Origin of the sequence: Okeania sp. SIO2F5 (assembly GCF_010692685.1) — a bacterium.
Taxonomy (GTDB): domain Bacteria; phylum Cyanobacteriota; class Cyanobacteriia; order Cyanobacteriales; family Microcoleaceae; genus Okeania; species Okeania hirsuta.
Genome location: NZ_JAAHGU010000033.1, coordinates 1 through 57,671, shown reverse-complemented (window position 1 = coordinate 57,671; position 57,671 = coordinate 1). Strand labels below are relative to the sequence as shown.

The following is a 57,671-nucleotide window of genomic DNA, read 5'->3' as shown; positions in this document are numbered from 1 at the left end:
GCAATTACAGAAAAAGAAAAGGAGCTTGTGAGATTACCCGATTTTTCTCAACTTCCTGTACCTATAAAAGAAGAAGTGAAGGAGAAATCATAGACCTTAGTAGGGTGTGTTAGGCGCTTTTCCTTCAAGGAGTTTGCTCCTCAAATATACAATAGCGCCGTAACGCACCATTTTTTTTTTGTAATATCAAGTCTATATTATAGCTATCTAATATCATGTTCGGTTGAATACTTACACTTTGGAGGAAGGAAGGCAGAAGGCAACCCACCCCTAACCCCTCCCAGGAGGGGAAGGCAGAAGGGAAAAAAAGGTTGAAAGGGATAAATTTTTTTTATAACTGATTATCCGAACATGATATAACACATCCTACTGGACTGAAAAATCTAATTTTGTGCATTAGGGCAGGTTTATTTAATCTTAGGGTAAGCATGAAAATTTCTACTAAAACCCACCCCTACTATTGCACCATTTAAGCTATAAGTCCAAAGTCAAAAGAAAAAAATATACCTTTTGCGATGCGTTACGCTTCGCTAACACACCCTACTACTAACACACCCTACTGGACTTTACTACTAGAATACCTCTGCCCCTTTGGTCTTCCCCCCTTTCAAAGGGGGGTTAGGGGGGATAAATTTTTTACCACATTTTCAAGCTTGACGCGCCACTACTGGACTTAAATTTTAAACAAAAGCGCCACCATCTCTACGAGTAACACCAATCACAGAAGGTCTTGGTGGTAGCAAACCATTAAAACTACCTCCAGGATTACCTACATAACCTGTATTACTAGGCCAGTTACTACCACGAGGTACACTTCGCTGCTGAGTGAAGAGAGTGCCATCCAAATTTAGCATCTCAATATCACGACCTAGTTGAACTCCATCTCCAATAGGTGAGCTTTCCCCAGGATGCTGTACAGCTAATAGTAGAGTTTCATCTACACCACTACTATTTCTGATAAAGTATGGTCCAGTAATTTCGCAACGAGGGGGACCATAAGCGAAAGGTACAACTAATCCAGCATTCGGTCCAACAACAGGAATATAGAACACCCAATTGTTACCAAATGTTCCTCTCAAGTTACCAACACTTCCAGTTTGAGTGTGGTCGATCTCTCTTATCTCTCCAGCAACACCAGTGTCGAAGCCATTGTGACTACTGGTAGACATATCTGTTACACCCCAGATATTACCTAGAGTATCAATTTCTAGGTTATCTACATTAGCAAAACCTGCACCATTAATAGCACCATCTTCTCCACTCTGCTCAAAAGCTGACCAAGTAAAAGTGGTACTTGTAGCATCGCTATTAGTTTCAATGATTCGGTATATACCGCCAAAAGATTGAGTAGCATCAACATCCGCAGAGTATTTACTTACAACAAAAATTCTGGAGTCTGGATATCCATCTCCACCAGGTCCACCATCTGTATAAGCAATAAATACACTACCATCACCAGGGTGAACTTCCACGTCTTCAGGACGAGCAGTAGGAGTAGCACCTACTAAGTTAGCAGCTAAGAAAGCATCAACTAAAATCGCACCTTGGTTATTGTAAAAATCTCCTAGAGTCCTTCCCTGATAATTAGATAATACGCTTTCATTTGTCAGGTCTACAATGAAAGACCCACCATCCTGTTCTGCTCCAGGAATACCAGCACGTTGAGGTAAGCGAATTCGGCCATCTCTTTGAGCTTCACCAAAAGCGTTTAATTCAGCTTGAGCAATCTCGCTTGGTGATAGAGGATTGGTGGGAGTGCTAGGAACTAATGGAATCCACTGACCAGAACCATCAGGATTTAAACGTGCAGCGTAAAGAGTTCCACTCTCAAATAATTGACTATTATTTGAGTCAGTAGTACTAGAAACAATACCATCACTTACAAACTTCCAGGTATGACCACCACGACGGTCATCTCCCATATATGCTACTAATGGTCTGCCTGCTTCTACTCTAAATGCAATATTTTCATGGCGGAAACGACCTAGAGCTGTATGTTTTCTGTTTTGGAAACTTGGGTCTGCTGGAGAAATTTCTACCATCCAGCCATACTTTTCACCGACTAAACCAAAGATAAAACCTATCTCTTGATCTTCGTCATAACCAGTTTGAGTACCATTAGGTAGTACAGATTCGGTAACGCTACCTTGGAAGTTTTCTTCTGCTGTGAGAATTGTTCCCCAAGGAGTTGTACCACCAGAACAATTGAAGGCTGTACCAATAATTCGATTACCAAGTCCATCAGAACTGAGGGGGAATACATCAGTAGCAGCAGGTCCAGTACCTATTAAGAAGTTCTGGTCTCCAGTTTGATAGCTTGCTGTACCCCAAGATGTGACACCTTGATAACCATCAGAACGTTCAGAGTTAATTCCTAGTCCAGATAAGAGGTGTACTCGACGATTAGCATTATCTGCGACAGTAGCATAACGACCATTACTGCCTTTAGTGATACGGACAATAGACCCACCTTGGTTATAAGCAAATTCCCCACGGGTGAAGGAGCTCTCTTGAGATAAATCTAAACCCAGTACAAGTTGGTCTGTTGTGGGGAAACCAGCTAGGTCATCACCACCTAGTAATGAGGATATGGGATAAGAGACATACTCATGGTTAACCCATAGGTAGCCATCATCAGGATTACCATTAATAGGGATAAAGCTTACATAGTCGCAGTTATAACCAAAGTATTCTTCTGGGTTAGGAAATACGCGATCGCCCCAAGCAGCAATTACATACCTTTCATATTCAGGTGGGACTACTACATCATCAAAATATTCATAGGATTGCAGTGCTACATCCTGACCAGATCCTATAGTACTTCCTCCTCCAGCAATTCCAAAGGGTACGAAGCTAGGGTTACTTTGATAAGCTTCTAAAGGATGTGCCAATTTTAGGGGTGTAAAACTCAAACCTGTAGTTTGAGCTTGAGCTACTTCGGAGCTACTACCTAAAAAATTGCCAATTTTTGGTGATAGTGCTGTAGCTGCTGCGCTACATCCGAAGAACATTAATAGTTTTCTGCGAGTTAGTCTGGACATAAAATTTTTTCTAGTTCTTCTTCCCTCTACAGAGAGGCGGTAGATTACAAATTTTCAATCTATTGCTAGCAGTATTTCTAAACTAAATATTGTCTGTATTTGGTTGCTTTAAATACTGCCTTCAGAAGTTTACCTAGATAAATTTATGATGAGTTTATAGTTAGTTTAAGCTTGATTAAAGTATTGTTTAAATTTTGGTTAATCCATAAATTATGCGGATTAAATTGTAGGTTGTAAATGAAAAAAGTTTACCTAAACTTCATACTGTTTCAAACTAATTCCAGGGAAGAATAAAAAAGAATTCTCAAAAAGTGCTTAATCATCTATCTCTTTGGGGTCATCTTCATCAGAAGGAAATATTGGAGGTTTAGATGTTGGCTGCCGTTGAGGAGATTTTTGAGGTTGAGGAACTATAGGTTGAGTATCAGGTGATGGTGGAGGTGGGGCTGGAATTTGAGGAGAAGATTCAGGAGTTTTAGGTTGAGTTTTAGGTGTAGTTTCACTATCAAAGTTTAATAAGTATTTGGCATCAGCAAAATATCTAGTCAAATTATCAATTTCTGCATTTTTTTGCCATTCAGCACGAGATATTTTTGAACGTAGGATAGGTACTATTTGACTCTGACGCTCTCCTAATATAGTGATGGTAATTTCTGTGATTTCGGGATTATTTTTAAATTCTTGATTTATTTTATTTTTTGCTAAATTTTCTGCTTTTTCTACAAGAATTTTATAGGAATTATTATTGTTAGAGTCAATCAAAAGGCTGGTATTTTTTGCAGAAGCTAAGGCAGTCATATATATGGTTAATAGACTAGCTAATGTTAAGGTTGTACTCCAGAAAATACGATAATATAAATTCATTAAATTAAATTTTTTCCACATATATATAAATTTATTTATTACAGTAACATATAATAATTAAAATGAATTTAAGTTTTGGTTAAAGGTTTACTATAATTAAATTTATCTGTTTAACTTGATAATTTTAACGAAGGTGATCGCTACGCTAATTAAACTACTCCTCAAATTCAGTGTTTAAGTATTCAAGTCAAGTTAATTGGCTATTTGATGATTGAGTAATAGTTAGGAAAGATGATTTTTAGAGTCACTGTTCAAGTACACAAGTATATTTTTTATGCCTTATTCCCTACTGACAAATGTTAAATTAATTTTGCACAAGTACTTATAATTATTTTAGGTATGGCAATTGTATTTTCATGAAATAAAGCTATGGATAGGCATAATTTTAGTCATTTATTTCTCCAGCAATTATTCTCAGTAAAAATTCATAGTTAACTAAGATAAAAATAATTTTAGGATGATATTTATAATTTATATCATGTCTAGTTAAATACTTAATTAATTCAGACGGCAGTAAATAAATTAAACAATGTATAAGTATTTAAATGAACATGATATTAGGCTATAAATTATTTATAACTGTAAGTAAAAATGGACATGATATAATATAGATATGAATATATTTACAAATACTCATGCTCATAGAAAATTAAAAAAAATTTGCAAGTTTTTTTTGTTATTTATTGTAGTTATAAGCTTAATTATTACAGCCAAATATTTTAACCTACCAGAACTTTTAAAAAATAAATTAGTTTGGATTGAAAGTCTAGATGTGTGGAGTCCTATCGCTTTCATAATAATTTATAATTTAGCTACTTTACTATTAATTCCTGGTTTAGTTTTAACTATAGGAGGAGGAGTAATATTTGGAGTTATCTGGGGAGCTATTTATGTTTTTTTTGCTTCAACTTTAGGCGCTACAATAGCTTTTATCATCGGACGGTATGTATCTCGCGATTGGGTTTGTCAACAATTACATCAACATCCAAAATTTCAAGTTATCGATCGAGCTGTTATTAAAGCAGGATTTAAAATAGTATTTTTAACTAGACTCTGCCCTTTGTTTCCTTTTAATCTTTTGAATTATGCTTTTGGTGTCATGCAGGTTTCTTTAAAAGATTATATTTTGGGTTCTCTAGGGATGATTCCAGGAACAGTAATGTATGTTTATATTGGTTCTATAGTAGGTGATATTACTTTAATTGGTACGTCTCAACAACCGACAAATTCTACTGTAGAAGTAACTAAATGGATAATTAATATTGTTGGTTTAATTGCCACAGTTTTAGTAACTATTTATATAACTCGGCAAGCAAACAAAGCTTTAGAAACAAGTTTTGAAGAAGGCAAGAATTGAAGAAGGAAGAAGGAAGAAGGAAGAAGGGAAAATTGCTTATGAATAGTCAAAGAAAGGCCACTTCATATCTATTTGAAAACCGCTATAAACCCGCAAAAGAAAAGATACAGCATATTTCTGGCAAATGATGTACAGGGTAAATGGTGAAAATCTTGTAGTGCGGGCATCTCCCGCGATGGGTATACCTCATAACAGCGGGAAGCGCTGTAATATAAAATCTGTTTAATTCGGTATAAAAACATTCTCTATCTTCACCATTACCAAATCTTGATAAATTTTTTCCCTCCTGAATTCTAAATTCTAAATTCAGAATTCTAAATTCTGAATTCTGACTCCTCTATCCTTCCAACTTCTTAGTAATTAATTGATTTGTCATTTTTGGATCGGCACGTCCTTGAGTCTTCTTCATCACTTGCCCAACAAAGAAACCTTTAAGTTTAGTTTTACCACCACGATATTTTTCTAATTCTTCTGGATGTGCTGCTAAAACTTCATCAATAATTGCTTCTATCGCCTTAGTATCTGAAATTTGGATGAGACCTTTCTTCTCTACTAATTCCTTGGGCGACCCACCTTTCGATAATAATTCTGGCAAAATATCCTTAGCAATTTTGCCACTGATAGTACCATCTTCAATTATTGTAGTTAGCTCGGCCAAATTTTCTGGTTTAAGGCCAATATCAGTGATGCTAATTTTTTCATTTTTCAAATAAGCAGTAATATCTCCCATTACCCAGTTAGCAGCTTGTTTTGCATTTCCTCCTGCTGCAACTGTTGCTTCAAAATATTCTGCTACGTTACAGTCATCAGTAAGCACGCGAGTATCATAAGCAGATAAACCTAACTGACTCTCATAACGGTGACGTTTTTGTGCAGGTAATTCTGGTAACTCAGTTTTCCAATCATCTAACTGCTGAGTCGAGACTTCAATAGGTGGAATGTCAGGTTCGGGGAAATAACGATAATCACTAGAACCCTCCTTCACCCTCATACTAATAGTAAGTTGAGAACCCTCTTCCCAAAGTCTAGTTTCTTGAACAATTTTTTCCCCCGCTTCAATAGCTTCAGTTTGCCGTTGAATTTCGTACTCGATCGCCCGTTGTATAGCACTAAAGGAATTCATATTTTTGATTTCTACCTTCGTACCAAACTCTTTTTGGCCTACTGGTCGTACAGAAACATTAACATCGCATCGTAGAGAACCTTCCTGCATATTACCATCGCTCACACCAAGGTAGCGGACAATTCGCTGTAACTCTTGGGCATATTCTGCAGCTTCTAGTCCAGAACGCATATCCGGTTCTGATACAATTTCTACTAATGGTACACCTGCACGATTATAATCTACCATTGAATAAGTTGACCCAGATAGGCGATCGCTACCTCCATGGACTAACTTACCAGCATCTTCTTCCATGTGTAGTCTAGTAATGCCGATTTTTTTGCGGTTGGCAGTGCCATCTTCTTCTACTATTTCTATTTCTAGCCAACCATTTTCCGCGATGGGTAGGTCATACTGAGAAATCTGATAATTTTTGGGCAAGTCAGGGTAGAAATATTGTTTACGGTCAAATTTACTATAGGGCGCTATTTGACAATTTAGGGCAAGTCCTGCTTTTACGGCATATTCTAGGACTTTTTGATTAAGTACGGGTAATACTCCGGGCATTCCCATACATATTGGGTCAATATTGGTGTTTGGTGGGGCACCGAATTCTGTGGATGAAGCGGAGAAAATTTTGGTTTGGGTGTTAAGTTGACAATGGGTTTCTAGGCCAATTATTGCTTCATACTCTGTTTTTACTTGTACAGTTGTAGTCATAGATTTTTGAATTAAGTCAAAAGTAAACTAGCTATCAGCATTTCAGCATTTCAGCTTTTTTACTTTGGGTTTATACCCCGGCAACTAATACCCTGGATGGTTGAGTCGGGGTTGAAATTTCCAGGGCGTAAAAAAAAGTCCTAATGCTGACCGCTGACCGCTGACTGCTGACTGCTGACTGCTATTTAAAATTTAAAGGTCATTAGTTCTAGTGTACAGTGATCGAGATTTTCCATTTCCAACTTTGATGTCGGCAAGGGGTCTCCCGTTATACAAATGTTAACGGGAGGGGAATTGCCGACCAACAAATAAACCGCGTAGGGTCCAATTATTTCTTGCATTGTGTGCTTTTTTGTGTTATTGGTGATTATATCAGGAGTAGCGGTAATACGCACTTGATAACAGCACATAGAAAACAAATAGCGAGTATGGGGTTCAATTCATGAAGTTCGCGGTCGGCCCGTGAAAAGGTAAAACTCTTGAGGGTGTGTATCGGAGTACAGAATTGTTCAGTACAAAAAGGTGGTGGGTCTCATCATCTCTGTCTGGTGAGGGTTAAGTGGTTGCACTCCCTGTGAAACAGAAAGCCCTATCCGCGAGGTTGGGAAGCCTACATCATAATCTTTGATTTGATGTAGGAGAACGTCACAAAGAACTATCCCTTGATTCAGTAATGCCACCAAATAAATCATGTTTTGTGCCTGTTCTTTATTCCCTACCCCCTGTTCTCTACTCTAGGCAAAAATTTATATCTTTTTCGGATATGTCTAATTAGGGATTGCTAATTAATCCTCAAAGCATTGACAGGTAAAGGCTTAAGCCTTTTTTTTTGTCTAAAAAATTGCCTGGTATCACCTCTAAAACGCTCAAAAAGTTAGTATTAATGGCAAGAGTTGGGCAGAAAAATCCCAAATTGACAATTGTTACTCCTACCTCCTCGCTCCCGATCCATTTCTCCTGTCTCCTGTCTCCTGTCTCCTGTCTCCCGGTCCATTTCTCCTGTCTCCATTTCTCCTGTCTCCTGTCTCCTGTCTCCTGTCTCCTGTCTCCTGTCTCCTGTCTCCTACCCCTACCCTTACTAAAAGACATTTTCAGCAAACTCTAATTATCCCTCGGGTTTCTTAAAGCAATAATGTTTATGAATCGAAACTTTTTTGACTTCAGGAGTTTGATAGTTTGGCAAAGTTTTTTCTGACATAAAAAATATTTCAAAATTATCAAGTTGTTCTTCACCTTTATATTTACAATTCCAGTCACGGCACAAATATTTAGCATAATTTTGTAAAGACGATGAGCAGCATGACGCTTCAACCAAATTTTCATCATATATTTACTGAATAATTAATAATTATTAATTAAATAATTCTGGTTTAAAGCCTCCCCTTTTAAGGGGAAAAAAAGTGCTAGGATATTTCCTTATATTCAATCCTCTCGGTTTTAACCAGAGGTAATTATCCATTATCCATTATCAATTAATGAAGCCAGCGTAAATTAGGATAAGTTGATGAAACTAATAATGGTTTATCCCAAATCACAGGTTGACCATTTTTAAATAAATCAATTTTTTTACCATTTTTAAGTTTACCTGGAATGACATACCAACCATCTTCTCGTGAGGGATAAGGAGCAAACATACCCCATCTTTGGTCTAATCTGAGAATTAAATTAGTTGTTCTGACTATTTTGGGGATAGGGAATATTTTGGGGGAAATACTATTAAGATTCCAGAGCAATACGAAACCTAGAAGCAATAAAGCAATAAGATTCTGATAATTGGCTGGATAAACTGAATTTTTCCGATACTGTAATTGGGAAATCAATTGATGAAAATTACTATTGATATTGTTGAGTTCAGCGCATATTTTTTTGCCTATAGTTGTAATTATAGGTAAACTCAAAACTAAAGTTAAAGGTCGAAATACAGGAGAAATATTACACAGATAAATTAATGCCTGAAAATTGAAGATATTGATGGCCTTAATGTTCGACTAATAACCATGAATTACTGTTTTTCATTGCTGTATAAATTTCAGGTTGCGTTTTGGCTGAGAAAACTAATTCTCTTGGTAAAAACAAAAAGCAGCAAAGTAAATTTAAGATTTTTTGGTATGTACTAGCATCAGGATTATAATAAATTTTAATACTTTTAATTTGTTTAGATTGTAATTTTTGAATCAACCAATCCCAAAAATCACTAGGCAATAACACTAACCAAACAATAATACATACATAAGGAAATCAGCCTAAAACTAAGCCAAGGCGAAAACCAAGTTCAGGAACGGATACTATACCACCGTCATCTGCGCCACCAACATCCATGGGTAGTGACCTGCCAACGTAGTCACTTCAGACTGGATATGCAACCTTTGAGAGACAACCTTAGAAATGTCCTGTCTTTGGCTAGGTTTTTCAAAGGTGGTCATTATTAAGCTGTACGGTTAAAGTTAAAAATATGGTTAGCCTTAATATAATTTCGTCAATAAATCAATCCGGTAAAATACTAAACTAAGTGGTAATATCAGAAAGTATATTTTTAACATTTATTATCCCGAACTCTGGCAGTTCGTAACATAAGGAGAAAATATGGCCGAATTAAGTAAGGAAGAAATGCGTGAAAGACTGGGAAATATTGACAAGATTCGTGATATAATATTTGGCCCTAAGCTCAGAGAGTACGAAAATCGTTTTGAAAAGCTAGAATCAGAATTATCCTCTGTCAAACAAGAAACTAAAAATCAAATAGAACAAGTAAAAAGTGCTTTTTCTACAGAACTTCAAGCTACGGTTGATTCTATAGAGAAAAAGATTAGGAATATTAACTTAAATATCCAAAATACTCAAGAAGATGTTGTGGAAACTAAGCAACAAATTGAGCGAGTAAATCGCAAAATTATTACTACTAAAGAAGCTTTAAATGAAATTATTGATAATCAAACAACTTCTCTACGGGAAGATTTATCACAAACAAGGGAGAAATTACAGAATGATGTTAGTCATTTAAAAACCCAAATATTTGAAGAACTTGAAAAGCGCTTTTCTTTGCTTAAGGATGTGAAAGTATCACGGGATGATTTAGCAGAAATAATGTTTGAAGTTGGCATGAGAATGAAAAAAACTGAGTTTGTGAGCGAACTCAAAGAAGCAGCAGATAAAGATTTAGAAAAAGAGCTTTTAATCTCAGACAACCATCATAAATGATCGGAATATAGATGGCTTACTTAAACGAAAAATCGATTAATAAATCACAAGATATTAATCATAATCAATCTGTTGAACTGAATACGGAAACAGTTGAACAGTTAAGACGCTTGTTGAGTTTATTGGTGGATTTAAACTTAGTTGATTTTCCGGAAGATTTAACAGCAGAATCAACGGACTCTCAAGAAGATATAGATTTTCAAGAAACTACAGTAAATCAAACAGAAAATCATCATAATTCAACCCATCAGAACATTAATGATTTTCCCGAAGATTTAACAGCAGAATCAATTAACTCTCAAGAAGATATAGATTTTCAAGAAACAGCAGTAAATCAAACAGAAAATCATCAAAATTCAATCCATCAGAACATTAATGATTTTCCGGAAGATTTAACAGCAGAATCAACGGACTCTCAAGAAGATATAGATTTTCAAGAAACAGCAGTAAATCAAACAGAAAATCATCATAATTCAACCCATCAGAGCATCACAAAACACCCGGAACAAAATCAGCAGAACATCACTGGTTTTTCGGAAGATTTAACAGGAGAATCAACGGACTCTCAAGAAGATATAGATTTTCAAGAAACGGCAGTAAATCAAACAGAAAATCATCATAATTCAACCCATCAGAGCATCACTGGTTTTTCGGAAGATTTAACAGCAGAATCAATTAACTCTCAAGAAGATATAGATTTTCAAGAAACGGCAGTAAATCAAACAGAAAATCATCAAAATTCAATCCATCAGAGAATCACAAAACACCCGGAACAAAATCAGCAGAACATTAATGATTTTTCGGAAGATTTAACAGCAGAATCAACGGACTCTCAAGAAGATATAGATTTTCAAGAAACTACAGTAAATCAAACAGAAAATCATCAAAATTCAACCCATCAGAGAATCACTGGTTTTTCGGAAGATTTAACAGCAGAATCAATTAACTCTCAAGAAGATATAGATTTTCAAGAAACGGCAGTAAATCAAACAGAAAATCATCAAAATTCAACCCATCAGAGAATCACAAAACAGCCAGAAGAAGACCAGGATAATATTATTAATGTTGAGGGTAAATCTACTAATAATCAAGCAGAAGAACCAGGTATAGAAAAACCATTACTTGCCCCACAAAAATTACCAGAATTATCAGACTATCGACAACAATATGATGCAGAATTAGAAGCTTTTGAAGACTTACAAAATATTTTATTTGGCTCTCAATTAGCTAGGTTAATTCGGAAACTAAATACTAGCCAGGGAGTAAAAAAATTTAATTATAATCAAGATGAATTCAATAATGTACTAACTCCTTTATTCTCACAAAACTTACAATTAGGTCAAACAGAAGCAGAAGTCATAGAGACAATTGCCCCAGTTATTGATCGAGCTATACAAAAAAGATTTAGACAAGACCGACAGGCAATAACTTCATCATTAGCACCATTATTAGCACCTTCAATAGAAACACAAATCAAACGAGAACCTCAAGCAATGGCAGATGCAATAGCACCAATCATAGACATCATTATTACTAAAAAAACAGAGCAAGACCAACAGGCAATAACTTCATCATTAGCACCATTATTAGCACCTTCAATAGAAGCACAAATCAAACAAGAACCTCAAGCAATGGCAGATGCAATAGCACCAATCATAGACATCATTATTACTAAAAAAACAGAGCAAGACCAACAGTCAGTTAGTGAAGTATTAGCACCATTATTGCCAGTAGCAATTTCTTCTGCCATACAGAATTATCCCCAAGAAATTGCCAAAGCATTAGCACCAGAAATGGGAGCAGCAATTAGAGAACAAATTAGAATAGATCCGCGACAAATTTCTCAAGCATTAGCACCAGAAATGGGTAGAGCAATTAAAGATCAAATTACTTTAGAGCCAAATTCTATAGTAGATGCTTTATATCCTGTCATGGGCAGCACCATTTCTAAATATATGACACAAGAAATTCGAGAAATTAACGATAAGATTTCAGAAACGTTTAGCTTCAAAGGAATAAGACGCAAAATTCAAGCAATTTTCCAAGGAGTTTCAGAAGCAGAATTAATCATATCAGAAGTAATGATTTTTACTGTCCAAGCTGTGTTTCTCATCCACAAAGAATCTGGCTTAGTAATTTCTGAAGTTCAACATTCTCGACAAGATAGATTGGAATCAGAAATGCTAGCAGGAATGTTAACAGCTATTCGGAGTTTTGTGAATGATTGTATTGCTCAGTCTGGAGATTTTTCTGAACTAAATGAAATTGAATATGGGGATTCAAAAATTATCTTAGAAGTTGCGGGATATTGTTATTTGGCCGTAGTAATAAGAGGGCAAACAAACAAATCGTTTATCAAAGAATTACGAAAAATACTGAGCAAAATTGTTATTGATTATGGTAAATATATTAAAATTTTTGCAGGAGACCCTGATACTATTCCTGCCTCAATTCAGTTGTTATTAAAATCATTAATGGATATAGAAAATGTACAAGAAAATCAGAAATTACAAATTTCTAAACCTCCCACTGCCTTGTTAATAGTTTGTGGATTAATTTTGAGTTTAATATTCATACCTTGGGGTATCTATCAGTATTACAGTAGACTTTATCGTGGTATTGAAGCAAGAACCAGGGAAGCTTGGTCTAATATTCCAGAGTTAGCTATTTATAGAATAGGTGCAAAAGTAAAGCGAGGTTCCTTAATTCTAACTGGACAACTGCCAAATCAAAATCTACGAAATAGAGCAGCAAAAATAGCTAAAAAACAAGCTAGTCCCTACAATTTAGAAGTACATAATCAAATAACAGCTGTTAGAAGACCACAGGACGCTTCAGAAATAAGCGATGAGGTAGATAGACTTACAAGAGTATTAAATCAAATGGAAGGTGTGTCCATCAGCACTGAATATGGAGAAGGTAGAGTTACAGTCAAAGGAACAGTGATGGATATGGCAGATTCTCAGATAATTATTCGTAAAATTGAGCAAGTTCCTGGAGTAAAATCAGTAATCAGCACAACTAAACTCAGCCCACTTAAACTGAAAACTCGCATCTACTTCGATCTGGGTTCAGCCAAACTTCACCCTGTCTATATAGACACAATGGCCCAGATTCAAGAATTTCTTACCCAATATCCTCAAAAACATCTTAGGATAATAGGTCATACAGATCGTACTGGCAATCCCAATATCAACGAGCAGTTGGCCCTTGAACGGTCATATACAGTCAGGGATGCTTTGGTAAAACAGGGAGTGGATGCCAGACGATTAGAAGTAACTGGACAAACAAACTCGCCTCAAGGTGTGGAGTACAATCAACCACTATTATTGAGTAGGTGCGTAACATTTGATTTGTTTGAACCAAGTGAAAAAGACAACTAGCTAGAAATATGATATCGAAAAAAATTTGTCTTGTTGGTGATTTTGGTGTGGGAAAAACTAGCCTTATTCGTAAGTTTGTTGATCGACAGTTTAGTGACCAATATCTTTCTACGGTAGGGGTAAAAATTTCTCGTAAAAAAGTTGATTTACCCAAAAAAGATGTAGAAAAAAATAATGTTTTGCAGTTATTAATTTGGGATTTAGAAGGTCATACTAAATTTAAGGCGATCGCTCCTAGTTATTTACAAGGAGCTAGTGGGGGAATAGTTGTTGCAGATGTCACCCGTGAAGAAACTATCAAAAATATTTACGAAAGATTAGATTTATTTTTATCAGTAAATCCTAAGAGTGTAGCTATTTTGGCTTTGAATAAATCTGATTTAGTTGATGCAGAAATACTCAATCAACTATTATCAAAATTCGAGCATCAGGAAGATGAAAGAGTGATAGCGACATATTCTACATCAGCTAAAACGGGGGAGAATGTAGATGAAATATTCGAGAAATTATCATATAGAATGCTAGAAAAAATAGGATGATTAATGAAGTCAGAATTTATAATTCTGAAGTTATTTTTGTAACAGAGATTTGAGCAAACCTCCAAAAAAATTTGGCCTTAAAAGGCGAGGTTGCGCGACCCAATTATTTTGATAAAATTATCTATCTCTATGCAGAAATAAATGATAAAAATTACCGATAAATTGTGGTCTAAAGCCTCCCTTTTCAACTATGCTTTATCAACATTTTTTTTTAGATAAAACTTGACAAAATAGACAAGTTATGTGCATGTCTTGGAGCGACTTTTTTAGAAGAGAAGTATATTGAAAAATACATTTTTTTGAGAACTTTAGACAAGATTTTTGCCCCCCATACTCCCCACACTCCCCACAAGGTTTTCAGGAGTTCCTTATAAGGGATAGCTTTTTAAGGGGATAAAAAAATAAATAGAATATTCCTGATTTCAAGCCTCCTTATTGCATAAGCTTCCTTATTGCATAGGTACTATTAGTATGGTTCCTCCTGAGGAGGCTAACTGATAACTGATCACTGATAACTGAAATAACCCATGATTAACCTATTAAAAAAACTTTTAGCATATCGTCAAACTGAGTATTTGATAATTAATTCCGAGTTAAAAATTTTAGAGGTATCTTATGGGTTAAACAAATTTTCCGCTCCTCCAAAATTAGCAGTTTTAGGTGAAGATATTCGTCATAGTTTTCCAGAATTAGCAGGAGTTGAAGAGCTTCTGGAGGAAGTGATTAATGGGCAAAAAGAAAGTTTTGAATATGAAGGAGTAGCTAGGTCTTTGGAAGAGAAATCTCCTCTGTATATCAATATATCTATAATTGCAGATTTTAATGAAAATTGTCTAGAAAAAAACTTAATAGTATTAGTCGAAGATGTAACGGAAAAAATGGTAATGCAGCAGAAGTTAGTTCAAAATTCAAATGAATCTAATCTTTTATTAAGTTCTTTAGCTGCTTCTGAGGATTATATCAATAAAATTATTACTTCTATGGCGGATGCTTTATTAGTAACAACAAGTGCGGGGATAATTAAAACTGTTAACCGTGCAGCAGAAATTTTGTTTGATTATACAAAGGAAGAATTGGTAGGTCAAAATATCTCTATGGTTATTCCCAAAGAAGAATTACTACATAAAGCACGCCAAAAATATATATTTTTAAAAGAACAAATTTCTCAAGATATAGAATTAATTTGTCAGAATAAAATAGGAGATAAAATTATTGTTCAACTTTCTTGTTCAGTAATTCAAACCAATGTAGAAGGAATATATAATTTTGTTTATATAGGCAGAGATATTACAGAGCGCAAAAAAGAGGAAGAAGAAATACGTCAAGCTTTAGAACAAGAACGAGATTTAAGAGAACTAAGGGGTCGTTTTTTTTCAATGGTGACTCACGAATTTGGTAATCCTCTAAATACAGTATTATTATCTACTCAATTACTCAGATCCTATGACTCGGAAATTACTGAAACTGAAAAAGACCAATATTTAGTATATATTGAAGAGTCTACACAAGAAATGCTTGAATTGTTAAATGATGTCCGATTTATTGGTAAAGCAGATGCTGGAAAATTGAAATATAAACCAGCACCTGTTGATTTGATTAAAGTTTGTTCTCATATTACTGAATCTATCAAAATTACTGCTAGCGATAAACATATAATAAATTTCAAAATTAACAAAAAATTTCAACATAAATCTCAAGCTAAGTCGAAAAAGAATGATGTGATATTCTTCTTGATAGATGAGAAATTAATTCGGCATATCTTAAATAATTTATTATCAAATGCGATTAAGTATTCACCTACAGGAGGGAAGGTGAATTTTCAGTTAACTTTAAATGATCGAGAAGCTATTTTTCTGATTAAGGACGAAGGAATAGGTATTCCAGTTGAAAATCAAAAAAAATTGTTTGACTCTTTTTACAGAGCAAGTAATGTAGGTAAAATAGCAGGAACAGGATTAGGATTATCAATTGTGAAACAGTGTGTAGACCTTCATAATGGAACAATAGATTTTGCAAGTGAAATAGGCAAAGGAACTACTTTCAGAGTTGAAATTCCATTGCAAAAAGTATCTTAAAATTAAGGCAGAAGGCAGAAGGAAGAGGGAAGGAAGAAGAACTTAGTACCTTGTTCTGTCACAGATTTTCCCAGGAATAAGTAATCACAAGTAAAGGGATAAAATCTATAGATTATATATAGAAAATATGATAGAGACTGGTTTTTATCAAAAGAAATTTATCATGGATTTTTTGTGGCATTCATGGGGTGATAATTAGTATTAGAGATTTGTTCTAGTGAAAAAAATCTCAGTAGTTCTCAAGATCAAGAAGGAACAGTGAAAAGAAAAGAAGAAAGGAGGAAAAGCTTAGTACCTTAATTCTATCAAATATTTTTCTAGAAATAAGGAATAAGAAATAAAGTGAGGAAATGTATATATACTAAACATTTCCAATAATAAAAATAAAATCAACTACCGTAGATAAATAATCAATTCTTTCCCTCTACTCCCTACTCCCTATTTTGAGAAAAATGTGGTAGTTTTTTCTTATAATGAAAATTATAACAGGAATAACTATGGCTTTAACCGCTTCTACAATGCTGACATTAGACACTTCAGCTCCAGATTTTCAGTTACCGGATGTAGTTTCCGGGGAAACCATTTCCCTATCAACATTTGAGGGAAAAAAAGCACTCTTAGTCATGTTTATTTGTCGTCATTGTCCATTTGTTAAGCACGTTCAAGCAGAACTTGCTAAAATTGGTAAAGATTACATTCCAAAAAATGTAGGAATTTTAGCTATTAGTTCCAATAATATTGAAACTCACCCTGATGATTCTCCAGATAAACTAAAGGAAATGGCATTAGAACTAGGGTTTAATTTTCCCTATTGTTTTGATGCAACTCAGGAAGTTGCAAAATCTTACACTGCTGCTTGTACTCCAGATTTTTTCCTATTTGATGCTGATTTTAAATTAGTATATAGAGGACAATTAGATGATAGTCGTCCTAGTAATAATCAACCAGTTACAGGAAGTGATTTAAGAGCAGCTTTAGATGCAGTTTTAGCAGAAAAATCTGTAGGTGAAGAACAAAAGCCAAGTATTGGTTGTAATATTAAGTGGAAACCAGGTAATGAGCCATCTTATTTTGGTTAGAATTAAAAGGGGTATTTGCAGATAGTTGAGTAGGTTGTTCTGTAGATGTTATTGACGTAAGCATTTCCTGCGGACTGCTGCGCAAACAACTATCAACTATTAGCGCTTCAGCGGTCAGCAATAAAAATCAAATAAGCTATTATTGTAAGTATTCAGCTCTTAGCTTTTTAATCAATGAAGTAAACATTTGTTTGACTTTTATTACATTTTAATCAAAGAATGAACCACAAGAACGATGAGTTTGAGTTCAATTCATACAATTCTATGGCGGGAAATGTAGATGTTTCTCAAGAGCTGATAGCTGACTGCTGAATGCAGAATGCTTACTTATTTACTAATAAGTAGTCGTGAAAATAAATTTCCTAGTTAAGAGAGGGAACAGGGAATAATAAGTAAATAGGATCTGTAATTAATTTTGCTTATGAACTTACTAAATATCAACATTCTTGCTACATCTTATTGAGAGTAGGGTTATTAGGAATAATACAAAATTGAAATTCAGCTACATAGAATAATATTTCAAGCATAATTTACCGCAGGTAAGTGTAGATAGATATAGATCGATTGAATGGATTTCAAATTCTATGCAACCTCATATAAAACTGGTATAAGATGTCTTCGCTCTTGACAAACTAATCCTTAAAAACATTACTATTCCTGACTTATTTCTTAATAACTGAAGTCTTGAATAATTTCTTGCATTATTTTGGAAATTGGTATAATAACAACCCTAAAAATACTTGATATATATCCCATTCACTATTAGACCAAGTTTGGTAAATGTTTCCTACAAATAGTTAGGGTATTTCTTAGGAGTCAGGAGTCAGAATTCCCTTCTACCTTCTGCCTCCTGCCCTCTGCCTTTCCTGATATAGAACTGCTGTTCAAGATTAAGGTGGGCCTAGTTTCTAGGTATTGTGATACAAACATTGCACACACATTGAAAAAATAGTAGTTATTTCCATCCAACTTCATCTCACATTTCCCGCATTTATTATATATGAATTTAAGGCTCAATCAATCTAGGAAAATTACAATACAGCTAAATAACTTAATCATAGATTGATTATAAAAATAACTTAGAAGAAGAGTTAATATAGTAATAAGCTGAACATGATAAAATGAATAACTAAAGAAGTTTCTGAGGATAATAAAAATGGCTATAAAATTACAAAGACCAATATTAGTAGGAGGCATCGGATTATCTCTACTATTATGGTTATTAGATAGTGTCCAACATTCCGTGGCAGAATTTGGCGGAGTTACTATGTTAGGAATTATGGCAGCAGGTCTAGGAGTTTTGTTGTTAAAAAAACCACGGTCTAAAACACTCCATAAAGCTACTATAATTGCACCACCAACAAAAGAAATAGCAGAGGAAGCGATCGCCTTATCAGTTATTACTCTAGATAAGGTTTCCCAGGAAATAAACAGCACTAACAAATCTGAAGAAATTAGCCAACTACGTCAACAAGCAACCACATTAACTAACGAACTAGAAAGAAAAGAATTAAGTATAGTAGTGAGTGGTTATCGAGGAGTAGGTAAAACTTCTTTAGCTGAAATATTGAATTCTCAATGGCTATCTACTAATTCTCAAAAGTTAGAAATTAGCGATTTAACATGGCAGGAAGAATGGATAACAACAGATGAAGATACTCAAGTTAATCCTCTTTCACCTTACGACCTAATATTATTTGTTACTACAGGTGACTTAACAGATTCAGAATATCAAGCATTATCAAAATTAACATCTCTCGGTCAAAGTTTTATCCTAGTTTGGAATAAACAAGACCAATATTTGCCAGACCAAAAACCCCAGATATTACAGAAACTAAAAGAGACTTTATCTACCATTAACTCAGAAGAAAATTTAGTAGGAATTTCTGCCAAACCTAACTCCGTTAAAGTACGAAAACATCAGCAAGATGGCACTATAGAAGAATCTACAGAACAACCATTACCAGAAATATCTGGATTGATCGAAAAACTGAATCAAACATTAGAAAAAGAAACAGAAAAATTAGTCTGGGCAACTACTAAAAGAAAAGCACAAATAATTACACTTGAAGCTAAAAGTATCTTAAATAAAGTCAGACGAGAACGTGCTATTCCGATAATTGAACAGTATCAATGGATAGCTGCAGCAACAGCATTTGCTAATCCAGTTCCAGCTTTAGATTTATTAGCAACAGCAGCTATAAATGCTCAATTAATAGTAGATTTAAGTGCCATATATGAGCAAAAATTTTCCCTCGAACAAGGCAAACAAGTAGCGGGAACTATCGCAGAGCTAATGCTAAAATTAGGCTTAGTAGAACTTTCGACAAAAACATTAACTACTATCCTGAAAAGTAATACTGTAACTTTTGTAGCAGGTGGTGCAGTTCAAGCTGTAAGTGCTGCTTATCTAACAAGAGTCGCAGGTATTAGTTTAGTAGAATATTTTCAAACTCAGACAAATAGTAATTCTCTGAATATAGAGAAATTAAGCAAAATTCTACAAAGTGTATTTAGCCAAACTCAACAAAATAATTTCTTAAAATCTTTTGTTCCTCAAGTAATAAATCATATTTTGCCACAGCAGAAAAAAGTGGAACTTCTGCAAACTCAGGCAGAATAAAAAGAAGAAGGAAGAAGGAAGAAGGAAGAAGAAAGGAAGAAAAAGGAAAAAATGGATAAGGAAAAAATGGATGGAGAGTCAAACCACAACCAATTGAAAACACCATGTAGACGGTGGGGTATTAAACCGGGGTATTAAACCCAAAAGAAAAAGATAATCTAGCTTTCATAAATTTAGTAGTTTTCTTGACTGTAAAATTATCTCTTGTAAATTAAAAAAGCATAAAAAAAGTTAAGTATAGTAATTCTAAATGCTTTGTCAAAAAAATGAAACTCTCTGCCCTCGTTCCCTTTTAGATAATTCCAAAATATTTTTTTCACAACTCAAATGGAATTGCTATACATAGCAGTCGCCATTAATGTATTTGACATATCAAAAGCTCAAAACTTAGACAAAGCTAGATTTTTCCTTCTCTCCTAGAGAACTAAAGCCTTCTTATTTCTTGCCTTTTGCTTCTTCCTTCTTCCTTCTGCTATATAATAAAAATAAAAATTACTCAAAAACCTGATTCCTTCCTGCCTTCTTCCCTCTTCCTTCTGCTATATAAGTTACTCAAAAACCTGATTCCTTTCTTACTTATTCCTTCTTCCTTCTTCCCTATTAAATATAGCCTTGACTAACTCAGATATTTACTCAGAAATAGTGACAGAATATTATCAATCCCCAGAAAATTACCAGAAACAAGGTCAACAACACTGGAAACGTGCTAGGGCAAGTTTACGAAAAGCTCTAAATAGATATTCTGCTTTGCAAAATACGGCACAAAAAACAATAACTTCTGAATTTTTATCCTCCTTAAAAACTCAATTAGATTTATTAAAATCCAACATCGATAAGCTAGACCAAGGAGTAATCCAAATAGCAGTTTTTGGTCTTGTAAGTCGTGGAAAATCAGCAGTTTTAAATGCTTTATTAAGTGAAAAAATATTAGAAACAGGTGCTCTAAATGGTGTGACTCAATGGCCTCGTGCGATTAGATGGACACCTAATATTTTTATTAATTCTCATCAACAAGAGACAGCAAAAATAGATTTAATAGATACTCCTGGATTAGATGAAGTAGCAGGTCAAGTTCGTGGAGAAATGGCTAAGGAAGTTACTCGCAAAGCAGATTTAATTCTATTTGTTGTTTCTGGTGATCTTACCCGCACTGAATATGATGCTTTGTGTGAATTAAGGAAGGCTAAAAAACCGCTAATTTTAGTGTTTAATAAAATTGATTTATATACAGAAGCTGAACGAGAAGATATTTATAAAAATTTGCAAAATATTGTTGCCGATAAATCAGAAGAATTAGAAAATATTTATTCTCCGACAGAAGTAATAATGGTCTCAGCAGAACCAGCTCCTATACCTGTAAAAATTGAATGGCCTGATGGTAATGTAACTCATGAGTGGGAAACTCCATCGCCTCAAATAGATCCTTTGAAACAAAAAATAATTACTATTTTAGAGCGGGAAGGGCGATCGCTTTTAGCATTAAATGCGTTAGTACAAGCAAGAGAAGCTGAGGTAACTATTGCTCATAAAACTGTTAAGATTAAACAAGATGAAGCTGATGATTTAATCTGGGATTTTGCTAAGTATAAAGCTTTAGCTGTTGCTATTAATCCTGTTGCTATTATTGATGTGATGGGAACTACTGTAATAGATTTAGCTTTAATTCGCTCTTTGTCTCGTCTCTATAATTTGCCCATGACTAGCTATGAAGCAGGTAAACTTTGGAAAATAATTATATTTAGCGAGGGTGGTATGTTATTAGGGGAGTTGGGAAGTAGTTTATTATTAGGTTTAGGAAAGGTTGGTGTTACTTCTTATGCAGGAGTTGCTATTACTCAAGCTTCTATTGCAGCTTATGGAATTTATGCTATTGGTAGAGCTACTAAGGTTTATTTGGAAAAGGGTTGTACTTGGGGACCTTTGGGTCAAGATATAGTTATTCAGGATATTTTAAATCAGGTTGAACCAGATACAATTATTTATCGTTTACAACAGGAATTATTTGAAGGAAGAAGCAAGAAGCAAGAAGGAAGAAGTTATTGAAGAAGCAAGAAGGAAGAAGTTATTGAAGAAGCAAGAAGCAAGAAGCAAGAAGCAAGAAGTTAATAAATTTTATGGAATTATTTAATCAAGAAGGGATAAGGAAGAAGGAAAAATCTTATGTTGTTTTAGTTTTAAGCTTTTGATTTGTCCTAACCTTTCCTTCGACTGCTATACTTTTCCCGAACTTCTCCACTCCCCTACTCCTTTTACCGAAAAATTCAGGTATAAAACCTCTCCATTAATTGAGAAAAAAGAAAAAAAATCCTTTGATCCAATTCTCTTATTTTATAAGAAGAGGTAATTCTAAATTCTAAATTATTGAATCAGATTTATCTATTTCAGAAATAGCTTTATCGTAGCGATCGCGAAGTTCTGGAGATAAATCATCTGGTTCTATTATTGTCTCTTTAATTTTGGCTTTTTGTTGATTAGTTTCACAGTGAGGAGAACCAATTTTTGTCTTTGCTTCTCGTACAAATTTGATTTCTTCAGCTAAGTCAAAAGGGGAAACTTTTTGAGCTTCTCCTTTTCTCATCACTGCGCGACTTGCTGCTGCAATTACAACATTTAAAATATCACATCCGGCAAGTTCTTCTGATTCATTTGCTAACCATTCTGGATTAACATCTTCTGTAGTTGGCACTTCTTTTGGCAATAGATATTTCCATAATTTAATGCGACATTCTTTATCTGGTAATTCAAATTCAATATGTGCCAAAATTCGGCGCACAAATGCACCATCATAATTTTTGGCGAGGTTAGTGGCAAAAATTACGACTCCATCAAATTTGTCTAATTGAAGTAACATTACAGAACGACTAACATTAACTCCATGGTCAGAACTTTGAGTGACATTAGTTAATCTTTTTCCCAAGATAGAGTCAGCTTCATCAAAGAATAAAACTGAGTTGGTTTCTTTCACTTTGTTAAAAGCTGCCGTAATATTTTTTGGCGTTTCACCCACATATTTAGACTCAATTTATGCATAGTTAACTTTGATAATTTTCTTGCCTAAAAAGTGAGCGATCGCTTCTGCACAAAAGGTTTTACCTGTACCTGGTAATCCAAATAAATTAATTGCGGTACGCTTACCACGGGGGTCAATACTTTTTAAGTTCCATTGGTCATATAAAATATCGTGATATTTAATTCTATTTAGTGCGGTATCAATTCTATTTTTGACAGTTGAGGGGACTATTAGGTCGTCTAAACTTTTCTGGGGTTCTTCTGGAATAAACATTTCCATTCTGTTTATTTCAGTTGTTTTGTCAGAGGAGTTATTAGTGGGAGTTTGTTCTGGGGGTTTGTTTGAATTTGTACTTTTTGTTTCTTCTCTATTTGTTACTTTTTGCCATCCTGTAGGCATAAATTAATTCTCCTCAGTTAATTAAAAATATAAGTAGTAGATAGTTTCAAATAAAATGATGCAATAGAAAATTAGCTAGAGATTGCTTTCCTACGGAATACTACGCAAACACTATCGTTTGCTATCGCAAAGCTTCGCTTTTTCCTATCGGAATGCTCCGCAAACATGTCCTTAACAGCGGAAACGCAACGACAATTATAGTAATTAGGAATCAGATGTGAGAATTGAGGTGTTCCTTTAAAGCATAAAATATAGCAGTTATCTTATTCTTATGTATTCGTTTCTCCCCTCCATACTTATTCCCTATTCCCTCCATACCTAAAACAAAAGTCTCCAATATCTCACAATTAAAATCATATTGCTATATAACACACTAAATTAGTTGAAACAGTCCAGTAGGTGAATTTAATTAAGGTAAAATTTCATTGCGAGGAGGAACGACGAAGCAATCTTCATTACTTTACTAAATATGCTCTGCCAACTTTTCTCTTCCCCGTTTTCTGTTACCTCAAACCTAGAAATTAATACCTCACTTTTTATGAGAATTGATACATAGGATTAATGAGATAATATTTATTGGTTATCCCAAGGAAAATACCACGGACGACTCAAAGTCTTACTATCACTTTTGATAAATTCAGACCTAATTGTTCCTGGTAATTCATCCCAGTTCCAGTTAGTAGCTACCGAGAAATATTTACCATTAATGTAATCTACATTTAGACGAATCTCTACATCATCAATAGATTTTTCTCTTATAAAATTTAACTTAGCAGAATCAATTATTTCACGAATTTTATCGGCAATTATAGGATTTGATGCACCTTGAAGTGTTGCTAAAACTTCTTCGTAGATTCGTCTAACTTTTCTGCTAATGAAATTGCCAATTTTTCCTCAAACCATCTATCAATATTGGCGCGAGTTTCTGTTTCATTCTGTTTGCTTAAAAAATAAAATGCTCCAGAACCTAAAACGATAATTCCAGAAATAGAAAGCAAAGCAATTTTTATATTATCCATTTCTTTTTACCAATAAACAGCCATAGTTTTTCCTCTGAAAAGTTCTACTTGACTAAGCAGATATTTCCATTTCATAAATTTATCGATCGTCAGATTTAGTTACATAAATTTCAGCCTTACTTTTCTCACGGCGTAAAAACTATGCACGAACATTTGGAGGTATTTCATCTCAATCTACTTCTTTTTATGGGTAAACTTTTACCGGAACTTTTTTACCAGATTCAAAGATTTTAATTGCCGAAGATGTAATTTGCTTTATCCATCCACCTGATGATGATATTTCTAGTTTTATTACTTGCTTTAGCAAATATTCATGCAACTTTTTATCGATTTTTTTTCACCTCCAAATATTCAGAGTTTTTCCTCTGAAAATTCTACTTGACTAAGCAAACATTTCCATAATTTCCCGGTCACGATACTCAGTTACATCAATTTCAGCTTTACTTTTCTCTTGTTTTAACCACTCTTCACGAACATCTTGAGGTAGATCCTCCCAATCTACTACTTCTTCTATCTCCGTTTTTATCGGAACTTTTTTACCAGATTCAAGAATTTTAATTGTCCAAGATGTGACTTGCTTTATCCATTCACCTGATGATTTTCTTTCTAGTTTTATTACTTGCTTTAGCAAATATTCACGCAACTTTTTCCAAGCTTTACGAATAATATTACGGGTAGTAACAACAACATTATCTACAGCACTAAATGCTTTTCTTACTTGATTTTCAATTGATGGAATATTAGTTTTAATCCAAGGAAAAAGACTCTCTTCTGCCCATTTTAGAATTTGCTTCCAAAATATTATTACTAAGGTTGCTCCAAGTGCCCCTAATCCTAATGCTATTGCTATACCTATTAGAAATGGTTCTGGCATAATTTTCTACTCAATTGGATAAAGTTTAAAAGTTGATATTTTTTTCTCTTCATTTAGAACCCCTGAACGCACATCACTAGGTGCTCTATCCCAATCTAATTCCTCTTCTACTTTTTTTACTGCTGGTTGATTTTTTTTCTGATAAAAAATTTCAGTCCTCCGATTATATTTGAGACCCTTTGACCTTTTTGATAGTTCATAATGCACTTTAATAGTCAAAATTAATTCTTTGGCATCCTCAGCAATTTTTTCCGCATCTCCAGTTCTTTCTTTTAATAACCTTTGGTCATTTTCTCCACAAATAATATGGGTAGCATCCAGACATAAAGGTAGTTCTTCATTTAAGTTTTTTTGGAGAAATTCGGCAATAATTTCATAAACTTCCCGTTTGTTAATAAGTTCAGTATCTGTTTCAATATCACTTAAAAAATCGGGTATACTTTCAACGACCTTTTTCAGTCCCGGGGGTAACTCATCATATTTTTGCCGTAAATATCTCAGAATCTCATGAAAATTATCTCTGATTAATTGAACTAGGTCTGGTTCTTCAGTCATAAATCAATCTAGTAACTTAATGTTTGCTATTCTTCAATTCCATCACAAATTTTTTTTTTCAGTAGGGAATAATCTGTAAAAGTAAGGAGTTTAATGATTGAAAAATCTCCTTTTCGTCATTAAATTTGATTAAAAATTTTATGGTGTAGGGTAATGTCGGACTATAATATATAAAATTCCTCTACTTACCTCATCTATGGATATCCAAGAAATCTTAAATCTAGCAGACCATCTCATCTTTAATCAAACAGGAAAACATTTAGATGACCTCCAACAAGTCATATTAAGAGGTACTTTTCAAGGTAAAAAATATTCAGAAATAGCTCAAGAATTTCAATGCACTAACGGTCATGTCAGAGATGTCGCTTCAGAATTATGGAAAACTTTTTCAGAGACTTTCGGTGAACAAGTAAATAAATCTAATCTACGCACTACATTTGATAGATGGCAGTTTTCTATAGGTTCATCCACAAATATAGAAAAAGACTTTATAGGAATTAAGAATATAAATTTTTGCCCTGAAACTTTCTCCTCCTCAGAAACTATAAACCCTGAAAATTTGACTCAACCAAATATCAACAAACACCAGACTATACCTAAACCAAAAATCGACCTCTCAGATGCACCAGACTATAAAAAATTCTACGGTAGAACTCAGGAAATAAAAACCCTCAAAAAATGGATTATCCAAGAACAAAAAAAAATAGTAGTGCTTCACGGAATGAATGGCATTGGCAAAACAACATTAGCTCTTCAACTCATCAAAAATATTCAAAATAAATTCGACTATATAATTTGGCAAAGTCTCCGAGACTCCCCACCACTCAAAACAATTCAAACCCAACTCATTCAATTTATCTTTAACCAAAATTCCACTCTCGAAACCCCAGAAAATTCCCATCTTTTAGAAAATTTGAGAAAGCACCGCTGCCTCATAATATTAGATGACATCCAAACAATATTTAGTAGTGGCAAACTAGCAAGTCATTACACTCCAGAATATGAAAACTACAGCCAATTTTTCCAACTTATTGCCCAACTCTCCCATCAGAGTTGTTGCCTAATAATTAGTAGAGAAAAACTCAGAGAAATTATTAAAGGTAAAAATACATCCATTCGTTCATTACACCTCAAAGGTTTAGATGAGCAAGCAGCTACAAAAATTCTCAAAGACCAAGACTTACAAGTAGACGAACAATGGCAAAAATTGATTGACTTTTATCAAGGCAACCCCACTTGGTTAAATATAATTGCCACAACTATTAATGACTTATTCAGTGGAAATATCTCAGAATTATTTCAATACGACCCTCTATTTTTAGACGCAGACATCAAAGAATTATTACATCAGCAACTTTCCCGTTTATCAGAAGTAGAAAAACAAGTAATCTCTCACCTAGCAACCACAACCGAACCAGCAACTATTTCAACCTTATTAGATAATTTACAAATACCAGCTTCAGACTTGTTGAATATCATTAAATCTTTGCAGCGACGCTCTCTAATAGAAAAACAAGAAAACAATTTTACTCTTTTACCTTTGCTGAAGCAGTATGTTACATCAATTTGATAAATATTTGCTACAAATAACTAGGTTATTTATTAGGAGTAAGGAGTCAGAATGAATGGCTTTGATACTATTTATTAGCTAGGAATTAATCTTTTTAGTCCAATTAACATTTCCTATAAAGTATTTTAATTTATCTTATTATTCGTAAAATTATTTTTCCAAATTGGTATTATATCCAATCAATTAAATTAGAGTCTTGACAGAAACAGGTAGTAAACAATAGAGAAGAGATAGAGCAAAAAAAAGTATGAAAAAAAGATTTAAAGTATATTCTATAGCGCTACGCAAATACCTTAGAAAATTTCTCTATTCCCTGTTCCCTTACAACCCAAATTTCTTGTCTTAACCAAAAGACATAGCGCTATAGATAAAAAAACAATATTCCGTATTTATTGCCTCCCTATTGCAGGATGTACTCATAACTAATAACTGGCAACTGACAACTGATAACTGAAATGGCACTCGCTGTTGTTAAAAATTCAATAATTAGCTAAATTCTCTGCTGTATAATACAATTTCTCAAAAAGAATGCGATACTTATGCAAGACTTCAATGAATTAAGTAATTAGTAGGATTCAATAACGTGAAAAGGGATTATTAGCCACCTAATGTGTTATATCATGTTCCCCCTCCGGGGGAGCTACGAATTGCGGATAATCAGTTATAAATAAAATTTAAGGACTGACAGTACCGACGGTACCAAAGAAATAATGAAATTATCTTTACTTTTCTCCAATATTTCCTCTTTTTGCCCTTTTTTTCCCTCCTGACTCCTGAGTTCCCCTCCTGGGAGGGGGAGGGGCGAGGGGTGGGTTGACTCCTGAAAACTCACAACATTTATTTATAAGTATTCAACTGAACATGATATTAACTATTCTTATGTTTACTACTCCCCATCTCCCCATCTCCCCATCTCCCTCACTCAAGAAAACATAGAAAAGTTTTTGAGATTTGCTATAATTCCCAGAGCAAAATTTAATCTACAAGATTAACATTTTACGATCCTTAAACCTTCTCTGAAGTGAGCAACAGTCGTGACTACTGCTACTACAAAATAAAAAATTCTAATCGCCCAAAAACACAAACTAATTGCCCAATAAATAACCCCTGGTGGAACTCCTATCAGACTCACAAACTTTGAATTAACACTCTTTTCCAATCTATCTAAATTATTCATCTGTACTTTTTTATCAGGTAGGATAGGAAACTGAGCAGTATATAAATAGAAGCCATAAATACCATCATTACCTACCCTTTGATTTAAAAATGAATTAGTTAGTAATTCCGCTCCATCAAGAGATAAATTTTCGTTATTTGCTACCTGTTCTACCCAAATATCATATCTCACCATTTGAGTCGTGAGAAAAATTATTGGCACTAAAATTATTAATAGAATTGCACTCACATAACGACCTAAATACTTAGGTAAAAAAATACTTGCTAAACCAAAACCCATTCCCACAACAGCAAAAGCAACAATATTAAAAAGTTCAACTATTTCTATTCCTCTTAAAAAATCGCCAAAGAGAATTAAACTATATAAAAATCGATCCGCTAATTTGACAGATATAATTTTGGCAGAAATTATTGTACTAAAAATAAATGAAGTACAAAATATATAAATAGATAATTTAATCAGGAAAAGAAAAAATATACTAATTTTTCGGATGAACATGGCAATTTAATAGTTACAGCAAAAAAATTATCTATATCCTCAGATTATTGTGGAAGAATACTTTCAGGAGTAAGTAACTGTGGAAGTTCAATATTTGAAGATTTAAGGTTAGGCGATCGCCACCGATCACCTATATATTTGAAAATTTCTATGAAAATGCTCTTGTTTTCCTGTGAATTTTCCCAAACCATTCTGCTCCCCTCCCTCTAATTTTATGTATACCAGATATTTAGCTTACCACCTACCAAAACCCTAAAATATTATACCAAATATCAAAAATTTTTCTATATTTTCTTGAGGGGTTTTAGGAAAATTGTATGTAACGTCCGTAGGTCGAAGAGAGTAGTAAAAATATGAATAATATATAGTAAGTGTTTAATAATCGTATTGAATTTCACTTGACTGTACTAATTACTTAATCATTGAATTGTTGCATATGTAGATGATTATTTTTGGTAATTTGTATGACTTTTAAATATATGAATAAACTCATATTAACCAACCACTATTTAGCAGTTTATTGAGAAAATTAATAGTAAAAATAACTTATATTATTTATATAATAATCTAAAAATATTACAGCATTTTTTAGGATGGTGAGGTACAGTTTAATAGTAAGCATTTCCTGCGGAATGCTGCGCAAACAGCTATTAGCTGTCAGCTCTCAGCAAAATAAGGGAAAGAAGGGGGTTTTAATTAATATAGACTGTTTCAGCCAGCTAGAGAGCGTAAGCATAAATTATGACTCAATTAGTAAAGCTTTTATCTAAAATTAAAAGCAATAGCTGATGGCTGATAGCTGACGGCTGAATGCTGACGTTTAATACTAATTTCTATTCCCTATTCACTAAACTCCAAAACTGCTTTTATTAATTGATAATTGATCATGGATAATTGATAATTACCTCTGGTTAAAACCCTTACGGAATTGAATATAAGGAAATATTATTTCTTTTCTTAGTCGATTGAATATAGCGAGGAGACCCGCTCTTGACAGAGTCGCTCCGAAGATCGCCATCTCTCGACCGCTTTTTTCCCTTAAAAGGGTCAGCTTTAAACCAGAATTATTTAATTATTAATTATTAATTATTCGGTAATACTTTAACTCTTTAAGATAAAAATAGAGCAAATATATGAGGATAAATTAATGAGTTATCAAAATGAAAGAGATGTAATTTTTTGTCAATTTAGCAGTTATAGTCATCACGGTTATTCACAACTCCAATACGCAAAGCAATGCGTTTATATTTAGTAGAATCGTAAGCTTTTCCAGTGTGCATAACTTGGGAGTTATCCCAAAATACAATATCTCCAGCTTGCCAAACATGATGATAAATAGGTGTATAATTAAGAGCTTTCTCAAATAACTCTACCCAATATCGCTTTGCCAAATCAGGTTTATCCTCAAGTCCCTGTAGAATAGAAGTGTCTGAACCCAAATATAAACCTTTACGTCCAGTTATTTGGTGAGTTGATACTAAAGGATGTAGTTTCCTGGGGATCTCCTCCCCTGGTTGTGGAGATACGGGAGAAAGATGATACATTGAAAGCTGTTCTAATTGCTGCTGATATTCAGGTTCAAAGTTATTATAAGCTTTGATCATATCTAGAAAACCAGTAGTATGAGGCTGTCCATCAATGCCTTCTGAAGGGATAGTCACACCATATAGCATGACCACATAAGGAGTATTCATCTCTAACCCAGCAGTTTTTGGAAGAAGGTCTTTGTCGTGATGCCACTGCCAGGCAATCTTACCTAGCACATTCTGAGATAATCCTTTAGGATTCCCTAAAATAGCAGACCCTGAACTTTGTAAGTATGCAGGAATTTCAGGGTCTAGGGATTTTGGGCGACGATGACCAAGGTTTGAATCTCTAAAGGTCTGTCTGGCAAATGCTGTTAACTGAGATGCTGTCAGATTTTGGTTACGGACGAAAATAACACCATTTTCCCAGAGATTTTCCTTTAATTTTTCTGCCTGTTTTGGACTTAAATTCACAAGATTACAGCCTGGAAAAATTTCTTTACCAAGCCGATAATTTTGATATTTTTCAATACTTATATTTTGCCTAATAGCATTCATAATTCATACAAATCACTTTTTTTCTTTCACTGTAGCACTTATTTAAATTAAATACTATCCCTAGTATATTTGACTCTATATATGAATTTTTCTGAACCATACTAAACAATAATTAACTGTTTGTTTTTAATATTAGATAGTAAGAAGTGTGGCGATTTTAAAAGTCAAATTTTAATTACGAACTATGATTAAATTCTTCTTGAGCTAATTTCGTTATCTGAGCGATCGCTCTCAAGTCTAGTGAAAGTTTACTCTCAATATTTAACCATAATAAATATTCTATATTACCAGCCGGACCTTGTATAGGAGACCAGGTTAAACCAGAATATCCCCATCCTAAATTCTGAGCGCTATTCCATATTTGAAAAATTGCTTCAGCTTGGTCAGTAGAGGAACGTACCACACCTTTTTTACCTACTCGTTTTTTCCCTACTTCAAACTGAGGTTTTACCAACAATATTGTTTCACGAGGTGGAATAAGTAATTGCCATAAAGCAGGTAAAACTTTAATTACAGAAATAAAAGAAACATCAACTACTGCTAAATTAGGATATATTTCTGAATTTTCCTGTGCTTGAGAATTTAATACTAACTCCTCGCCATATAATTCTGTAGGAGTTAAATAACGTAGGTTAGTTCTCTCTTTTAAAACAACTCTTTGGTCATTACGCAAACCCCAGTCAACTTGCCCATATCCCACATCAATACCGTAAACTAATTTAGCCCCCGCTTGTAACAAACAGTCTGTAAACCCACCTGTTGAAATACCTCCATCAAGACATATTCTGTCAGAAATAGGGATAGAAAAATATTCTAATGCTTTAGCAAGTTTATAACCTCCCCTAGAAACATACAAAGACTTTTGCTTAACTTTTATATTCGCCTCAGACTCTACTTCAGTTCCTGGTTTATCAATTATTTGCTGATTTACCATTACTTCTCCTGCTCTAATCAAAACTTGAGCTTTTTGCCGAGAAGTACATAAGTTTTGTTCGACCAATAAAATATCTAATCTTTGTTTAACCACAAATTTTAATGATTAACTAGCTATCAGCTTTTAGAATTTCCGTTTCGGAATGTTCCGCAAGTAGTTATCAGCTTTTTGAGTTGTAAAAATCCGCTTCGTTAATGTTAAAAAAAATCAAAATAATTAATTACTTAGTTCTGAAAAAAACTGTAGGGATTTGGTTTCCAAATCCCATTTTTACGCTTGGTAATGAATAATTATTAAGTAAGTATTTCCTACGGAATGCTGCGCAAACAGCTATCAGCAATTAGTAATGAATAATTAGAGCTTGCTGATTAAAGATCAAAGTATTAACAGATAAAGGCTTGAACGTTTTTGGGTTAAAAAAAGTACCAACTTTTCGGTGGCAAGAGCTGCATAAAGCTAGTATTTTGGAATTATTATGGCAGAAAAATTGAGGGACAATTTTTCCGACTACCTCCTCTAAATTCTCCGTTCTTCCTGTCTCCTGTCTACTGTCTACTGTCTACTACCCCTACTAAAAGACTTTTTCAGCAAACCTAATTACTTATAAGGTTTTTTCCAGGGACTGGCGGTAACTTTTTATTCTTTTTCAATTTCAAAGGTTGCTTTTACGCAAACCCAAAATTAATAGCTGATAGCTGACGGCTGAATACTTACATTATTAATTATTAATTATTAATTATTCATTAATTAAATGTCCTTTTCAGCTAACTCACTAATTAAATGGTCGAAGGGTGCTTCTAAGAAAGCACCAGTTTGAATACCCGCCGCTGCCGCCTCAGATTTAACAAGTTCTTTAAGAATACCAATTCCAACCAAAGTAGGTCCAATAGGTACTTCTAGAGAATTATAGGTTTCTCGAAGACCTTGTAAGACCCTTTCATCTAAAACATCCGTGTTACCTGCGACCAAAGCATAAGTAGCATAACGTAAATAATAATCCATATCCCGTAGACAAGCAGCATAACGGCGAGTCGTATAAGCATTACCACCAGGACGAATTAATTCCGGCTGTTGTGCGAACAACGTAATCCCAGCTTGCTTAACCAAACTAGCAGCCATAGAATTGATTAATGTAGCAGCTTGTACTCGCGCAGTACCAGTTTCAAAATAAGATTTTAATTGATCGACAGCATCCCGATCCAAATAACGACCTTTAGCATCGTAATTATCTATTAAGCTAGTTATAGTGTCCCGCATATAATTATTCTCCCAACAATTTCTTAAACTTTCTATCCTACCCTACTATAAATTGACACCTAGCAGAATCATTTGATTCAGGCTAGGGAATATTGTAATCTTAGATACAAAAACTCAAGGATTTTCATTCTTATGATTGGCTGGATGTATTCTTATTAGCTGATACGAACTTATTGTTGCCCACATTGCGGTGTTTTCATAGACCGCGACTTGTTTGCGTTTGCGCAGCATCTTGTAGGGAAGCATTAACTAGGAAATGCAGCGATAAATATAAAAAATAGGGCGGTAGGGCATTCCGTCCTTAAAGCTCGTTGAGTCCGACGGGATACCGGGGCTGCGAAACGAGAAGCCGACACTATAGCGCCAGCTTAGTGTGGGAGTATGTCACAGCTATTCTTCTTGTTAAGAAAGCCAAAATTTTAAACGGATGTATTCTTATTAGGGCTATTCTTCTTGATAAGAAAGCCCAAATTTAAAACTTAGGAGCTAATATGGCACAAACAGCCCAAGATGTATTGAACTGGATTAACAATGATGACATTCAAGTTATTGATTTGAAATTCATTGACCTACCTGGTATTTGGCAACATTTAACAGTTCACAGAAGTCAAATTGATGAGAGTTCCTTTACAGATGGAGTTGCCTTCGACGGTTCTAGTATCCGTGGTTGGAAAAATATTAACGAGTCAGACATGATGATGGTACTCGATCCAACTACTGCTTGGATTGACCCTTTTATGGCTGAACCAACATTAAGTATAACTTGTAGTATCAAAGAACCTCGAACTGGTGAATGGTATAGCCGTTGCCCCAGAGTCATATCTCAGAAAGCAGTTGACTATTTAAGATCGACAGGTATTGGGGATACTGCCTTCTTTGGTCCTGAAGCAGAATTCTTTGTATTTGAAGATGCTCGGTTTGACCAAACAGAAAATAAAGCTTATTACTATGTAGATAGTATAGAAGGTCGCTGGAATTCTGGTAGTGAAGAACCAGGTGGTAACAAAGCTTATAAACCTCGCTACAAAGAAGGTTATTTTCCTGTATCTCCCACAGATACAATGCAAGACTTGCGGACAGAAATGCTGTTAACAATGGCCAAGTGTGGAGTCCCCATTGAAAAGCATCACCACGAAGTTGCTACAGGTGGTCAGAATGAATTAGGCTTTAAGTTTGGCACATTGGTAGAAGCTGCAGACAACTTGATGATTTATAAGTATGTCATCAAGAATGTGGGCAAAAAACATGGCAAAACTATTACTTTCATGCCTAAGCCTATATTTAACGATAATGGTTCGGGTATGCACTGTCACCAGTCAATCTGGAAAGATGGACAACCTTTATTCTGGGGTGATGGTTATGCCAACTTGAGTAAGATGGCACTTAATTATATTGGTGGTATCCTCAAACACGCTCCAGCAATTTTGGCATTCTCTAATCCTTCTACTAATTCCTATAAGCGATTAGTTCCTGGATTTGAAGCTCCAGTAAACTTAGCTTATTCTCAAGGTAACCGCTCTGCTTCTGTTCGGATTCCTTTAAGTGGTACAAATCCCAAGGCCAAGCGACTAGAGTTCCGTTGTCCTGATGCTAGTTGTAACCCCTATCTGGCTTTTGCTGCGATGCTTTGTGCTGGTATTGATGGGATTAAGAATGAAATTGACCCTGGTGATTCTTTGGATGTGGATATTTATGACCTCAGTCCGGAAGAGTTAAGCAAGATTCCTTCTACTCCTGGGTCTTTAGAGGGTGCTTTGGAAGCTTTGGAAAAAGACCATGAGTTTTTGACTACTGGTGGGGTATTTACAGAGGACTTGATTCAAACTTGGATTGAGTACAAATTGGATAATGAGGTTAATCCCATGCGTCTACGGCCTCATCCTTATGAGTTTTCTCTATACTACGATTGCTAATTGAATAAGTAGAATTCAGGAGTTAGGAGAAAAGAAGTTTTCTCAGACCTTAAGAAATGAGTATTTTATTACTTACATGATTTAGAAAGACTAAGGTTTAATTTATTTAAGCTTTGATCTTTAATGTCTGTATTTTATTTAATTCTCATTCCAAAGTAAGGACTAGAAATGATTTTTCTAGATAAATGATTCTTGATTTACTTGCCTGGCCTCATAGCAATAATTATGATGTGAAAAAATAGCGAGTTAGTTTTTATAGCCTCCTTCAATGGGGGCTATTTTTTTTGAAGGAATATATTAGGGCTTGCTGATTAAATCTAAAAGCATTGACAGATAAAGACAAGAGCCTTTTTTGGTCTTGAAAAAGTACAAGGTTTTCGTTCTAGGGAACTCAAAAAGGAGCGGATTTTGGGTTGACTATAGCAGAACAATGCTTGGGATAATTCATTCTCCTGCCTCCTCTAAATTCCCCATTCCTCCTGTCTTCCCCTCCAGGGAGGGGTTAGGGGTGGGTTGTCTCCTGACTCCTACCCTCACACATAAGACTTTTTCAACAAACCCTATATTAGCTATGGCACTATGCATTAAGGTGTTTGACATTCCTCTGTTGCTTCTTGCCTTTTCCTACCGGAATGCTACGCAAATATTGTCAAACGCCAAAGTACTATATGATCTTTTCTTCAAAATTATAGCAACTGCCAAATAGCAACTGCCATTACTACTTTTGACTTATAGAATATCTAAAACAACAGAATATCAACTTTCCTCCTTCTTCCTTCTGCTATATGATAATTGCGTTACAATTCTTAACGAAAACTAGAACACTCGCAAAATCTATTTAGACTTATCGTCATGTCAGATACTATTACAAAATTTACTTATCAAACATTTCAACAAAGTAAAATTTACTTCGCTTTAGCTCACAAACAAATTTCTACTCGCCTGAGAAATTTTGTTTATCCAACTCTTGAATTTAAAACTCAACCTTTGTCTTCCGCAATTCTCCAAAAAATGCAGAAACGCATTGATAAAATTATGGAAAGAGATTTGGCAGATGGAGAAAATGGTATTTATCCAGTTAATATTATATTTGATAATCCCTGGTCAGATTTTTTCAGTTATTATCCTAATATTTGGCTAGATATGCCTACAGTTTGGAATAGAATTAAACAAAAGAAATATCAAGATTTTTCTCCACAAATAAATACTCAAAATTATCCTAGTTATTACTTACAAAATTTTCATTATCAAACAGATGGCTACTTAAGCGATACATCAGCTAATCTCTATGATTTACAGGTAGAAATTTTATTTAATGGTACTGCCGATGCCATGCGACGACGAATTTTAGCTCCGTTAAAAATGGGATTAGAAAAGTTATTTTCAGGGCAAAATTTAGAGGCGATCGCTCCTCAAAATTTACGAGTTTTAGATATTGCTTGTGGTACTGGTAGAACTTTAAAATTTATTCGCGCTACTTTACCAAAGGCTGCTCTTTATGGTGTTGATTTATCCTCTGCTTATTTAAAAAAAGCTCATCAATTATTATCTGAAGGCTTAGGAGAGTTGCCTCAACTTTTACAAGGAAATGCAGAATATTTACCTTTGAGAGATAATTTTTTTCAGGCAACAACTTGTGTTTTTATGTTCCATGAATTACCGCCGATAGTACGTCAAAAAGTAATAGAAGAAGCTTTTAGAGTGACTCAACCTGGGGGTGTTTTTGTGATTTGTGATTCGATTCAAGTTTCTGATGAACCTGATTTTGCGCCAATGTTAAAAAACTTCCCAGCAATGTTTCATGAACCTTATTATCAGAGTTATATTACAGATAATTTAGAGGAACGTTTGGAGAAAGCAGGTTTTATTAATATTGCTACTGAAGTTCATTTATTTAGTAAGTATTGGGTCGGTTATAAGCCTGTTGAAGAAGTGGTCAGTAGTCGGTAGCACTGAGAATGCGCTATGGGTTTAATATACCCTATCACTCGTGGATTTTATGGGGTTGGTAGGGTACCCCATAAGGGAAAAGATCATCAATTTTTACAATCAATTTTGTTGCATAATTAAGGTTTAAAGCCTCTCTTTATAAAGGAGAAAGAAGAATTTTTTTTCTTTATTAGTCAATCCTCTTCTTTTTCAGGATAGGTAATTATTAATTATTAATTGTTGAAAATAAATTAAGGATAAAGTAATCTTGACTTTATCGCAAGGCTTTTGAATTCTCGGTTGAGATTTTGAGTTTTTAGTCTATTCTCCGGAATATTTATTTTTTTAAGCACCTTATCTATGTGTGTGATAGGGAAATATCTACTTACCCTCTCTGTTGCGAATGTGGCAATAGTCAATTCATTTCCTTAAGCATCTGTGTGATAGGGAAATATCTACTTACCCTCTCTATTACGGATGTCGCAATAGCTAATTCATTTTGTGTAGCAACCAAAATTTGAGGTGTGTGGAGGAAAAATATCTACTTCCCCTCTCTGTTGCGAATGTGGCAATAGCTAATTCATTTTCTCAAGCACCAAAATTTGAGGTATATGGAGGAAAAAGTATCAAATTATTAGACCATCTCAATTAGGCGATCGCTATCTATCTATCTATCTATCTATCTATCTATGTTTGTCCTTTATATCCTAAGCGCCTTGGCAACTGTTATAACTACTTCCCCTCTTTGTTGCGAATGTGGCAATAGTCAATTCATTTCCTTAAGCATCTGTGTGATAGGGAAATATCTACTTACCCTCTCTATTACGGATGTCGCAATAGCTAATTCATTTTGTGTAGCAACCAAAATTTGAGGTGTGTGGAGGAAAAATATCTACTTCCCCTCTCTGTTGCGAATGTCGCAATAGTCAATTCATTTTCTCAAGCACCAAAATTTGAGGTATATGGAGGAAAAAGTATCAAATTATTAGACCATCTCAATTAGGCGATCGCTATCTATCTATCTATCTATCTATCTATGTTTGTCCTTTATATCCTAAGTGCCTTGGCGACTGTTATAACTACTTCCCCTCTTTATTGCGAATGTGGCAATAGCTAATTCATTTTCTCGAGCACACAAATTAGAGGTGTGTGGTGAAAAAATACCTACTTCCCCTCTCTGTTGCGGATGTCGCAATAGTCAATTCATTTTCTCGAGCACACAAATTAGAGGTGTGTGGTGGAAAAATACCTACTTCCCCTCTCTGTTGCGGATGTCGCAATAGTCAATTCATTTTCTCAAGCACACAAAATAAAAAAGAATGAGTGGGTTAATACTTATGCTAATAATAAACCTGAGACCGGGAAATATTTTTCCCACTGTTGCCTGTTGCCTGTTGCCTGTTGCCTGTTGCCTGTTGCCTGTTGCCTCCTATAAGACCTCAATTGAAAATGGGAAAATTATTCTATACTCGCTGACAAAATTAAATAACGTAGTAGTCCCAACCGTGTCACCCATTCAAAAATATTATTTGTTTTCTGATTAGCTGGAGAATCTGAAAAAACAGGAAACTCCTTTAGGATTTTATAAGTAGGTAAAGTATTAAAAGTAATATCTTCTATTAGAAAACTGTTCAAACCTATTTTTATTGCTAAATCTTGATAGTTAGCAATAGTAAAAAAATTAACATTGCCATAAGTTTCAGCACCTAAATCTTTGATAAATAATCTAACTACAGGTTCAAAAAAATTGATTGTTGCAGTAGGAACAAAATCAGACAAAGCAATTTTACCACCAGGTTTTAAAACCCTTTTTGCTTCTTGGAAAAAAGCAGAGCGACTAGGAAAATGAAAAATGCACTCTACCGCCAAAACCACATCAAAAAAATTATCAGGAAAAGGCATTTTAGTAGCATCTCCCTGCACAAATTCAATAGAATTATCACCACAAGCTTGAACTTGTTTTCTAGCTACATTTAATTGCCGTTCATCTATATTTAATCCCGTGATTTTTACCTCCGAATAATTATTATTAATACTGGCAGCTGTACCGCCAAAACCGCAACCCACATCTAAAATAGAAATACCATCCTTAATATCAGCAGCTTGATAAACCTTTTGTGATAGCTTTTCCGTCGCGGACGCAAAATCTTCAGCAGTATTTTTTGCCCAATTAGGATTTTCCCAATAACCCCAGTGAACGTGGTTTCCAAAGATAGTTTTAGTTGCTTCATCTTCTAAATTGGCCAAGATTTTGTCAAAATAAGGAAAATTAATTTCTGCTTTGGACATAGCTATAGATTACTAATTGTGGATAGCATTATAGCTTTGTTTGTAATTAGGATAGGTTCAGGACTTAAACTGGTAATAGATAATTTTTCTATAGGTATAAATTATGACTACTAACAACCCTGATAGTACTTCTGTGGATAATCCTTCTACCGAAGAAGATAATATAGAAATAACTGAAAATGATACCAGTCTCAGCTACATAGAAGAGATTGAAACAATTATTGCCAATATGGCAGAAGATCAAAAAGTGATGGTGGCCAATAATGAAGCAGGCCATTTATGGAAATTTCAATATGGTAGTGTGGAAGTATATGTCAGACTGACTGGAGAAACAGATGATGATACTTTTGATGTCTGGTCTTATGTTCTGAAGTTACCAGCAAAAAATGAACCCGAGTTAATGCGTAGATTATTGGAAATGAATTGGTTATCGACCATGGAATCTCATTTTGCTATTGTGGATAATCAAATTGTAATTCTGGCAACTCGTACTGTAGCAGAATTATCTCCAGGAGAAATTTCTCGGGCAATTACTATTGTTGCGACTCTTGCTGATGATAATGATGATGTTTTGGCTGCGGAATTTGGGCAATAAATGATATTAAATCCGCCTAATTGCACATAGATACAATAAGGTAATAATCAGGGTTTTAAGCTATTGATTGTGAGGGTATTTAACCTGATTTGATATGAAGGGGAAAATTAGGGGGTATCTTAAGGTATGGCAGTCGAAGGAAAGGTTAGGACAGATCAAAAGCTTAAAATTCAAACAAAGCCAGATTTTTCGGTTCTTCGGTCTTTCTTTTCTAGATAACAAAACCCTTCTTATATAGAATCCAAGTCGTATAGCGTGGAAAGAAGCAATCTCAGGAGTTGCGCGAGATTGCTTCCTATTGTCGTAATGACCACTTTTCAAGCGGGTTTTATATTACCGTTGGTTGGTATAGCTTGTGTCAACCTAAGCGTGAATATCTAGAATAAATTTAAGTTTTTTTTCAGACTTTTAAGCCTTTCTCCCTTTTCCCTCTTGAAAAACAAAGAAAGGGGGTAATTAAAACCTTATTTATTACTTATTGTCGATTGAATTATAGGTTGGAGTTGTTCAACTAATTCTTTTGAACGTATAACTTTTGCTTCTGGTTTAAGATGGTAGTGAGTATCAGCAAACAAGTTAACGTCAGTCCATAAATTTAACTTTTCGTCAGTAATTAGAGGAGCAATTTTACCTAACTCTTCAGCAGTTTTCTCCACATTTTTCACAGTTCTTTCATCTGTACTGGCATAAATGATAGGCAGTGATATGACTAAACTTGCTTCTTTAGCTTCTAACTCTTCTCTAAATTGCTTAATTCGTGCAATTGAATGAGGAGTAACGGGTTTGTTAACTGTCAATTTCCACCATTTACTTTTGCGTTCCCATGTTTTAGTCGGGTCTCCCCAGTCTGTAATAGGATCGGCATAATAACCTGAAACTTCTACTTGCTTAACTATATCTATAGTAGATTTTGTCAATTGTCTAAGACTAGGTACGCCCAAACCAAAAGTATCTTGAGCAAACTGCTTAGGTGGTACCCCTCCTAACCCTGGTTTTCCAATAGCTACTCCAAAGTAAGTAGAGCGATCGCCTAATCCATCTTCATCTAATAGCATTAAGTATTCAGGAATTATCAGCACAACATCTCCTGGACGAACTTGCTCCAAAATAGTAGGAAAAATTACATTCAGACCCAAATTTCCATCCAAGCCAAAATTAAATACAGGAATACCAAGTTCTTCTCCCATTAACTGAGAATTGACAGTATAGTGCGCTCCCGAACCACCAACAATTATCAGTCTTTTTGACCCTTCCACCTCCGCTGCTAATGCCACCTTATTGTAGTACATTCCTCGTAACCGACCAATTAAACCACCATAATAAACATTGTAAAAGAAACCAAGAGACCAAGCGAAGCCAGCCATAACTAACCAAGGGATAATTTTTATTAGGTTCTTCATAAAAATAAAAAATCAATCAATTTATCAAGTATATTCTAAAGCCATTTCCCTAATTATTTATCCAGTATAGCTAAATATATTACTTCTGTGGTAAGCATTTCCTGCGGAATGCTGCGCAAACAGCCGTCAGCTATTAGCTAGCCTCCTGCGGAGGAACTACGTTAACAGCCATTAATTTTGTGGAAGGTCAAAGCAATTGAAAAATTGAGAAAGAATAAAAAGTTACTGCTAAAGTCCCCTTCTCAAAACTGAGAAGTAATTATTCATTACTAATTGCTGTTTGCTTAGCATCTCGCAGGGAAGCGCTAACTGCTAATAGCTGAATGCTTACTCTCTGTGCCATCCCTAATATTTCATAAAGTTAAGAATTTTCACCAATTATAAAATCTTTGAGAAAATTATCAATTGTTGGATTGGGATGACTCAAGCATCCTCAAGTGAATTGATTCTCGGCGTTGGTAAATTACAGGATGAAATTTGTAGGGGCAATCCCCCAATGATTAACCGGGGTAGGTTACAGAGCGCTACCCCGAAATATAAATCATCCCATCAATTACCAATGCCTGATTCTCACAGGGAGAGTTGGTAAACATACTGACCAATTTATTGAAGAACTGATAGTTAACACAGAAGGTAAAACTAACTGTAAACAATGGCATACCGATGATTGGGGAGGAGATGAACGATCCAGTACCCCCTGAAATTAAGCATATGATCGGAAAAGACCAGATACAGCAATTGGAGCGAAGGAATAGAATTGTCAGACAACAGAATGGCCGATGACATTGCCGATAGAATAAATTTGCTAAGGTTTGGGAGCAGACATTAATAATAGTGAGATTAGCGTTAGCGGAGCAAGTGCGGTAGCTACATCCCCTATTTCAATTGGATTTGGCTTCATACTCGCATTTGAGAATACAGCAGCACAAAGGGCTGGTTTAGCGTTGGCGGAGGGTTGCGTCAGCATTATCGCTCCCTGGAACTGGGATGACTTAATTACCTATCCCACACTTTGCGCTCTGCACAACCGAATTATCTTGTTTGTTACCGATTAAGTTAGATACAGTAAATCGTCGATGGCCACCTTCGGTACGGATTGACTTGATCCGTCCTTCAGTTTCCCATAATAAGTTAGACATAAGTCTAGTATATTACAATAAATATCTAGTTATATCTAACTTTGTTTAATTATTTTAATACTGTTGATTACCCTACTGAAATTATTTATGCTTTTTCCAAGGGTGCCATTGTTAACCCGGCCCGACTCAACTGCTGATGATACAATTCTGCCTGTTCTAGAGGGCCAACCCAAACTATGGCTTGACCTTCATTGTGAACCTGGTGAGTTAGCTCCCAAGCAAGATCACTTGTCATACCTGGAATATATTTTTGCAAACATTCAGCGACGTGCTTAAATGTATTGACATCATCATTTAAAACAATAACCTTGTAGTTGGGATATGGTTTGTTAACAACTTGACTAGACTGTCTAGGAGCAAAAGTTGTAGAGGAGCTACCCCCTACTCCCACTATTATATTGTCTGCAATTGCGATGATGGAAATTCCAAGATCCATGCTACTATTTTCCTGTATATCCATACAATTATATTGGGATGATTTATACATAATTGTAACTGCTTGAGGAATTATCATAACTATATTAAAGACCTATTTAGATTTTATCTTTTCTTCACCCTATGTTGGTCAATTTAGATATGGCGAGAAATTTTGCTATTTTTACTGCTTGTGTCTTTGTCATACGGGGAGTAATTCAGTTAGGGGGAGATGGGGAGATGGGGAGTGAAAAAAACTTTGAGTAGGAAAGAAACCGAAATACATCCTCTCTCTTGGTCGATTGGATCTGGCGAGGAGACCCGAAGAGTGACAGAGGAGCTGCCTCTTATAGAGGAGCTTTCCTATGGTCATGCTGCGCAAACGCTAACGCTAACGCCATCGCACCCTACGGGAAGCTCCGAAGATCGACCGCTTTCTTTTAATTGGAGCTGAGGTAATAACAGCTAACATCATTAGGTAATTTGCCCCAAGTTCAATCAATACCATTACCGTTGCAGGACTTCCCAAAATTATTCAATCCAATTTTTGGCTCTACTAACAGCTTTTTGCCAAACCATAAAACTTTTTTGCACTTTTGCAGCATTTTCACCGGGTTCAAACACCTGCCCAACTGTACTATTATTCACCAATTTGTGATAGTCATCCCATAGACCTACTGTCAAACCAGCAGCAAAAGCAGCTCCTTGAGCAGTAGCATCAATAAACGCAGGTCGTTCAACAGGAATACCCAACAAATCTGCCTGAAATTGCATTAAAAAATTATTTTGCGAACCTCCACCATCAACTTTTAGATTAGTCATTAGAGTTCCGCTATCTTGATTCAGAGCATCCACAACTTCTTTAACTTGAAAAGCAATTGATTCCAAAACTGCTCTCACCATGTTTTCCCGCTTCACACCTCCAGTAATTCCCAGAAAAGCACCGCGAGCATTCATATCCCAATGAGGAGCACCGAGACCACTTAAAGCAGGTACAAAATAAACACCGTTAGTATCTTCGACTTGCATTGCTAGATGTTCAGTTTCTGCTGCGGAGTCTATGAGTTTCAACCCATCCCGTAACCACTGAATACAAGCTCCTGTGGTAAACATTGCCCCCTCTAGAGCGTAAGACGTTTTCAAATTACCATTGATTTGTTTAGTCCATCCAATAGTTGATAATAGTTTATTTTGAGATTTAGTAAGACTATCTCCAGTATTAGCAATCAAAAAGCTACCTGTACCATAAGTGCATTTTAACATTCCGGGGCGATCGCAACCATGGGCAAATAAGGCGGCTTGTTGGTCTCCTAAAATTGTAGCTATGGGAATTGATACTCCTAATAAGTCTGCTTTTGTTTTGCCGAATATGCTGAAACTTGGTTTGATTTCCGGCATTATTTCTCTAGGTATTTGAAACAAGTCTAATAATTCTCTATCCCAATTTAGGGATTCAATATTCATTAACATTGTGCGACTGGCGTTACTATGGTCGGTGGCGTGAATTTGCCCACCAGTTAGTTTCCACAAAATCCAAGTATCAATAGTACCTGCCAACACGTTACTGAAGTTAATATTGGGTTGTTCTCGCTTTACCCACTCTAGCATCCAGGATAGTTTTGTAGCTGAGAAGTAAGCATCTAAAACTAATCCGGTACAGTTTTGAATTTTTTCTGCTTCGCCTTTTGCTACTAACTCTCGAATCATTGGTGCGGTGCGACGGTCTTGCCAAACTATTGCTTTGTGGAGGGGTTTACCTGTGGTTTTGTCCCAGAGGAGACAGGTTTCTCGTTGTACTGTTAAACCAATAGCTTCTACATTTGAGGGGGAAATATTAGTATTCCGGAATACTTGTTCCATCATGGCATAAGTGTCTTGCCATATTTCTTCTGGGTCGTGTTCTAACCAGCCAGGATGAGGGTAATATTGGGTAAGTTCTTTGTAAGCTTGACCGATACTAGCGCCTTGAGAGTTGAATAATATTGCTCGGTTGCCTGTTGTACCGAGGTCGAGAGCTAGGATGTATTTTTCGGTGTCTTTAGTCATAAAAAATGATTTGGCGTTGGTGAATTAGTGTATGATATTAATCTTAATTATTTAGTAGTCAGGAGTCAGGAGTCAGGAAGAAAGAAAGAAGAAGAAAGAGTAGTAGAAGGAGAAAGTTGTTTATTCGCGCTCTTATCCGGACAGGATATCATACCTCTTTTCACCAACACCAATGATTTTTTTACCGCAATAGTCAGTTCGGGATTTTTGTTTATCTACCACGATTACTGCTATTTTGACTAGAAATTTTAATTTTTCTTATTATTTTCCTTTTTTTAGTTTACATTATATTTCTTAATTTCTGAATTCTTTTTTTGTTCAATAGATATCTCCAATAATCAAAAATAAAATTAATTATCATACAGAAATCATTAGACATCTGGTGAAAAAGATATAGATTTTTTGCAGGAGTAGGCAACAGGCAACAGGTAAGATATTTTCACGAAAAATTTGCTAAAAAATCTTTTTTTAGGGTGAATTTTTCTTTCCTTGACCAATCTAATTAGGGTTTGCTGAAAAAGTATTATGGGTAAGGGTAGGAGACAGGAGACAGGAGACAGGAGACAGGAGAAATGGGAATTATAGAGGAGGTAGGAGGAAGAATAATCAAGAGATTATTCTGCGCAACTATGAGCCTAAAATTCTAATTTTTTGAACCATTATAGCAATGTGCGCTGGCATATTTACAAATTACAGGAGGTGTCCAATAGCTAAAAGTTTTATCTTATCAGCTTTTTATTCCCCCTTCCGGAACTGTTACCTATTGCCTGTTGCCTGCGCACAGCGCTATATGACCTAAAAGCTTGGACTTTTTTTAACTAAAAAATGCTAAAACGTTTATATATCAGTGCTTTTACATCTAATCAGCAAACCCTAATTAAAAGGTTGATTTATTTTTCGGAGATATCTATTAATTATTAATTATTAATTATTCCCTATTCCCTGTTCCCTGTTCCCTGTTCCCTAAAAGCAATAATTTTTGGCTTTATTCAAAATTGAGATCCACCCTTCGATATAATCTGACGTTTTGAATTGTGGTTTCTAGAAAGTATTTTTTTTCTAAATATTGATTGAGATAATTTCTATATTCTGGACTAATATTATCTTTTTCTGCTAGTAAAATATAACTGGGATTTTTCGCCATAATTTTATCTAATTCTTGGAGAGCATCCGTAGGTAAAATCTGAGACATGGCTGTTAAATGACTAGGAAAAGCATATTTTGTGGGAATTTTTGTGGGAACTAGGTAATAAATTATTGGTTCATAATTGACGACATATATATAATCTGTCGATTTAATTCTTTGCTGTAGATATTTAGCAATTAAAGCTTCTCTGTCATCCCATGTATCTATTTTTTTTATATATCGATAATGGATAAATTCTAGATTTTTACTTAATTTGTTATAACCTGCTTGGGTAAAAGGATATATTAATATTAGAAATAGAAGTATATTTGGCAAGGCAGAAGGGAAGTCAATATAAAATTTTCGGGAATCGATAGTAACAGTTTTTTTCGTTTTTTTTGCTTCTTCATATAAATTCCGAATTTGATATTTTTGCTGAGGTAAATGAACAGATTTGATAATGACATAGCTACTAATTAGACACAAAGGGGGTAATAATTGTAAAAAGTAATGATTATAAAATCGCTTTGATAATAAAACTGCTAAAAAAGCACAACTAAACCACACGAATAAATAGATAAATTTTCGTTCTTGTTTTAATTTACTTCTAGCAAAGACAAACAAATAAACCGGACTCCAAAATAAACATAGCCACAATAAAATATTTCCTAATAACTGTTTCCTGAGTCTACTTAACAGGTCTGACCAGGAAAAATTGAGCATTGCTACATATTTACTATTTGCAGTTAGGGTGGCATAAATATATTCATCAAAATAACCTGAAAATTGATAAATGATTGCGATGATAACGGCAGGTAAAATTAAGCCTGTACCTAAAATAATATAAAACTTAAATAGGGAAAAGGAAAGATTTTTGAATATGTCTATAGTCTGAAAATTATTTCCAGGTTTTCTTTTCTCCTTCCTACTTTCTTCTTCTTCCTTCTTCCTCTCTTGGTGAGCATTCCCTTGCGCCTTTCGGCGACGCGGGGTCTCACCGCTTCTTCCTTCTTCCTTCCGAAATAAACTTCCCAATAAAATTAATCCCAAAACATCCATAACTACCAAGTATTTGATTTGCATTCCTATCCCTAAAATTAGGCCGCTCAAAAATACTTTGATATTTGATGGTTTCGTATTCTGAAATAATAATAAAAATGCTCCAGTCACTAAAGGAGCAAACAAAATTTCTGCATTCGCAGCAGCACCATCATTATGTAGGGAAAAAATAGCGTATAAAGCACCTGCTAATAATCCAATTTTATCTCCTTGTTTTTTGTCAATTACTGCACCAATGCTATATAAAAAATAACTGGTAAAAGTTGTGGCGATAATAGATAAGATTCTGATGGATACTATAGATTTTCCTAAAATTAGCATTGTTAGGGAAAATAAGATAAAAATACCTGGAGGTTTGTTATCCCAAATTTTTATATAAGGGAGGTTGCCGTTTAATAGACTATCTGCTCCTAATATATAGATGCTTTCGTCTTTGTCTAATACAGATACAAATAAAGTCCAAAATCTGAGGAAGAATGATAATAGTAGAAATGCTAGAAAAATTATTAGTTTTTGATTGATGTTTTTGGTCATGTGCAGAAGGAAGAAGGAAGAAGCGGTGAGACCCCGCGTCGCCGAAAGGCGCAAGGGAATGCTCACCAAGAGAGGAAGAAGGGAGAAGAAAAATATTGCGTTGTCTGAGTTTTAAGCTTTTGATCTTTTTTAACCTTTCCTTCAACTGGTATAATATAGGTCAATCGAGCTACTCCCTAGCTAAGTCAAAGATTATCACAATTTTTTTCTAAATCTCTTGCTTGAGTTTTGGCGGAGTCTAGCAGTAGCTACATCACTTCTATAGTATTTATATATCTCAGTAGCGAAATACTATTTTTTTTGTTGAATAAATAATCATAAGCAGGGCAGACTAGCTGCAAATAGTTACATACTATCAAGATGATTTTCCATCTAGTTTGGATTTCCAACTCTACCTCATCATTACAGGATTGATTCAGGTCGTTAGTAGCAATATATTCTGTTCTTTTTGTGAAAATAGTAACCCAGAATAATTTGACTGTCTTGAGTGCGTATTACATTCTGAGCAGACCTCGCCAATTAGCAATCGCTTTTTTTTTATCTCTAGGAAAACCTTTAATTTTAATGATTTTTCCTGATACTAATTCTCACTCATTCCATCCTAATTATTCCAGTTTTTGATATTTTTTTATACATCCGGTATCGTCTACCTGCGCGATTCCTTTTTAATCGTGGCTAACTTCTTCCAGATGGTCAGGAAGATTTGTCAGAGTATAATTTTTCTGGCTACTTAATTAAATACTGAAATTATTTTAAATAATTAAAATTCATCTTAAATATGTTGACAAACAATTGTTTTTATACTCAAAAAGTATACCAAATAATATCAAGTAACTTGAGTTAAGCTTTGAAATTTTTGATATAGCAATCCTAAATAGGTTGCGGGTAATCAAAAAGTAGATAAAAAAACCGAAACTCTTACCTGTTCCCTGTTCCCTGTTCCCTGTTCCCTGTTCCCTAAAAGCGGTAAGATTTTCATACACAAATAAAATAGGATTGCTATATTTTGTTTTTCAAGCGATCGCCAAATAGATAAACCTTTATGGGTCAACACTATATTATAGTGTCTTTGCGTAAGTCCTGAGTATGTTTACCAACTATCCCTGTGAGAATCAATCCACTTGAGAATGCTTGATTTATCCCAATCCCACAATCACCTGCCCTCAGTTCATTCGACTGGCAGTGATGCCTGTTTTTTTGGACATTCATACCAAAATTCATCTCCACTGATTTGTGAGGTTTCGATATGCGCGTACATGAGCATGATGAATCATTTGTCCTTGTCTTGAGTGCCTCTTACATTCTGGGGTCTCCCCAGAATTAGCCACTTGCTTTTTGAGAGGCAGTTCTCACCAAACTGACTACCGTATTATAGGACAGATTTACTGTACGGCTAATTCCTCTTAAACTACTACCCTCAATATGACCTTGCAGAACCATAGGCATTGTTTCTGGTTCAATTTGCCGAGGATACTGTAGGGTATAGAAAGTAGAGCGTGTTTGCGCAGCATTCCGCAGGAAAAGTTTGTAGACATTCGGGACAATAGTACCGTTGGCTTACTTTACTGGTTTTTTTCGTGCTTATGGACAATGCCCATGACCACACAGAGCACATTCCATAATGGTTTGAACTATTTAGGGACTATATTCATATTACCATTCCCACACTTTCTTGATGCACTACCAATTCAAGTATTAAATTGATAAACATGATAAAATTTTCCCTGAGATAACTATATAAAAATACTATGCAGTTAACACCCCAAGAAAAAGATAAACTGTTAATTTTTACTGCTGCTTTATTAGCAGAACGTCGTAAAGAAAAAGGCTTAAAATTGAATTATCCTGAAGCAGTTGCCTATATTTCCGCGGCAATTTTAGAAGGTGCTAGAGAAGGTCAAACGGTGTCTGAATTAATGAGTTTTGGTACAACTTTATTAACAAGAAATGATGTAATGGAAGGTATCCCAGAAATGGTACAAGAAGTTCAGGTAGAAGGGACTTTTCCTGATGGGACAAAATTGGTAACTGTGCATAATCCCATTCGTTAGAAATTAGAATTGTTGAAAGACAGAAGAAATAGGAAAAAGATAACTATTATGATTCCAGGTGAAATGATTATTCAAGAGGGAGAAATCGAATTAAACCCAGGTCGCCCGACAGTAAAATTATTAATAGCAAATACAGGCGATCGCCCAATTCAAGTTGGTTCTCATTTCCACTTTTATGAAGCAAATAATGCTTTGAGTTTTGACCGCGAACTCGCCAAAGGAATGCGTCTAGATATTCCGGCAGGTACTGCTATTAGATTTGAACCGGGAGATGAACGGGAAGTAATTTTAGTACCATTTGTTGGAAGACGAGAAGTTTATGGTTTTAATGGCATAATTAATGGTAAATTAGACAAATAGTAGGTTGATTTATCCTTCTAGCAACTTCCTCAATTAAAAAACCATCTGCTTGAGAGATTCAATTTCAGTTTGATTGAGGTCTCGCCACTCACCAGGTTGAAGTTCATTCATGTACAGGTCTGCGATCGCTACTCTAACTAACCGTAGTGTGGGAAAACCAACTGCTGCTGTCATTCTTCGCACTTGACGATTTCGGCCTTCTGTGAGAATGATTTCTAACCATGCGGTGGGTACAGTTTTACGAAATCGAATTGGTGGATTGCGGGGTGGAAAATTGGGATCTACAGATAACAATCTTACTTTTGCAGGTCGAGTCTGATAATTTTTGATCGTTACACCTTGTTTTAGTTGTCTTAATGCTGCCTCATCTGGTATTCGTTCTACTTGCACCCAATAAGTACGAGGATGAGCAAATTTAGGGTCAGTTAGTCGGTGTTGGAGTTGTCCATGATTTGTTAGTAGTAAAACTCCTTCACTATCTCGGTCTAATCTACCCACAGGATAAACTGAAGACACGGGAATGTAATCTTTAAGGTTTTGCCGTCTGTTAGACTCATCAGTATTGTCAGTGAATTGACTTAAAACATTGTAAGGTTTATTAAATAAAATGTACCTGTAACTCATGAGTAAAATTATATCAAGTTCGGTTAATTAATCTAAGTAAGGAAGAGGTAAGAAGGAAGAAAAAAAGTAATAATCATGAATAATTGACATATTTTTTCGTTCAATTAGATCGATAAGTTTTGACAAAAAGAGATAAATTGTATAGCAAGTTTTTCTATATGATCATTTCCGCTTAATTATTGAAGTAAGGTTTTTCAATTGCCATACGTCGCCACTCCCTATGGATATATTCATCAAATATACGACGGTTAGCAATCTTAGTTAAACTATCTAGGGTGGCAAATTGAAATAACTTTTCATTGGCAGTTTCTAATTGTTGATATAATTCTGACTGTTGTAAGGCAATCGCTAATTGTCTAGCTAAATGTTCAATAGATTCAATTTCTGAAGATTGCCATTTTCTTAGTTTTGAACAGTGGTGGGCAATTAATAATCCCCATAATTATTCTCTAGAATAGTCAAAATCTTGCTCAGAAAATTGTTCTTTATTTATCTTTGATATTGGTACTACTAAGTTAGATTTTACTTTAAACCGAGTCAGAAATTCAATATGATATAGAATTAAATCAGCAATAGCTATATTTTTAGTAAGATTTGTTTGCTGTAGATTATCGTTGTTATAATATGAATTTATACTCATATTTTCTATAACGGATTGTAGATCAGAAGCAATAGATTCCATCAAGACTTCACTAGTTCCATCTGGATTAAATTTATATATCAATACCCTGTCACTTTTAAGAAATTTTCTGACTTCATCTACTGTATTTTTGAGAATATCATTAAGGTTTAGTGACTGACGTATTCGTTCTTGAATGAGGGTCATTAATCTCGATCTTTCTGTTTGCTTTCTTAACTCTTTAACAAGTTGATTAATTTGCAAAATTCGACGGACTCGCTGACGTAAAACTGCGAATTGAACAGGTTTAGTAATATAATCTAGGACACCAACAGCGAAGGCAAGATCGATAGATTCTTGATCTTCAAGAGTAGTAATCATTAACACTGAAGTCCCATAGAGTAAAGGGTTGCTATCTAGTTTTTGATCTAGAGACAAATTATTTTATAAATCCTTACTAAAAAGTTCTTGTAATTTGATATAGTAATTAAAGCCATTCATTTCTGGCATCATTGTATCTAGTAGAATTAGGTCTGGTATTTGAATACTAAACATTTCTAGGCATTGCTTACCATTTTTTGCTTCTATTATTTGATATCCTTCTTTTTGTAATACTTGATGAAGTAAATAACGGGTCGATTTTTTATCATCGACTATCATAATTACAGTAGCATTATTCTGTGACTGCATTGAATTCATACAAATCTTATTAAAAAATACTAAGAGCTGATTTGTAAACTTAGCTAAAACCCTGATTTCATCTAACTCTCAGGGATTTAGGGATTATTGAACTATAACTCCCAAAACCCTTGTATTGCCAGAAATTCAGCCTCTTAATATTTACTTGATAAATCAGCTCCAAGAGTTAATTGTAATTTGACTAAATATTTTCTGCAATATATTTTGCAGTTGTGATTGCTTAATGGGTTTATTTAATAAAGCTGCTAAATTTAGTTTTTGGAGCTGATTTTTTTCTGGAGATTTACCAATAGGAGTTAACATAACTAATGGTAAAGATTGATATTTAGGTAGCTCCCTAATAGCAGTAGCAGTTGCCACTCCATTCATTTCTGGCATTTGCATATCAATAATTATTAGGTCAAAAACTTGATTTTGGTTAACATTTTCATGTTGAAGGAGATCTATTGCTTCGAAACCTGATGCGACACTATGAGCTAAAATCCCCCACTGACTTAACTGCTTAGTTAAAATTTGTAAGCAAGAAGGATTATCATCTACAATCAATAATCGTTTTTTACCTAATTTTGGTATAGAATTAAGTTGACTTTTCACATTCTCATCAACTTTTACAATTAGGGTAAAATAGAAGGTAGATCCTATTCCTTCTCGACTTTCAAACCACATTTTACCACCCATCATCTCGCAGAGACGTTTACTAATGACTAATCCTAATCCTGTTCCTCCATATTCCCTAGTTGTAGAACTATCTACTTGACTAAATGGTTGAAATAATTTGTGCATTTTGTCTCGGGGAACCCCAATTCCAGTATCTTTAACAAATATTTTTATTTGATACAAATCATTCTCTATATTTTGTTGATTATTGCTTTTTTTTGAATCTATTATTTTGTGAGCTGAAACATTAACTAAGACCTCTCCCTTTTGTGTAAATTTAATTGCATTAGAGATAAGATTAACTAATATTTGGCGTACTCTTATTTCATCTCCTGAAATTATACTTGGAGTATCATCTTCAACTAAATAAGCTAATTCAATATTTTTGTTAACTGCCTTAATAGCTAGTAAATCAATACACTTTTCCACACATAATCCTAAATTAAAAGGTCTTTGCTCCAAATCTATTTTATTAGACTCAATTTTGGAAAAGTCAAGAATATCATTAATAATTCCGAGTAAAGCTATACTACAGTCATGGACATCATTCAAATATTCTTGCTGTTCTAAATTTAAGTCACTATCAAATAACAAAGAAGTCATCCCAATTATTCCATTCATTGGAGTCCGAATTTCATGGCTGATAGTAGCCAAAAATTCACTTTTAGCTTTATTAGCCACTTCTGCTGCTTGTCTTGCTTGTTGAAGAGCAATATTTTGTTCAACAAGTTGTTGACTTTGGCTAGTTTCTTGCTCCAATAAATGAGCATGGGCCAGGGCAATTCCCACTTGTTGGGCAACATCTTCTAGTAGTTCAATTTCATCTTTTGTCCAAGTACGGTAACGATCGCATTGATGCAAGCAAATAATCCCATTGGGTTCATCCTGATAAGAAGTGCGAACTATTAACATAGATTTTAATCCTATGGAAATACATATTGATATAGAAATATTTGTTTGTAACACGGGTTCTGTATAAACATTGCTATAAGCGATCGCTCTATCTTGCTCTAAAAGCTTTTCTATGTAAGGATTCTCTACTACCGGAATTTCTAAATCCATGATCGATTGATATCCTTCTTCCAAATACTCGGCTACAAATGGTACTTTTGGTACTGTTCCTACCTGATAGGAATGAATAACGCAACGGTTGACGAGAAAAGCTTGACCTATTTGTTTTGCAGTAGTATCAAATATTCTCTGTGCATCTAAACTTTGGCGAATATCTTGAGTAATTTGTCCTAATAGAAGACTACGTTGTAATTGTTGTTGTAGCGCTAAGTGAATCAAATTTTGTTCAATTGCACTAGCGAGAATATTCGTTACTGACTGTAAAAAGTGAATATCATCAAGAGTGAAAGTATATTTTTTAGTAGCATAAGCAGCTAATATTCCTACTGATTGATGATTTCCCGGAATGATTAAACTGATACCACTGACAATACCTTGCTTTAACAAGTGTTTGAAGTCTGGATACTCTGAAATTTTAGTGTTGAGATCTTCAATAATAACTGGTTTTTCCGCAGCTAAAGTGTGAGTAATAATAGAATCAAAAGCCTTAGTAACAACTGGTTGAGCGATTAAAGTTTTTGCTTTATTCATACTAGCTTTAATTTGCCAAGTTTGAGTATCTGATGAGTATTCCCAAATTTGACAATGGTCTAGTTTTAGAGTCTGACAAACTAGGGACACTGCTTCTGACATTAGCTCAAATAAAGAAATATTTTGTAAAGCACGTTGACCTAATTTTGCTAATGCTGCTGCTGCTGAAGCTTGAATAGCTAATTTTTGTTCTGCTTGTTTGCGTTCGTAAAGTGCAGCTTGCTGTTCGCTAATATCCCGCAAAATTATCGTAAATACAGTTTCATCTTTTAATTCTAATTGTGAAATTGATGCCTCTGCTGGAAATTCTGTACGATCTTTTCGCCTAGCAATAACTACAGCTAGTCTATGTTTTGTTTGATGATTTTTTACTTCTAGAGAGTTGTTGAATTTTGACTCTTGCCAAACAATTAATTTACCAAGTGATTGCCCCACAGCTTCCTGATTTGTATAACCAAATATTTTTTCTGCTCCTTGGTTAAACATTTGAATAATTCTATTTCTATCTACTGAAATAATTGCATCTTCCGCCATATCTAAAATACCTGCTAAACGAGCCTCAGATTTTTTTAAAGCTTCAGAAAATGCTATACGTTCATTGATTTCATTTTCTAGCTTTTGATTTAAATCTTTTAAATCTGCTGTTCGCTTGTGTACTCTAGCTTCCAAATTGGCATTCAGGAGGCATATTTTTTCTTCAGCTAAAATACGTTCTCTGATTTGTTTTTCTAGTTCCTCATTAGTTGCCTCTAGTTGTATTAAATCAGGTCTTTTTAAAAGTTTTCGAGCTAAACGAATTAAAAATATTATTGTGACAATAGCAACTATTACTGTAGTACCTTTAACTAACCCTAATAGACCATGATGAGGAGACTGTAGATTCCAAATTTTTTGACTGTAAGAAATACCACTAAAAATCATCAAAATTGCCAACATCCAAAAAGTTAAATTGAATGGCATATTTGGTCGTTTAATCAAACAGTAGGTAAGTATTAGTGCGATCAAATAATAGGCCAGTGCCATCAATAAATCTGATGTTAAATTAAATAACATTAACCTTGGTTGTAGTAGGTAATAAATTACATTCATCAGCAAGATACTCGAACTAATAGTTGTTACAAATAACCATGACATATAATACCCCTCCTGATATACTAGATATTATTATTTAATCAAATCCTAAGCTGTAGTTGCAATTATAACTTTCTAAGTCATGCTGCGTACGGCGACAGCCGAAACGCAAATAGCCATCAGCAAACAGCTTTTTTATCTCCCTGATTTAAGTCTTTCTTTTAAGGCTAATTACTGTACTTCAGTCAACCAAGAAACACTATATAATTTTGATGACTGTCTAGAAAAAAATCTAAAATTAAGCCAAAATGCTTAGTACTCCAATCCAAATAGCAATTACTTTAGGAACTCGCCCCGAAGCTATAAAATTAGCACCAGTTATCCAACTTTTTCAAAGTTCTCCAGATTTTAAAACCCAGGTAATTTTAACTGGACAACATCGAGAAATGGTAAAACAGGTAATGAAATTATTTGAAATTAGTCCAGATCGGGATTTAGCAATTATGCAAACTCGGCAAACATTGACAGATATTATGTGTCGAAGTTTGCAAGGATTAGAAGCGTTATTTCTGCAACTGCAGCCTCAATTAGTATTAGTCCAGGGAGATACTAGCACCGCTTTTGCGGCTACCCTAGCTGCATTTTATCAAAAAATTCCTGTTGGTCACATAGAAGCAGGTTTACGAACCAATGATTTATTGAATCCCTATCCTGAAGAAGCAAACCGCCGTTTAATTTCTCAGATAGCTCAATTACATTTTGCTCCTACCAATTTAGCTGTAGAAAACTTGCACAAATCTGGAGTAGTAGGGGAAATTCATCAAACAGGAAATACGGTCATTGATGCTTTGTTAAAAGTAGCGAAAACTCAGCCTCAATGTTATATTTATGGTTTAGATTGGCACAAATACCGAGTAATATTAGCAACTGTTCATCGACGCGAAAATTGGGGAAAACCTTTGACAGAAATTGCTCAAGGATTTATCAAAATTTTAGACAAGTTTCCTGATACAGCTTTAGTTTTACCTCTTCATAAAAACCCTACAGTTAGAGAACCTTTAAAAGCTATTTTAGAAAGTCATCCCAGAGTTTTTTTAGAAGAACCTTTTGATTATAATCAATTAGTAGGAGCAATTCATAACTGTTATTTAGTATTAACTGATTCTGGTGGTTTACAAGAAGAAGCTCCGAGCTTAGGAAAGCCTGTTTTAGTATTACGAGAAACTACAGAAAGGCCGGAAGCAATCATGGCAGGAACTGCTAAACTTGTAGGTACTGATTCAACTAATATTATGGCTGCTACTGCGGAATTATTGAGTGATGCTGCTAAGTATGAAAAAATGGCAATGGCAATTAATCCTTTCGGTGACGGTCATGCCTCAGAAAGAATTATGAAGATTGTGAAAAGTTATTTTGGTTAAGCTATTTTTGCTCGGTTATATGTCTCTATCGCATTCTTTATTTGGCGTTGCGGAATAAATTTATGAGTTCACAGGAGTTAGGAGTTAGTAAATAGAAAGGAGTTTTTCGGTAACTAAATAGGAAGAAATAGGTATGATATCATTCAGGATAAGAGGGCGAGCAAAAAACTTTCTCCTTCTACTCGGAATTTCTTATTCTTTTTTCCCTCCTGACTCAGTCCTCCTGACTTCCCCTCCTAGAAGAGGCGCGCGGGTGGGTTGACTCCTAAGTAATTAGGATTAATATCATACACGCGCTTCAGCAACGCCTAATATTGTAATATTTTTCTTAATGATGCTTAACTATAACTCCATTCTCAGCAAAGCATTTGCATCCTTAGTTTTATTGTAGTTAGCGATCGCTTGTTGAAGTTCTCTTTAGTTATAACAGTAGTAAGTCTAACTTTCTCAGTGTGGATGAACTTTATATCTTTGCTTCGACTGCTATACAGATTTTTCCCCCTAGAAAGTTAGAAGGTTAGGTCTTTTTTACTAATCATTTTAGCTCAGAGACTCTAGTAGAGCATTGACTTAATCAACGAATAACGATATAATACGTATTTAAGCATACTATTTAGACTGGCTGCGCTCACGCATACATGAAATCCATTAGAACAAAGCTCAAACTTAATAATCAGCAGAAAACCCTCTTTGCTCAACACGCGGGCTACTCTCGATGGTGGTATGTGCGACTCGTTGGCTAGCAAAGACTGCCCAAAAGCAGAT

At 34.7% G+C, this 57,671-nt stretch carries 45 protein-coding genes and 2 pseudogenes (1 of these 47 running past the window's edge); 19 read left to right on the top strand and 28 right to left on the bottom strand.

Features of this window, described 5'->3' with window-relative positions; translation table 11 throughout:
- A protein-coding gene (locus F6K27_RS13805; protein WP_124146617.1) for a carbon dioxide-concentrating mechanism protein CcmK crosses the window boundary here: on the top strand, window positions 1-93 show its 3' portion. It extends 690 nt beyond the left edge of the window; only the last 93 of its 783 coding nucleotides appear in the window; the start codon falls outside the window, past its left edge; its stop codon occupies window positions 91-93.
- A 587-nt stretch (window positions 94-680) separates the two neighbouring features.
- On the opposite strand, the gene F6K27_RS13800 is transcribed toward F6K27_RS13805, so the two are convergent.
- Together F6K27_RS13800 and F6K27_RS13795 are read right to left on the bottom strand one after the other, a co-directional pair.
- Complete coding sequence (locus F6K27_RS13800; RefSeq protein WP_287276670.1) at window positions 681-3,041, bottom strand: PhoX family phosphatase; 2,361 nt, start codon at window positions 3,039-3,041, stop codon at window positions 681-683.
- Between the two features lie 315 nt (window positions 3,042-3,356).
- Window positions 3,357-3,926 (bottom strand): hypothetical protein, encoded by a 570-nt coding sequence (locus F6K27_RS13795; RefSeq protein WP_287276668.1) that lies wholly within the window; start codon window positions 3,924-3,926, stop codon window positions 3,357-3,359.
- Window positions 3,927-4,518: 592 nt separating this feature from the next.
- On the opposite strand from F6K27_RS13795, the gene F6K27_RS13790 reads away from it, so the two are divergent.
- A complete protein-coding gene (locus F6K27_RS13790) occupies window positions 4,519-5,262 on the top strand; it encodes a TVP38/TMEM64 family protein (RefSeq protein ID WP_287284325.1) in 744 nt (247 codons plus the stop codon).
- Between the two features lie 337 nt (window positions 5,263-5,599).
- Here the strand turns inward: F6K27_RS13790 and gatB are convergent, their stop codons facing one another.
- The 5 genes from gatB to F6K27_RS13765 form a co-directional block, all read right to left on the bottom strand.
- Window positions 5,600-7,084: an Asp-tRNA(Asn)/Glu-tRNA(Gln) amidotransferase subunit GatB gene (gene gatB, locus F6K27_RS13785; protein WP_287276665.1), complete on the bottom strand. Its 1,485-nt coding sequence runs from the start codon at window positions 7,082-7,084 to the stop codon at window positions 5,600-5,602.
- An 880-nt stretch (window positions 7,085-7,964) separates the two neighbouring features.
- Window positions 7,965-8,093, bottom strand: coding sequence for a hypothetical protein (locus F6K27_RS13780; RefSeq protein ID WP_287300877.1), 129 nt, complete (start codon window positions 8,091-8,093; stop codon window positions 7,965-7,967).
- A gap of 96 nt (window positions 8,094-8,189) precedes the next feature.
- Window positions 8,190-8,399: a hypothetical protein gene (locus tag F6K27_RS13775; protein WP_287284322.1), complete on the bottom strand. Its 210-nt coding sequence runs from the start codon at window positions 8,397-8,399 to the stop codon at window positions 8,190-8,192.
- Window positions 8,400-8,556: 157 nt separating this feature from the next.
- Window positions 8,557-8,904, bottom strand: coding sequence for a hypothetical protein (locus tag F6K27_RS13770; RefSeq protein WP_287284319.1), 348 nt, complete (start codon window positions 8,902-8,904; stop codon window positions 8,557-8,559).
- Between the two features lie 157 nt (window positions 8,905-9,061).
- On the bottom strand, window positions 9,062-9,286 hold the full coding sequence (locus tag F6K27_RS13765) for a hypothetical protein (protein ID WP_287284317.1): 225 nt from the start codon (window positions 9,284-9,286) through the stop codon (window positions 9,062-9,064).
- 381 nt (window positions 9,287-9,667) lie between these two features.
- Here F6K27_RS13765 and F6K27_RS13760 point away from each other — a divergent pair, with 381 nt between their 5' ends.
- The 8 genes from F6K27_RS13760 (at window position 9,668) to F6K27_RS13725 (ending at window position 22,109) form a co-directional block, all read left to right on the top strand.
- Window positions 9,668-10,282 carry a hypothetical protein gene (locus tag F6K27_RS13760; protein ID WP_124145826.1) on the top strand — a complete coding sequence of 205 codons (615 nt, stop codon included), beginning with the start codon at window positions 9,668-9,670 and terminating at the stop codon, window positions 10,280-10,282.
- A gap of 11 nt (window positions 10,283-10,293) precedes the next feature.
- Window positions 10,294-13,665, top strand: a complete 3,372-nt coding sequence (locus tag F6K27_RS13755; RefSeq protein WP_287276661.1) for an OmpA family protein — start codon at window positions 10,294-10,296, stop codon at window positions 13,663-13,665.
- An 8-nt stretch (window positions 13,666-13,673) separates the two neighbouring features.
- Entirely contained in the window at window positions 13,674-14,204 is a 531-nt protein-coding gene (locus F6K27_RS13750; RefSeq protein WP_287276660.1) for a Rab family GTPase, read from the top strand.
- A 527-nt stretch (window positions 14,205-14,731) separates the two neighbouring features.
- Window positions 14,732-16,279 carry an ATP-binding protein gene (locus F6K27_RS13745; protein WP_287276659.1) on the top strand — a complete coding sequence of 516 codons (1,548 nt, stop codon included), beginning with the start codon at window positions 14,732-14,734 and terminating at the stop codon, window positions 16,277-16,279.
- A 497-nt stretch (window positions 16,280-16,776) separates the two neighbouring features.
- On the top strand, window positions 16,777-17,358 hold the full coding sequence (locus F6K27_RS13740; protein WP_287276675.1) for a thioredoxin family protein: 582 nt from the start codon (window positions 16,777-16,779) through the stop codon (window positions 17,356-17,358).
- 1,156 nt (window positions 17,359-18,514) lie between these two features.
- Complete coding sequence (locus tag F6K27_RS13735; RefSeq protein ID WP_287276658.1) at window positions 18,515-19,981, top strand: DUF697 domain-containing protein; 1,467 nt, start codon at window positions 18,515-18,517, stop codon at window positions 19,979-19,981.
- Window positions 19,982-20,623: 642 nt separating this feature from the next.
- Window positions 20,624-22,024 (top strand): GTP-binding protein, encoded by a 1,401-nt coding sequence (locus F6K27_RS13730; protein ID WP_287276674.1) that lies wholly within the window; start codon window positions 20,624-20,626, stop codon window positions 22,022-22,024.
- Window positions 21,984-22,109, top strand: coding sequence for a hypothetical protein (locus F6K27_RS13725; RefSeq protein ID WP_287276656.1), 126 nt, complete (start codon window positions 21,984-21,986; stop codon window positions 22,107-22,109). Before F6K27_RS13730 ends, F6K27_RS13725 begins: the two co-directional genes overlap by 41 nt.
- Window positions 22,110-22,334: 225 nt before the next feature.
- On the opposite strand, the pseudogene F6K27_RS13720 reads toward F6K27_RS13725, so the two are convergent.
- The 4 genes and pseudogenes from F6K27_RS13720 to F6K27_RS13705 all read right to left on the bottom strand — a co-directional run bounded on the left by F6K27_RS13720 (window position 22,335) and on the right by F6K27_RS13705 (window position 25,838).
- Window positions 22,335-23,264: pseudogene (locus F6K27_RS13720) on the bottom strand (ATP-binding protein).
- 962 nt (window positions 23,265-24,226) lie between these two features.
- Window positions 24,227-24,409 (bottom strand): hypothetical protein, encoded by a 183-nt coding sequence (locus tag F6K27_RS13715; RefSeq protein WP_287276655.1) that lies wholly within the window; start codon window positions 24,407-24,409, stop codon window positions 24,227-24,229.
- Window positions 24,410-24,791: 382 nt separating this feature from the next.
- A complete protein-coding gene (locus tag F6K27_RS13710; protein ID WP_287276653.1) occupies window positions 24,792-25,283 on the bottom strand; it encodes a hypothetical protein in 492 nt (163 codons plus the stop codon).
- A gap of 6 nt (window positions 25,284-25,289) precedes the next feature.
- The gene (locus tag F6K27_RS13705) at window positions 25,290-25,838 is read right to left on the bottom strand and encodes a hypothetical protein (RefSeq protein ID WP_287276652.1); all 549 of its coding nucleotides are present in this window, start codon (window positions 25,836-25,838) and stop codon (window positions 25,290-25,292) included.
- A gap of 196 nt (window positions 25,839-26,034) precedes the next feature.
- On the opposite strand from F6K27_RS13705, the gene F6K27_RS13700 reads away from it, so the two are divergent.
- Window positions 26,035-27,408, top strand: coding sequence for an NB-ARC domain-containing protein (locus F6K27_RS13700; protein ID WP_287276650.1), 1,374 nt, complete (start codon window positions 26,035-26,037; stop codon window positions 27,406-27,408).
- Between the two features lie 988 nt (window positions 27,409-28,396).
- Here the strand turns inward: F6K27_RS13700 and F6K27_RS13695 are convergent.
- The 5 genes from F6K27_RS13695 to apcB all read right to left on the bottom strand — a co-directional run bounded on the left by F6K27_RS13695 (window position 28,397) and on the right by apcB (window position 33,358).
- Window positions 28,397-29,083: a hypothetical protein gene (locus F6K27_RS13695; protein WP_287276648.1), complete on the bottom strand. Its 687-nt coding sequence runs from the start codon at window positions 29,081-29,083 to the stop codon at window positions 28,397-28,399.
- A 44-nt stretch (window positions 29,084-29,127) separates the two neighbouring features.
- Window positions 29,128-29,274: a hypothetical protein gene (locus F6K27_RS13690; protein ID WP_161564367.1), complete on the bottom strand. Its 147-nt coding sequence runs from the start codon at window positions 29,272-29,274 to the stop codon at window positions 29,128-29,130.
- Window positions 29,275-30,270: 996 nt separating this feature from the next.
- Complete coding sequence (locus F6K27_RS13685) at window positions 30,271-31,167, bottom strand: TauD/TfdA family dioxygenase (protein ID WP_287276646.1); 897 nt, start codon at window positions 31,165-31,167, stop codon at window positions 30,271-30,273.
- A gap of 175 nt (window positions 31,168-31,342) precedes the next feature.
- Window positions 31,343-32,194, bottom strand: coding sequence for a TlyA family RNA methyltransferase (locus tag F6K27_RS13680; protein ID WP_124143681.1), 852 nt, complete (start codon window positions 32,192-32,194; stop codon window positions 31,343-31,345).
- Window positions 32,195-32,848: 654 nt separating this feature from the next.
- A complete protein-coding gene (gene apcB, locus F6K27_RS13675) occupies window positions 32,849-33,358 on the bottom strand; it encodes an allophycocyanin subunit beta (protein WP_124143680.1) in 510 nt (169 codons plus the stop codon).
- A gap of 491 nt (window positions 33,359-33,849) precedes the next feature.
- On the opposite strand from apcB, the gene glnA reads away from it, so the two are divergent.
- Window positions 33,850-35,271 (top strand): type I glutamate--ammonia ligase, encoded by a 1,422-nt coding sequence (gene glnA, locus F6K27_RS13670; protein WP_124155250.1) that lies wholly within the window; start codon window positions 33,850-33,852, stop codon window positions 35,269-35,271.
- Window positions 35,272-35,715: 444 nt separating this feature from the next.
- Here the strand turns inward: glnA and F6K27_RS13665 are convergent, their stop codons facing one another.
- Window positions 35,716-35,871 (bottom strand): hypothetical protein, encoded by a 156-nt coding sequence (locus F6K27_RS13665; RefSeq protein WP_161565049.1) that lies wholly within the window; start codon window positions 35,869-35,871, stop codon window positions 35,716-35,718.
- A 252-nt stretch (window positions 35,872-36,123) separates the two neighbouring features.
- Between F6K27_RS13665 and F6K27_RS13660 the strand changes: the two genes are divergently transcribed.
- Entirely contained in the window at window positions 36,124-37,221 is a 1,098-nt protein-coding gene (locus tag F6K27_RS13660) for a class I SAM-dependent methyltransferase (RefSeq protein ID WP_287276644.1), read from the top strand.
- 1,437 nt (window positions 37,222-38,658) lie between these two features.
- On the opposite strand, the gene F6K27_RS13655 is transcribed toward F6K27_RS13660, so the two are convergent.
- The gene (locus F6K27_RS13655) at window positions 38,659-39,489 is read right to left on the bottom strand and encodes a class I SAM-dependent methyltransferase (RefSeq protein ID WP_287276642.1); all 831 of its coding nucleotides are present in this window, start codon (window positions 39,487-39,489) and stop codon (window positions 38,659-38,661) included.
- A 103-nt stretch (window positions 39,490-39,592) separates the two neighbouring features.
- Between F6K27_RS13655 and F6K27_RS13650 the strand changes: the two genes are divergently transcribed.
- The gene (locus F6K27_RS13650; RefSeq protein WP_124143676.1) at window positions 39,593-40,084 is read left to right on the top strand and encodes a YbjN domain-containing protein; all 492 of its coding nucleotides are present in this window, start codon (window positions 39,593-39,595) and stop codon (window positions 40,082-40,084) included.
- Window positions 40,085-40,548: 464 nt separating this feature from the next.
- Here F6K27_RS13650 and F6K27_RS13645 read toward each other — a convergent pair whose 3' ends face one another.
- The 4 genes from F6K27_RS13645 to glpK form a co-directional block, all read right to left on the bottom strand.
- Window positions 40,549-41,484, bottom strand: coding sequence for a hypothetical protein (locus F6K27_RS13645; RefSeq protein ID WP_124143675.1), 936 nt, complete (start codon window positions 41,482-41,484; stop codon window positions 40,549-40,551).
- A 992-nt stretch (window positions 41,485-42,476) separates the two neighbouring features.
- Window positions 42,477-42,623, bottom strand: coding sequence for a hypothetical protein (locus F6K27_RS13640; protein ID WP_287276641.1), 147 nt, complete (start codon window positions 42,621-42,623; stop codon window positions 42,477-42,479).
- Window positions 42,624-42,708: 85 nt separating this feature from the next.
- Window positions 42,709-43,059, bottom strand: a complete 351-nt coding sequence (clpS, locus tag F6K27_RS13635; protein WP_287276639.1) for an ATP-dependent Clp protease adapter ClpS — start codon at window positions 43,057-43,059, stop codon at window positions 42,709-42,711.
- Window positions 43,060-43,568: 509 nt separating this feature from the next.
- Window positions 43,569-45,083: a glycerol kinase GlpK gene (glpK, locus tag F6K27_RS13630; protein ID WP_287276637.1), complete on the bottom strand. Its 1,515-nt coding sequence runs from the start codon at window positions 45,081-45,083 to the stop codon at window positions 43,569-43,571.
- Between the two features lie 27 nt (window positions 45,084-45,110).
- On the opposite strand from glpK, the gene F6K27_RS13625 reads away from it, so the two are divergent.
- Entirely contained in the window at window positions 45,111-45,326 is a 216-nt protein-coding gene (locus tag F6K27_RS13625) for a hypothetical protein (protein WP_124143672.1), read from the top strand.
- 742 nt (window positions 45,327-46,068) lie between these two features.
- Here F6K27_RS13625 and F6K27_RS13620 read toward each other — a convergent pair.
- Together F6K27_RS13620 and F6K27_RS13610 are read right to left on the bottom strand one after the other, a co-directional pair.
- Complete coding sequence (locus F6K27_RS13620) at window positions 46,069-47,802, bottom strand: glycosyltransferase family 39 protein (RefSeq protein WP_287276636.1); 1,734 nt, start codon at window positions 47,800-47,802, stop codon at window positions 46,069-46,071.
- Between the two features lie 1,320 nt (window positions 47,803-49,122).
- On the bottom strand, window positions 49,123-49,248 hold the full coding sequence (locus tag F6K27_RS13610; RefSeq protein ID WP_287276635.1) for a hypothetical protein: 126 nt from the start codon (window positions 49,246-49,248) through the stop codon (window positions 49,123-49,125).
- Window positions 49,249-49,550: 302 nt separating this feature from the next.
- Here F6K27_RS13610 and ureA point away from each other — a divergent pair, with 302 nt between their 5' ends.
- Together ureA and F6K27_RS13600 are read left to right on the top strand one after the other, a co-directional pair.
- Window positions 49,551-49,853 (top strand): urease subunit gamma, encoded by a 303-nt coding sequence (gene ureA, locus F6K27_RS13605; RefSeq protein ID WP_124142719.1) that lies wholly within the window; start codon window positions 49,551-49,553, stop codon window positions 49,851-49,853.
- A 48-nt stretch (window positions 49,854-49,901) separates the two neighbouring features.
- The gene (locus F6K27_RS13600) at window positions 49,902-50,213 is read left to right on the top strand and encodes an urease subunit beta (RefSeq protein ID WP_124142718.1); all 312 of its coding nucleotides are present in this window, start codon (window positions 49,902-49,904) and stop codon (window positions 50,211-50,213) included.
- A gap of 33 nt (window positions 50,214-50,246) precedes the next feature.
- Here F6K27_RS13600 and F6K27_RS13595 read toward each other — a convergent pair whose 3' ends face one another.
- The 4 genes and pseudogenes from F6K27_RS13595 to F6K27_RS13580 form a co-directional block, all read right to left on the bottom strand.
- Window positions 50,247-50,837, bottom strand: a complete 591-nt coding sequence (locus F6K27_RS13595) for a pseudouridine synthase (RefSeq protein WP_287276633.1) — start codon at window positions 50,835-50,837, stop codon at window positions 50,247-50,249.
- Window positions 50,838-51,009: 172 nt separating this feature from the next.
- Window positions 51,010-51,837, bottom strand: a pseudogene (locus F6K27_RS13590) (GAF domain-containing protein).
- A 63-nt stretch (window positions 51,838-51,900) separates the two neighbouring features.
- Window positions 51,901-52,146 carry a PleD family two-component system response regulator gene (locus F6K27_RS13585; protein ID WP_287276631.1) on the bottom strand — a complete coding sequence of 82 codons (246 nt, stop codon included), beginning with the start codon at window positions 52,144-52,146 and terminating at the stop codon, window positions 51,901-51,903.
- Window positions 52,147-52,308: 162 nt separating this feature from the next.
- Window positions 52,309-55,548 (bottom strand): ATP-binding protein, encoded by a 3,240-nt coding sequence (locus tag F6K27_RS13580; protein ID WP_287276629.1) that lies wholly within the window; start codon window positions 55,546-55,548, stop codon window positions 52,309-52,311.
- Window positions 55,549-55,793: 245 nt separating this feature from the next.
- On the opposite strand from F6K27_RS13580, the gene wecB reads away from it, so the two are divergent.
- Complete coding sequence (gene wecB, locus F6K27_RS13575; RefSeq protein WP_287276627.1) at window positions 55,794-56,906, top strand: non-hydrolyzing UDP-N-acetylglucosamine 2-epimerase; 1,113 nt, start codon at window positions 55,794-55,796, stop codon at window positions 56,904-56,906.
- 638 nt (window positions 56,907-57,544) lie between these two features.
- Window positions 57,545-57,649, top strand: coding sequence for a helix-turn-helix domain-containing protein (locus tag F6K27_RS13570; RefSeq protein WP_287276625.1), 105 nt, complete (start codon window positions 57,545-57,547; stop codon window positions 57,647-57,649).
- Window positions 57,650-57,671 lie beyond the last annotated feature (22 nt).

Bases quoted from the DNA above. Each gene is read 5' to 3' on its own strand.
- F6K27_RS13745 (WP_287276659.1), top strand. From the start codon at position 14,732: ATGATTAACCTATTAAAAAAACTTTTAGCATATCGTCAAACTGAGTAT.
- F6K27_RS13750 (WP_287276660.1), top strand. From the start codon at position 13,674: ATGATATCGAAAAAAATTTGTCTTGTTGGTGATTTTGGTGTGGGAAAA.
- F6K27_RS13735 (WP_287276658.1), top strand. From the start codon at position 18,515: ATGGCTATAAAATTACAAAGACCAATATTAGTAGGAGGCATCGGATTA.
- F6K27_RS13695 (WP_287276648.1), bottom strand. From the start codon at position 29,083: ATGTTCATCCGAAAAATTAGTATATTTTTTCTTTTCCTGATTAAATTA.
- F6K27_RS13660 (WP_287276644.1), top strand. From the start codon at position 36,124: ATGTCAGATACTATTACAAAATTTACTTATCAAACATTTCAACAAAGT.
- F6K27_RS13665 (WP_161565049.1), bottom strand. From the start codon at position 35,871: ATGTCAAACACCTTAATGCATAGTGCCATAGCTAATATAGGGTTTGTT.
- glpK (WP_287276637.1), bottom strand. From the start codon at position 45,083: ATGACTAAAGACACCGAAAAATACATCCTAGCTCTCGACCTCGGTACA.
- apcB (WP_124143680.1), bottom strand. From the start codon at position 33,358: ATGCGGGACACTATAACTAGCTTAATAGATAATTACGATGCTAAAGGT.
- clpS (WP_287276639.1), bottom strand. From the start codon at position 43,059: ATGGATCTTGGAATTTCCATCATCGCAATTGCAGACAATATAATAGTG.
- F6K27_RS13620 (WP_287276636.1), bottom strand. From the start codon at position 47,802: ATGACCAAAAACATCAATCAAAAACTAATAATTTTTCTAGCATTTCTA.
- F6K27_RS13760 (WP_124145826.1), top strand. From the start codon at position 9,668: ATGGCCGAATTAAGTAAGGAAGAAATGCGTGAAAGACTGGGAAATATT.
- F6K27_RS13800 (WP_287276670.1), bottom strand. From the start codon at position 3,041: ATGTCCAGACTAACTCGCAGAAAACTATTAATGTTCTTCGGATGTAGC.
- F6K27_RS13570 (WP_287276625.1), top strand. From the start codon at position 57,545: ATGAAATCCATTAGAACAAAGCTCAAACTTAATAATCAGCAGAAAACC.
- F6K27_RS13655 (WP_287276642.1), bottom strand. From the start codon at position 39,489: ATGTCCAAAGCAGAAATTAATTTTCCTTATTTTGACAAAATCTTGGCC.
- F6K27_RS13710 (WP_287276653.1), bottom strand. From the start codon at position 25,283: ATGCCAGAACCATTTCTAATAGGTATAGCAATAGCATTAGGATTAGGG.
- F6K27_RS13690 (WP_161564367.1), bottom strand. From the start codon at position 29,274: ATGGTTTGGGAAAATTCACAGGAAAACAAGAGCATTTTCATAGAAATT.
- F6K27_RS13740 (WP_287276675.1), top strand. From the start codon at position 16,777: ATGGCTTTAACCGCTTCTACAATGCTGACATTAGACACTTCAGCTCCA.
- F6K27_RS13685 (WP_287276646.1), bottom strand. From the start codon at position 31,167: ATGAATGCTATTAGGCAAAATATAAGTATTGAAAAATATCAAAATTAT.
- F6K27_RS13650 (WP_124143676.1), top strand. From the start codon at position 39,593: ATGACTACTAACAACCCTGATAGTACTTCTGTGGATAATCCTTCTACC.
- F6K27_RS13700 (WP_287276650.1), top strand. From the start codon at position 26,035: ATGGATATCCAAGAAATCTTAAATCTAGCAGACCATCTCATCTTTAAT.
- F6K27_RS13715 (WP_287276655.1), bottom strand. From the start codon at position 24,409: ATGGATAATATAAAAATTGCTTTGCTTTCTATTTCTGGAATTATCGTT.
- F6K27_RS13755 (WP_287276661.1), top strand. From the start codon at position 10,294: ATGGCTTACTTAAACGAAAAATCGATTAATAAATCACAAGATATTAAT.
- wecB (WP_287276627.1), top strand. From the start codon at position 55,794: ATGCTTAGTACTCCAATCCAAATAGCAATTACTTTAGGAACTCGCCCC.
- F6K27_RS13580 (WP_287276629.1), bottom strand. From the start codon at position 55,548: ATGTCATGGTTATTTGTAACAACTATTAGTTCGAGTATCTTGCTGATG.
- glnA (WP_124155250.1), top strand. From the start codon at position 33,850: ATGGCACAAACAGCCCAAGATGTATTGAACTGGATTAACAATGATGAC.
- F6K27_RS13705 (WP_287276652.1), bottom strand. From the start codon at position 25,838: ATGACTGAAGAACCAGACCTAGTTCAATTAATCAGAGATAATTTTCAT.
- F6K27_RS13790 (WP_287284325.1), top strand. From the start codon at position 4,519: ATGAATATATTTACAAATACTCATGCTCATAGAAAATTAAAAAAAATT.
- F6K27_RS13795 (WP_287276668.1), bottom strand. From the start codon at position 3,926: ATGTGGAAAAAATTTAATTTAATGAATTTATATTATCGTATTTTCTGG.
- F6K27_RS13640 (WP_287276641.1), bottom strand. From the start codon at position 42,623: ATGTCTAACTTATTATGGGAAACTGAAGGACGGATCAAGTCAATCCGT.
- F6K27_RS13600 (WP_124142718.1), top strand. From the start codon at position 49,902: ATGATTCCAGGTGAAATGATTATTCAAGAGGGAGAAATCGAATTAAAC.
- ureA (WP_124142719.1), top strand. From the start codon at position 49,551: ATGCAGTTAACACCCCAAGAAAAAGATAAACTGTTAATTTTTACTGCT.
- F6K27_RS13780 (WP_287300877.1), bottom strand. From the start codon at position 8,093: ATGGAGACAGGAGAAATGGACCGGGAGACAGGAGACAGGAGACAGGAG.
- F6K27_RS13595 (WP_287276633.1), bottom strand. From the start codon at position 50,837: ATGAGTTACAGGTACATTTTATTTAATAAACCTTACAATGTTTTAAGT.
- gatB (WP_287276665.1), bottom strand. From the start codon at position 7,084: ATGACTACAACTGTACAAGTAAAAACAGAGTATGAAGCAATAATTGGC.
- F6K27_RS13645 (WP_124143675.1), bottom strand. From the start codon at position 41,484: ATGAAGAACCTAATAAAAATTATCCCTTGGTTAGTTATGGCTGGCTTC.
- F6K27_RS13585 (WP_287276631.1), bottom strand. From the start codon at position 52,146: ATGCAGTCACAGAATAATGCTACTGTAATTATGATAGTCGATGATAAA.
- F6K27_RS13610 (WP_287276635.1), bottom strand. From the start codon at position 49,248: ATGCCTATGGTTCTGCAAGGTCATATTGAGGGTAGTAGTTTAAGAGGA.